This window comes from Pseudomonas sp. PDM17, assembly GCF_014851985.1.
GTDB lineage: Bacteria > Pseudomonadota > Gammaproteobacteria > Pseudomonadales > Pseudomonadaceae > Pseudomonas.
Map to the genome: position 1 here is coordinate 173,015 of NZ_JACVAT010000007.1, position 57,671 is coordinate 230,685.

The following is a 57,671-nucleotide window of genomic DNA, read 5'->3' on the forward strand; positions in this document are numbered from 1 at the left end:
GCCGACTTCGAGCGCGTGCTGCTGCCCTTCAAGCGCAACCTCGCGGAGCTGGGCATCGACATGCAGCTGCGCCGCGTCGACGTTTCGCAATACATCAACCGCCTGCGCTCGCGCGACTACGACATGATCGTCAGCAGCTGGCCGCAGTCCAGCTCGCCCGGTAACGAACAGCGCGAGTTCTGGCATTCCAGCAGCGCCGACAAGCCCGGCAGCCGCAACTTCATCGGCCTGCGCGATCCGGGCATCGATGCCCTGGTGGAAGGCCTGATCAACGCCGGCTCCCGCGAAAGCCTGGTGCGCCACGCCCGCGCCCTCGATCGCGCGCTGCTCTGGGGCCACTACGTGGTGCCCAACTGGTACCTGGGCAACTGGCGCATCGCCTACTGGAACCGCATCGCCCACCCGGAAAAACTGCCGCCCTACAGCTACGCGCTGCAGACCTGGTGGCAAGCCCGCGACAAGGCTGTACCGACCAAGACGGATACCAATGCCACGAGCGAAACGCCGGCCGACGGCGCCGTCGCCCAAGGGACCCATTGATGCTGGCCTACATCCTGCGGCGCCTGCTGCTGATCATCCCCACCCTGTTCGGCATCCTGCTGATCAACTTCATCATCATCCAGGCCGCCCCCGGCGGCCCGGTGGAGCAGATGATCGCCAAGCTGGAAGGCTTCGACGCCGCCAGCGGCGGCGCCACCGGGCGCATCTCCGGCGGCGGCGGTGAAGTCGCCTCCGCCGGCACGCACTACCGCGGCGCCCAGGGCCTGGACCCGGAACTGGTGAAGGAAATCGAGCGCATGTACGGCTTCGACAAACCGGCGCCCGAGCGCTTCTGGATCATGCTCAAGAACTACGTGCACCTGGACTTCGGCCAGAGCTTCTTCCGCGATGCCAAGGTCACCGACCTGATCGTCGAGAAGCTGCCCGTGTCCATCTCTCTCGGATTGTGGAGCACGCTGATCATGTACCTGGTGTCGATCCCGCTGGGCATCGCCAAGGCGGTGCGCCACGGCAGCCATTTCGACGTCTGGACCAGCTCGGCGATCATCGTCGGCTATGCCATCCCCGCCTTCCTCTTCGCCATCCTGCTGGTGGTGCTGTTCGCCGGCGGCAGCTACTGGGACTGGTTCCCCTTGCGCGGGCTGACCTCCAACAACTTCGACGAGCTGACCTGGGGCGGCAAGGTCCGCGACTACTTCTGGCACCTCGCGCTGCCCATCACCGCGCTGGTGATCGGTAACTTCGCCACCATCACCCTGCTGACCAAGAACAGCTTCCTCGACGAGATCGGCAAGCAGTACGTGGTCACCGCCCGCGCCAAGGGCCTGACCGAGCGCCGCGTACTCTACGGCCATGTGTTCCGCAACGCCATGCTGCTGATCATCGCCGGCCTACCCTCGGCCCTGCTGGGCATCTTCTTCACCGGCTCGCTGCTGATCGAGGTGATCTTCTCCCTCGACGGCCTGGGCCTGCTCAGCTTCGAGGCAGCGCTGAACCGCGATTACCCGGTGGTGTTCGGCACGCTGTTCATCTTCACCCTGTTCGGCCTGATCATGAAGCTGGTCAGCGACGTCCTCTACACGCTGGTCGATCCGCGCATCGACTTCGAGAACCGGGAGTAATCCGATGCGCCTATCTCCCATCAATCAGCGCCGCTGGACGCGCTTCAAGGCCAACAAGCGCGGCTGGTGGTCACTCTGGCTGTTCCTCACGCTGTTCGTTCTCAGCCTGGGCGCCGAGCTGATAGCCAACGACAAGCCACTGGCGATCCGCTACGACGGCGAATGGTATTTCCCGGTGGTCAAGCGCTACCCGGAAACCGCCTTCGGCGGTGAGTTCCCCATGGAGGCGAACTACAAGAGCCCGTACATGCGCGAGCAGATCGCGCAGAAGGACGGCTGGATTCTCTGGCCGCCGATCGCCTACAGCTACGACACCATCAACTACGACCTGCGGGTGCCGGCACCCTCGGCGCCCACCGCGGAGAACTGGCTGGGCACCGACGACCAGGCGCGCGATGTGATGGCGCGGGTGATCTACGGCTTCCGCGTGTCGGTGCTGTTCGCCCTCATCCTCACCGTGCTCAGCTCCATCCTCGGTGTCGCCGTGGGTGCATTGCAGGGTTTCTACGGTGGCTGGATCGACCTGCTCGGCCAGCGCTTCCTGGAAATCTGGTCGGGCCTGCCGGTGCTCTACCTGCTGATCATCCTCGCCAGCTTCGTGCAGCCAGGCTTCTGGTGGCTGCTGGGCATCATGCTGCTGTTCTCCTGGATGAGCCTGGTGGACGTGGTGCGCGCCGAATTCCTCCGCGGCCGCAACCTGGAGTATGTGCGCGCAGCGCGCGCCCTGGGCATGCGCAACGGAGCGATCATGTTCCGCCACATCCTGCCCAACGCGATGATCTCCACCCTGACCTTCATGCCCTTCATCCTCACCGGCGCGATCGGCACCCTGACCTCCCTGGACTTCCTGGGCTTCGGCCTGCCCGCCGGCGCACCGTCGCTGGGCGAGCTGGTCGCCCAGGGCAAGTCCAACCTGCAGGCACCCTGGCTGGGCATCACCGCCTTCGTGGTGCTGGCCGTGATGCTGAGCCTGCTGGTGTTCATCGGCGAAGCCGCCCGCGATGCCTTCGACCCGAGGAAGTGACATGAGCCAGAACGAGAACCTCATCGAAGTCCGCGACCTGTCCGTCGATTTCCTCTGCGGCGACGAACAGGTGCGCGCGGTCGAACACATCAACTTCGACATCCGCAAGGGGGAGACCCTGGCGCTGGTGGGCGAAAGCGGCTCGGGCAAGTCAGTCACCGCGCACTCCATCCTGCGCCTGCTGCCCTACCCCACCGCCAGCCATCCCTCCGGCAGCATCCAGTACGCCGGCAAGGACCTGCTCAAGCTGCCCGAGCGCAAGTTGCGCGGCATCCGCGGCAACCGCATCGCCATGGTGTTCCAGGAACCCATGACCTCGCTGAACCCGCTGCACACCATCGAGAAGCAGATCGGCGAAGTGCTCGCGCTGCACAAGGGCATGAACGGCAATCAGGCCCGCGCCCGTACGCTGGAGCTGCTCGATCTGGTCGGCATCCCCAACCCCGCCAGCCGCCTCAAGGCCTACCCGCACGAACTCTCCGGTGGCCAGCGGCAGCGGGTGATGATCGCCATGGCACTGGCCTGCGAGCCGGAGCTGCTGATCGCCGACGAACCGACCACCGCGCTCGACGTGACGGTGCAGCTGAAGATCCTCGACCTGCTGCGTGACCTGCAGCAGCGCCTGGGCATGGCGATGCTACTGATCACCCACGACCTCAACCTGGTCCGGCGTATCGCCCATCGCGTCTGCGTGATGAAAAGCGGCTGCATCGTCGAGCAGGCCGATTGCGACACCCTCTTCGCGGCCCCACAGCACCCCTACACGCGCGAATTGCTCGGAGCCGAGCCCAGTGGCACCCCCGCGCAGAACGAGCCTGGTGCGCCGCTGCTGGAGGTCGACAACCTGCGCGTGTGGTTCCCGATCAAGAAAGGCGTGTTCCGCAAGACCGTCGACCACGTCAAGGCGGTGGACGGCATTGACTTCAGCCTGCCGCGCGGCCAGACCCTGGGCATCGTCGGCGAGAGCGGCTCGGGCAAGTCGACCCTGGGCCTGGCCATCCTCCGGCTCATCAGCAGCCAGGGCGGCATCTGCTTCGAGGGTCAGGCCATCGAAGGCATGAACCAGGCGGAAGTCAGGCCCCTGCGTCGCGAGATGCAGGTAGTCTTCCAGGACCCGTTCGGCAGCCTCAGCCCGCGCATGTCGGTCGGCCAGATCGTTGGCGAAGGCCTGGAAATCCATGGAATGGGCACGCCCGAGGAGCGCGAGCAGGCGATCATCGAGGCGCTCAAGGAAGTCGGACTCGACCCGGATACCCGCCACCGCTACCCCCACGAGTTTTCCGGGGGCCAGCGGCAACGCATCGCCATCGCCCGCGCGCTGGTGCTCAAGCCGGCGCTGATCCTGCTGGACGAACCGACCTCGGCACTGGACCGCACCGTGCAACGCCAGGTCGTCGAACTGCTGCGCGGGCTGCAGGCCAAGTACAACCTGACCTACCTGTTCATCAGCCACGACCTGGCAGTGGTGAAAGCCCTCAGCCACCAGCTGATGGTGATCCGCCACGGCAAGGTCGTCGAACAGGGCATGGCCGAGGAAGTCTTCGCCGCACCGCAACATGCCTACACACAGCAACTGCTGGAAGCAGCCTTCATGGTACCGACGCAAGCCTGAGCCAGCAGCAGACAAGGAAGCAATGACATGGGGTTTCTCGCCGGTAAACGCGTACTGATCGTCGGTGTCGCCAGCAAGCTGTCCATCGCCTCCGGCATCGCCGCGGCGATGCATCGCGAAGGCGCCGAGCTCGCCTTCACCTACCAGAACGACAAGCTCAAGGGGCGCGTCGAGGAATTCGCCGCCGGCTGGGGCTCCAGCGCCGAGCTGTGCTTCCCCTGCGACGTGGCCAGCGATGCAGACATCGAAGCCGTGTTCGCCGCGCTGGCGAAGCAATGGGACGGCCTGGACTGCATCGTCCACTCGGTGGGGTTTGCGCCAGGCGACCAGCTCGACGGCGACTTCACCGAAGTCACCACCCGCGACGGCTTCCGCATCGCCCACGACATCAGCGCCTACAGCTTCGTCGCCCTGGCCAAGGCAGGCCGCGAGCTGATGCAGGGCCGAAACGGCAGCCTGCTCACCCTCTCCTACCTGGGCGCCGAACGCACGATGCCCAACTACAACGTGATGGGCATGGCCAAGGCCAGCCTGGAAGCCGGCGTGCGCTACCTGGCCGGCAGCCTCGGCCCGGAAGGCACCCGCGTCAACGCCATCTCCGCCGGCCCGATCCGCACCCTGGCAGCGTCAGGCATCAAGAGCTTCCGCAAGATGCTCGCCGCCAACGAGCGCCAGACCCCGCTGCGACGCAACGTGACCATCGAGGAAGTCGGCAACGCCGGCGCCTTCCTTTGCTCGGACCTTGCCAGCGGCATCAGCGGCGAGATTCTCTATGTCGACGGTGGCTTCAACACCACCGCCATGGGCCCGCTGGGCGACGACTGAGCCTTCCCCCAGGCAAAGAAAAAGGCCGCTGATGCGGCCTTTTTCTTGTCCCGGATAAAACGAGGGCCGCTTGCGCGGCCCCTGTCTATCACTTCTTGGCTTCGTCGAACTTCTCGATCTTCGCCTGATCCTGCAGGTAGCGACGGAACGCGGAGAAATCGTCCTGACCGCTGCGCGAGGCGAGGAAGCGCTGGTACATCGCTTTCTCCTGCTCGGTCGGCTTGGCATCCGGCTCGCTGACACCACTGAGCTTGACCAGCACGAAGTCACCGTTCTGCAGTGCGACACCACCCAGGCTGGGCTTATCGGCACCTTCCGGACGAGCCATGCGGAACACGCTCTGCAGCACCACCGGGTCGACACCTTCCTGACCACGGGCGGCCGCTTCCACGACTTTCCAGTCCTGGCCGTCCTGAGCCTGGGTCAGCGGGATCTTGCCGTCGCGCAGACCAGCCAGCAGCGATTCGCCGCGAGCCTTGGCATCACTGGCTGCGTGTTCGACCTGCAGACGCTTGAGGATATCGGCACTCACCTGTTCCAGGGTTTCCTGCTCAGGCTTGTGGTGCTCCTTCACGCGCAGCACGACCGCAGTGTCGGGGTCCAGCTCGATAGCGCCACTGTTGGCGCCCTCTTCCAGCACTTCCGGGCTGAAGGCGGTCTGGATGACCTGGCGGTTGGCGGTCACGCCCTCGCCACCTTCTTTGCCGAACGGCTTGCTGGTCTGCACCTTCAGGCCCAGGTCCTGAGCCGGCTGGCCCAGATCGGAGGCTTCGTAGGCGGAGCTTTCCAGCTGCTTGGTTGCATCGACGAAGCGCTGCTCGACCAGTTGGGTCTTGGCTTCGTGCTCCAGCTTGACCTTCAGGCTGTCGAAAGTCGGAACCTCCGGCGCTTCAACGCCCAGCAGCTTGATCAGGTGCCAGCCGTAGGAGGTCTTCACCGGGGCGGAGACTTCGCCCTTCTTCAGCGCATACAGCGACTCTTCGAAGGCCGGGTCATACACGCCACGACCGGCAAAGCCGAGATCACCACCGTTTGCGGCGGAGCCGGTGTCGTTGGACAGCTCCTTGGCCAGCTTGGCGAAGTCTTCACCCTTGTCCAGGCGCGCCTTGATCTCGTCGATCTTGGCCTTGGCCTGCTGGTCGTTCTGCTTGTCGTTCACCTCGATCAGGATGTGCGCGGCGTCGCGCTGCTCGGCCAGACCGGCGATTTCCTTCTGATAGAGGGCATCAAGGTCTTCCTTCTTCACCTCGACCTGGTCGAAGAAGGCAGACTTCTTCAGCTCGACGTAGTCGATAGTGACCTGTTCGGGCGTCATGAACTCGGTGCTGTGGGCGTCGTAGTACGCCTTGATCTCGCTGTCCTCGACCTTGCTCTTGGCCGGGTCGGCCTTGAGCGTCAGGGTGGCGAAATCGCGGGTCTGCTTCTCCAGGCGGGCGAAGGCATTCAGCTCGTCATCGGTAACGAAGCCGGTACCGGCGATGCCGGCGCGCAGCTGACCGATGAGCATCTCCTCGCCGAACATGCGGCGGAACTGCATGCGGTCATAGCCCATCTGGCGGATGACCTGGTCGAAGCGCTCGGCGCTGAACTTGCCGTCCACCTGGAATTCAGGGGTCGACAGGATCAGTTGATCCAGCGCCTGCTGGGAGAAGGCGAACTTGTCGTTCTGGGCCGCCTGCAGGATCAGCTTGCGCTCAATGAGCGACTTCAGCGCAGAGTCCTTGAGCAGCTTGTCGTCGAGCATGGACGAATCGAAGTCCTTGCCCAGACGCTGCATCAGCTGGCGACGCTGCATATCCGCGGCCTGCTGCAGTTCCGGCAGACCGATGTCTTCACCGTTGACCTGAGCAGCGACGTTCTCGTGGTGGGTTGCGCGAATGATCTGATCGAACCCGGTCAAAGCCATGAGGACAACGATCACGCCCAGGATGGTCTTGGTGATCCAGCCTTGGGAATTGTCCCTGATGTTTTGCAGCATGCGGCCCCCGACGCGGCCACGGCTCACCGTCAATGGCGGCGCGGCGTGGAAAAAAGGCGGATATAAGAAAGGCGCATCCGAGGATGCGCCTTCTCGTAACTGGTGGAGCTTGCGGGCATTGAGCCCGTGACCCCTGATGATTCCAACCGACCTACGCCAGCCGGGTCATCGCTCCGTGACCGGCCCAACCGAAGTTGAACCGGTCCAGGTCAAGTCCAAAAAGACGCTTAGTTGACAGCGTCCTTGAGGGCTTTACCGGCCTTGAAGCCCGGGATCTTAGCAGCAGCGATCTTGATCGGCTTGCCGGTTTGCGGGTTGCGACCGGTGCGAGCAGCGCGCTCTTTGACAGCGAAGGTGCCGAAGCCTACCAGTACGACGGAGTCACCAGCCTTCAGGGCGCCAGTTACGGACTCGATCACCGCGTCCAGAGCGCGACCGGCAACAGCTTTCGGGATATCAGCAGATGCGGCGATAGCATCGATCAGTTCCGACTTGTTCACTCTAAGTCCCCTTATTTCTGTTGAGTATGTTTCTATGTGTTAGGTGTAAGCAAAAGCAGGTGCTGGTTTGCCAACTGACAAAGCAAGTGCCGCTTTATAACAAGGGCTCAAAAACAGTGTCAAGAAAGCCCCCCAACTAATGCGTGCTGATTCGCTCCTTGGAATCAGACTCGCGCTTCTCATCCTTTGCAACCATCTCGGGAGCCGCATCGGGCAAGGGCTCCGGGGCGTATTGCAGCGCAATTTGCAGGACCTCGTCAATCCATTTAACCGGTTTAATAACGAGATCAGCCTTAATATTATCCGGAATTTCCCTAAGGTCCCGTACGTTTTCCTCGGGAATGATCACTGTCTTGATTCCACCCCGGTGCGCGGCCAGAAGTTTTTCCTTCAGCCCACCGATGGCCAGAACCTGACCGCGCAGGGTGATCTCGCCGGTCATGGCCACGTCAGCACGGACCGGAATCTGGGTGATCGCCGAGACCAGTGCGGTACACATGCCAATGCCCGCGCTAGGGCCGTCCTTGGGCGTCGCGCCTTCCGGCACATGGATGTGGATATCGTGCTTCTCGTGGAAGTCCGGAGCGATACCCAGGCTCTTCGAACGACTACGAACCACGGTCAGCGCGGCAGTGATGGACTCCGCCATGACGTCGCCCAGCGAGCCGGTCTTGGTTAGTGCGCCCTTGCCCGGAACCATGGCCGATTCGATGGTCAGCAATTCGCCGCCCACCTGGGTCCAGGCGAGGCCGGTCACCTGGCCGATCTGATCCTGCTGCTCGGCCAGGCCGTAGCGGAACTTGCGCACGCCCAGGTAATTCTCCAGTGAATCCGGAGTCACCACGGCTTCGATGCGCTTGGCCTTGCCACCGTCCTTGACCGCCTTGCGGCAGACCTTGGCGATCTGGCGCTCAAGGCTACGCACACCGGCTTCGCGGGTGTAATAGCGGATGATGTCACGGGTAGCCGCTTCTTCGAAGACCACCTCGCCCTTCTTCAGGCCATTAGCCGCAGTCTGTTTCGGTACAAGATATTTCGAGGCGATGTTGATCTTCTCGTCCTCGGTGTAACCCGGCAGGCGGATGACTTCCATTCGGTCCAGCAACGCTGCCGGAATGTTCATGGAGTTCGCCGTGCAGAGGAACATCACGTCGGAGAGGTCGTAGTCGACTTCGAGGTAGTGGTCGTTGAAGTTGTGGTTCTGCTCCGGATCGAGCACTTCCAGCAGCGCCGACGCGGGGTCGCCGCGCATGTCGCTGCCCATCTTGTCGATCTCGTCGAGCAGGAACAGCGGGTTGCGCACGCCCACCTTGGTCATTTTCTGAATCAGACGACCGGGCATGGAACCGATGTAGGTGCGACGGTGACCGCGAATCTCGGCCTCGTCACGCACGCCCCCCAGGGCCATGCGCACGAACTTGCGGTTGGTCGCGCGGGCGATGGACTCGGCCAGCGAGGTCTTGCCCACGCCGGGCGGGCCGACCAGGCAGAGCACCGGGCCCTTGAGCTTCTTCACGCGCTTCTGGACGGCGAGGTACTCGAGGATGCGCTCCTTGACCTCTTCCAGACCGTAGTGATCGGCGTCGAGGATGTCCTCGGCCTTGTCCAGGTCATGGCGCACCTTGCTCTCGGCCTTCCACGGCACATTCACCAGCCAGTCGATGTAGGAACGCACCACGGTCGCCTCGGCGGACATCGGCGACATCTGCTTGAGCTTGTTCAACTCGGCAGTGGCCTTGGCCATGGCTTCCTTGGTCAGGCCGGCGGCGTCAATGCGCTTCTTCAGTTCCTCGACTTCGTTGTGGCCTTCGTCGATGTCACCCAGTTCTTTCTGGATGGCCTTCATCTGTTCGTTGAGGTAGTACTCGCGCTGGCTGCGCTCCATCTGCTTCTTCACGCGGCCGCGAATGCGCTTCTCGACCTGCAGCAGGTCGATCTCGGCATCCAGCATGGCCAGCACGTGCTCGACGCGGGCGGACAGCTCGGTGATCTCGAGGATTTCCTGCTTCTGTTCGATCTTCAGCGCCATGTGGGCGGCCATGGTATCTACAAGACGGCCCGGTTCATCGATGCTGTTGAGCGAAGACAGGACTTCGGCCGGGACTTTCTTGCCCAGCTGCACATACTGCTCGAACTGGCTGAGCAGGCTACGGGTGAAGACTTCGGACTCGCGCTCGCCGACGGAGGCCTCGTCAATGATCGAAACTTCCGCGCGGCAGTAGGCTTCCTCGTCGATGAAGCGCTCTACCTGGCCGCGCTGCTCGCCCTCGACCAGCACCTTGACGGTGCCATCGGGCAGTTTCAGCAACTGCAGGACAGTGGCCACGGTGCCCATGCGGTACAGGCCGTCGGCGCCCGGATCGTCGTCGGCCGGATTCTTCTGCGCCAGCAACAGGATCTGCTTGTCGCTGGTCATGGCGGCCTCGAGGGCCTCGATGGATTTCTCTCGTCCCACGAAAAGCGGGATGACCATGTGCGGATACACCACTACGTCACGCAGGGGGAGCAGGGGCAACTCGACGAGTGTTTTCATGATATTCGGCTCTACAGCGGCACTTGGCCAAAACGATGGGATTGGACCCTTCGGCCTAAGATGGGGTTAGGACTGGGAAAAAACAAGCGCGGTAGATGGGAAGAAAAAAGGGGCCCTAGGGCCCCTTCTGGTTTCAGGCGTCAGGTGCAGCCTTGGCCGGCTGCTCGCTGTTCTCGTAGATCAGCAGCGGCTGGGAGGAGCCCTCGATGACGCTTTCGTCGATCACCACCTTGCTGACGTCGTTCTGCGAGGGGATCTCGTACATGGTATCGAGCAGGATGCCTTCGAGGATCGAACGCAGGCCACGGGCGCCGGTCTTGCGCTCCAGCGCGCGACGAGCGACGGCCTTGAGCGCGTCCGGACGGAACTCGAGGTCCACGCCTTCCATTTCGAAGAGCTTGGCGTACTGCTTGGTCAGCGCGTTCTTCGGCTCGGTCAGAATCTGCATCAGGGCAGCTTCGTCCAGCTCTTCGAGCGTCGCGATGATCGGCAAACGACCGACGAACTCGGGGATCAGGCCAAACTTCACCAGATCCTCCGGCTCGACCTCGCGCAGCGCGTCGCCCACCTTCTTACCCGCTTCCTGACTGCGAACCTCGGCGCTGAAGCCGATGCCGCCTTTGGTAGAACGGTTCTGGATGACCTTTTCCAGGCCAGCGAACGCGCCTCCGCAGATGAACAGGATGTTGCGGGTGTCGACCTGCAGGAATTCCTGCTGCGGGTGCTTGCGGCCGCCCTGGGGCGGTACGGAAGCCACGGTGCCTTCGATCAGCTTCAGCAGAGCCTGCTGGACGCCTTCGCCGGACACGTCGCGAGTGATCGACGGGTTGTCGGACTTGCGCGAGATCTTGTCGATTTCGTCGATGTAGACAATGCCCATCTGGGCCTTCTCGACATCGTAGTCGCACTTCTGCAGCAGCTTCTGGATGATGTTCTCGACATCCTCGCCCACATAACCAGCCTCGGTGAGGGTGGTGGCATCGGCGATGGTGAAGGGAACATTGAGCAGACGCGCCAGGGTCTCGGCGAGCAGGGTCTTGCCCGAGCCGGTCGGCCCGATCAGCAGGATGTTGCTCTTGCCCAGTTCGACGTCGTCCTTGCGCTCACGCTGGTTCAGGCGCTTGTAGTGGTTGTACACCGCTACCGCCAGGGTTTTCTTGGCACGTTCCTGGCCGATCACGTACTGATCGAGGATGGTGCGGATCTCTTTCGGCGCCGGAAGCTTATGCGCACTGCTCTCCGCCTGTGCTTCCTGCACCTCCTCACGGATGATGTCGTTGCACAGGTCGACGCACTCGTCGCAGATAAAGACCGAGGGGCCGGCAATCAACTTGCGCACTTCGTGCTGGCTCTTGCCGCAGAAGGAGCAATACAGCAGCTTGCCGTTGTCCTCGCCGTTGCGGGTGTCAGTCATTCGATCGTTCCAATCGGGGATATACGTGAAGGACAAGATGAAGGCATTCGCAGGCATTTTCAAGCCCGCGAGCGGCCGGATTACCGGCCGCGGTAGTGCGGAGAGACTCAGCTGGCAGCAGGACGCTGAGTGAAGAGCTGATCGATCAGACCGTACTTGACGGCTTCCTCGCCACTCATGAAGCGGTCACGGTCGGTATCGCGGGCAATGACGTCCAGCGGCTGACCGGTGTGGTGTGCCAGCACCTGGTTCAGGCGTTCCTTGATGAAAAGGATTTCCTTGGCGTGGATCTCGATGTCCGAGGCCTGGCCCTGGAAGCCGCCCAGCGGCTGGTGGATCATCATGCGCGAATGCGGCAGGCAGTAACGCTTGCCAGCGGCGCCGCCAGCCAGCAGCAGGGCACCCATGCTGCACGCCTGGCCCACGCAGATGGTGGACACGTCAGGCTTGATGAACTGCATGGTGTCGTAGATCGACATGCCAGCGGTGACGGAACCACCCGGGGAGTTGATGTAGAGGTGGATGTCCTTGTCCGGGTTCTCGGCTTCGAGGAACAGCAGCTGGGCAACCACGAGGTTGGCCATGTAGTCCTCGACCTGGCCGACCAGGAAGATGATCCGCTCCTTCAGCAGGCGCGAATAGATGTCGTAGGAACGCTCACCGCGGGCGGACTGCTCCACCACCATCGGCACCAGACCACCAGCGGCCTGAATGTTCGGAACTTGCGGCATATAAGGATTATGCATGTCCGACGATCACTCCCTAATAAAAAGTCATGTCTCTATAGACGCACAAGCCAGCCCGAAGGCTGGCTTGTGACGATCGAACGAAGAAGCGCTGGATCAGGCCGCTTGCGGAGCTTCTGCAGGCTTGACCGCGTCTTCGTAGGATACCTGCTTGTCGGTCACATTGGCCTTCTGCAGGACAGTATCTACAACTTGTTCTTCCAGTACAACCGAACGGACTTCGTTCAGTTGCTGGTCGTTCTTGTAGTACCAGGAAACAACCTGTTCCGGCTCCTGATAGGCGGAAGCCATCTCTTCGATCATTTCGCGAACGCGGGCTTCGTCAGCCTTCAGTTCGTGCTGCTTGACCAGCTCGGCAACGATCAGACCCAGTACGACGCGGCGCTTGGCCTGCTCTTCGAACAGCTCGGCCGGCAGTTGGTCGGGCTTGATGTTGCCACCGAACTGCTGGACAGCCTGGACGCGCAGACGATTGACTTCGTTGCCGATCAGGGCTTTCGGAACCTCGATCGGGTTGGTCTCGACCAGACCTTCCATCACCTGGTTCTTCACCTTGGACTTGATGGCCTGACGCAGTTCACGCTCCATGTTCTTGCGAACTTCGGTGCGGAAGCCTTCCAGAGTGCTTTCCTTCACGCCGAACAGAGCGAAGAACTCTTCGTTCAGTTCCGGCAGCTTCGGCTCGGCGACGCTGTTGACGGTAGCGGTGAACTCGGCAGCTTTGCCGGCCAGGTCCAGGTTCTGGTAGTCCTCGGGGAAGGTCACGTTCAGAACGCGCTCTTCACCGGCCTTGGCGCCAACCAGACCCTCTTCGAAGCCCGGGATCATGCGGCCGGAGCCCAGCACCAGCAGGGTGCCCTTGGCGGAACCGCCAGCGAAGGCTTCGCCGTCGATCTTGCCGACGAAATCGATGTTCACCTGATCGTCGTTCTGCGCGGCACGATCAACAGCTTCGAAACGGGTGTTCTGCTTGCGCAGGATTTCCAGCATGTTGTCGAGATCGGCGTCAGCCACGTCGGCCTGCAGGCGCTCGACCTTGATGCCGTCGAAACCGGCAACCTGGAACTCAGGGAAGACTTCGAAGGTAGCGATGTACTCGAGGCCCTTCTCTTTCTCGAACACTTTCGGTTCGACGGAAGGAGCACCGGCCGGGTTCAGCTTCTGCTCGACCACGGCTTCGTAGAAGGTTTCCTGGATCAGGTCACCGAGGGCTTCCTGACGAGCGGCGGCTTCGTAGCGCTGACGGATCACGCTCATCGGCACCTTGCCGGGACGGAAGCCAGGAACCTTGGCGCGACGAGCGGTCTGCTGCAGACGCTTGTTGACTTCGGTCTCGATACGCTCGGCCGGCACGCCAACGGTCATGCGGCGCTCAAGAGCGGAGGTGCTTTCAACGGAAACTTGCATGGATATTCCTCGTGGCACAGACGTAAGCCGGTCCTTCCGGCTCCCAGAATCAAGGGCAAGCATTCTAGTAGCTAGAAATGCAGAAGTCACCCCGAGTGGAAGCTGCGGAAATTCACGGATGCGAGAGCTTATGGAAAGAAGATGGTGCGGACGGAGAGACTCGAACTCTCACAGCTTGCGCCACCGGAACCTAAATCCGGCGTGTCTACCAATTTCACCACGTCCGCAGGGTACCGCAGAAACGAAAACGCCAGGCACTGGGCCTGGCGCTTCGGAATATGGGGTGGACGATGGGAATCGAACCCACGACACCAGGAGCCACAATCCTGTGCTCTACCAACTGAGCTACGCCCACCATATTACATTTGCTTGTACCGAACGCCACTTGGCGCACCCGGCAGGACTCGAACCTGCGACCATCCGCTTAGAAGGCGGATGCTCTATCCAGCTGAGCTACGGGCGCTTTAGTGGCGGCAACCCTTGCTAAGCAGACTCAGTGGAAACCACCGAATCGGTTGGCACCGCCTCTTTCGTGTTTCAGGCTGTGCTCGGCAAGCGGGGCGCATGTTATCGATGAGGCCATACCCCGTCAACAACTTTTTTAAAAAAAGTTCAAAGAGATAAAGGAGTTACGCCAAATCAGGGGCTCCCGCCTTTGCCTTATGGAGGCAGCATGCGAAAATGCGCGCCTTCTTTTCACCCGCCTTAATGGTTATCCCCCCGACATGACTGCAAAACTGATCGACGGCAAAGCGATCGCCGCCAGCCTCCGCCAGCAGATTGGCCAACGCGTCAATGAACGCCGCCAGCAAGGACTGCGCATCCCCGGCCTGGCTGTGATCCTGGTCGGCAGCGACCCCGCCTCTCAGGTCTATGTCGCGCACAAGCGCAAGGACTGTGAAGAGGTCGGCTTCCTCTCCCAGGCGTACGACCTCCCCGCCAGCACCACCCAGGAAGAGCTGCTGGCACTGATCGACCGTCTGAACGCCGACCCGGCCATCGACGGCATCCTCGTCCAGCTCCCCCTCCCCGCCCACCTCGACGCCTCCCAGCTGCTGGAACGCATCAGCCCGGACAAGGACGTGGACGGCTTCCACCCCTTCAACATCGGCCGCCTGGCCCAGCGCATCCCGCTGCTGCGCCCCTGCACCCCGAAAGGCATCATGACTCTGCTGCAAAGCACCGGCGTCGACCTGTACGGCATGGACGCGGTGGTAGTGGGCGCATCGAACATCGTCGGCCGCCCCATGGCGCTGGAACTGCTGCTGGGCGGCTGCACCGTCACCGTGACCCACCGCTTCACCCGCGACCTGGCCGACCACGTGCGCCGCGCCGACCTGGTGGTCGTTGCCGCCGGCAAGCCGGGTCTGGTCAAGGGCGAGTGGATCAAGGAAGGTGCCATCGTCATCGACGTGGGCATCAATCGCCAGGAAGATGGCAAGCTGGTGGGCGACGTGGAATACGACGTCGCCGCCGAGCGCGCCAGCTGGATCACCCCTGTTCCGGGCGGTGTCGGCCCGATGACCCGCGCCTGCCTGCTGGAAAACACCCTGTACGCCGCCGAACACCTGCACACCTGACAGGTTTTCGACGAGCAAGAAAAAGGCCGCTGATCAGCGGCCTTTTTCATTTCCAGGAGACAGTTACTCGGCGAGACGCCAGGTAGTGCCGCCCTTGCCGTCTTCCAGCACTACGCCTAGAGCGGTCAGCTCGTCGCGGATGCGGTCGGATTCGGCCCAGTTCTTCGCCGCACGGGCATCCAGACGAGCCTGGATCAGCGCCTCGACCTGCGCCGCGTCGACCTTGCCGGCTGCGCCGGCCTGGAGGAACTCGTCGGCATCCAGTTGCAGAACACCCAGCAGAGCCCCCAGCTCACGCACGCGTGCCGCCAGTGCAGCCGCAGCCGCCGGATCGCTCTCGCGCAGGCGGTTGACCTCCCGGACCATCTCGAACAGCACGGCAACCGCTTCCGGCGTACCGAAGTCGTCGTCCATCGCGGCGCCGAAGCGCTCGACGAACTCCTCGCCACCCGCCGCAGCCACCTGCGGCAGACCACGCAGCGCGGTGTAGAAACGCTCCAGCGCGCCCTTGGCTTCCTTCAGGTTGTCTTCGGAGTAGTTGATCGGGCTGCGGTAATGGCTGGAGACCAGCAGGAAGCGCACGACTTCCGGGTGGTATTTCTCCAGCACCTCGCGGATGGTGAAGAAGTTGCCCAGGGACTTGGACATCTTCTCGCCGTCCACGCGCACCGCTCCGGCGTGCATCCAGCTGGCCGCATAGAGTTTGCCGGTGGCCGCCTCGCTCTGGGCGATCTCGTTCTCGTGGTGCGGGAACACCAGGTCCGGACCGCCGCCATGGATGTCGAAGGTCTCGCCCAGGCAGCAGGTGGACATCACCGAGCACTCGATATGCCAACCCGGACGCCCGGCGCCCCAGGGCGACTCCCAGCTCGGCTCGCCCGGCTTGGCGCCCTTCCAGAGCACGAAGTCCAGCGGGTCTTCCTTGGATTCGTCGACCTCGATCCGCGCACCGATGCGCAGGTCCTCGATCTTCTTGCGCGACAGCTTGCCGTAGCCGGCGAACTTGCCGACCCGGTAATAGACGTCGCCATTGCCCGGCGCGTAGGCGTAACCCTTGTCGATCAGGGTCTGGATCATCTCGTGCATGCCGACGATGTGGCCGGTGGCGCGCGGCTCGATGTCCGGACGCAGGACCGACAGGCGCGCCTCGTCTTCATGCATCGCGGCGATCATGCGGGCGGTCAGGTCTTCGAACGACTCACCGTTCTCCTGGGCGCGACGGATGATCTTGTCGTCGATGTCGGTGATGTTGCGCACATAGGTCAGGTCATAGCCGCGATGGCGCAGCCAGCGGGCGATGACGTCGAACGCCACCATCACGCGGGCATGGCCGATGTGGCAGAAGTCGTACACGGTCATGCCGCACACGTACATGCGCACCTGGTTGCCCACCAGCGGCTTGAAGCTGTCCTTGGTCTTGGACAGCGTGCTGTAGATCTGCAAGTCAGCCATCCGTTACTGCCCCCAGGAGTCGCGCAGGGTCACGGTGCGGTTGAAGACCAGGGCGTCCGCCCTGGAGTCCCGGGCATCCGCGCAGAAGTAGCCCTCGCGCTCGAACTGGAAGCGATCCTCGGCCGTGGCGCTGGCCAGCGACGGCTCAGCGCGGCAGCCCTTGAGCACCACCAGGGAATCCGGGTTGATGTTGTCGAGGAAGCTGCCGCCCTCTTCCGACTTCTCCGGATTGGCGGAACGGAACAGGCGGTCGTACAGGCGCACTTCGCACTCGACGCTCTCGGCGGCCGGCACCCAGTGGATCACGCCCTTGACCTTGCGGCCCTCGGGGTTCTTGCCCAGGGTGTTCTCGTCGTAGCTGCAGCGCAGTTCGACGATGTTGCCAGCGGCATCCTTGATGGCTTCGTCGGCGCGGATCACGTAGCTGCCGCGCAGGCGCACTTCGCCACCGGGGATCAGGCGCTTGTAGCCGGCCGGCGGGACTTCCTCGAAGTCACTGGCGTCAATGTAGATCTCGCGGCTGAACGGCAGCACGCGCACGCCCATGTCCTGCTTCGGATGGCGCGGCAACTCGAGGTTCTCGACCTGGCCTTCCGGGTAGTTGGTGATGACTACCTTCAGCGGCTTGAGCACGCACATGGCGCGACCAGCGTTGGCATCGAGGTCGTCACGGATGGCGAATTCCAGCATGCCGATGTCCACCACACCACCGGCGCGATTCACGCCGATCATGTCGCAGAAGGTACGGATGGACGCCGGGGTGTAGCCGCGACGGCGATAGCCGGACAGGGTCGACATGCGCGGGTCGTCCCAGCCTTGAACGTGGTTTTCATCGACCAGTTGCTTGAGCTTGCGCTTGCTGGTGATGGTGTAGTTCAGGTTCAGGCGCGCGAATTCATACTGGCGCGGCTGGGCCGGGACCGGCAGGTTGGCCAGGAACCACTCGTACAGCGGGCGGTGATCCTCGAACTCCAGGGTGCAGATGGAGTGGGTGATACCCTCGATGGCGTCGGACTGGCCGTGGGTGAAGTCGTAGCTGGGGTAGATGCACCACTTGTCGCCGGTCTGGTGGTGATGAGCGTGACGGATGCGGTAGAGGATCGGGTCGCGCAGGTTGATGTTCGGCGAGGCCATGTCGATCTTCGCACGAAGCGAACGGGCGCCGTCCGGGAACTCGCCGGCTTTCATGCGGGCGAACAGGTCCAGGTTCTCTTCCACCGAACGCTCGCGGAACGGGCTGTTCTTGCCCGGTTCGGTCAGCGAACCACGGTAGGCGCGCATTTCCTCGGCGTTCAGGTCGCAGACGAAAGCCTTGCCGGCCTTGATCAGGTCCACCGCCCAGTCATGCAGTTGGTCGAAGTAGTTGGAGGCGTAGCGAACCTGCCCGGCCCAGTCGAAGCCCAGCCATTTCACATCGGCCTCGATGGCATCGATGTACTCCTGGTCTTCCTTCGCCGGGTTGGTGTCGTCGAAGCGCAGGTGGCAGTCCCCGTCGAACTCCTTGGCCAGGCCGAAGTTCAGACAGATGGACTTGGCGTGACCGATATGCAGGTAGCCGTTGGGCTCCGGCGGGAAGCGAGTGACGATTTTCTGGTGCTTGCCACTTTCCAGGTCGGCCGCAACGATCGGACGCAGGAAGTTGGCGGCAACAGTGGCTTCTTTCGTATCGGCGGTAGGCTTGCTCATGGTGTCCTTGATCATGCTGGTGTTCGGCCAGGGTAGGCCAGCCAAACCAAAGCGCTTATCATAGCCGAAGCTGTCAACCCCCTGACAGGCCTTCGATTTTTCCAAAGAGCGGAATTCCCTGATGACTACCACCGTCAAACTGCAGACCAACTTCGGCGATATCACCCTTGAACTCTTCGACGACAAGGCGCCGGAAACCGTGGCCAACTTCAAGGAGTACGTGAAGGCCGGCCATTACGACAACACCGTTTTCCACCGTGTGATCAACAACTTCATGATTCAGGGCGGCGGTTTCGAGCCGGGCATGAAGCAGAAGTCCACCCGCAAGTCGATCAAGAACGAAGCCAACAACGGCGTCGGCAACAAGGTTGGCACCGTCGCCATGGCCCGCACCATGGAGCCGCACTCGGCCAGCGCGCAGTTCTTCATCAACGTCGCCGACAACGATTTCCTCAACCACAGCGCGCCGACCGTGCAGGGCTGGGGCTACTGCGTGTTCGGTGAAGTGAAGGACGGCATGGACGTGGTCAACAAGATCAAGACCGTCGCCACCACCATGCGCTCCGGCCACCAGGACGTACCGGCCGACGACGTGATCATCGAGAAAGCAGAAGTCATCGGCGAGTGAGTCGATGAGCGTCCTGTTCATCTCGGACCTGCATCTCGAAGCAGAACGCCCGGACATTACCCGGGCGTTCTTGCATTTCCTCTCCACCCGCGCCCGTATGGCCGAGGCGCTGTACATCCTCGGCGACTTCTTCGAAGCCTGGATCGGCGACGATGGCATGGACGAGTTCCAGCACTCCATCGCCCGCGCCCTGCGCAAGTTATCTGACAGCGGCACGCGCATCTTCCTGATGCACGGCAACCGCGACTTCCTGATTGGCCAGGCCTTCTGCCGCGAAGCCGGCTGCACCCTGCTGCGCGACCCGAGTCTGATAGACCTTGATGGCGAGAAGATCCTGCTGATGCACGGCGACAGCCTTTGCACCCTCGACGTGGCCTATATGAAGCTGCGCCGCTGGCTGCGCAACCCGCTGACGCTGTTCATCCTGCGCAACCTGCCGCTGGCCACCCGCCACAAGCTGGCGCGCAAACTGCGCAAGGAAAGCCGCGCGCAGACCCGCATGAAAGCCAGCGAGATCGTCGACGTCACCCCGGCGGAAGTGGAGAAGATCATGCGCGACAAGGGCGTGCGAATCCTGATCCACGGGCACACCCACCGCCCCGCCATCCACGAACTGGAAATCGACGGCCGCCCCGCGCGACGCATTGTCCTCGGCGACTGGGACAGCCAGGGCTGGGCTCTGGAGGCCGACGAGCAGGGCCTGCGGCAGGCACCCTTCACCCTGTGAAGCTCCGGGCCACCGCAATGGTGGCCTTTTGGCGTTAACCCACCCGCACTGTCAGACATTTCTCCTTGACCGGCACCGACCGCCTTGCGCAGCATTCGCGGTTTGCTCAATCAAGGAAGAAACATGTTCAGCAAGGGAAATCTCATCAAGTTCGGCGCCCTGCCCCTGGCACTGGTCGCCGCCGCCTTCATCCTGTTCAACGGCGTCTTCTTCTATAACGAAGCCGGCTTCATGACCCACGTGCGGACCATCTTCGGCGACGAGAAGATCGTCGACGACGTCGGCTACGCCACCAAGTGGTTCGGCCGCGCCACCACCTGGAAGAAAGCCATCAGCGTGCAGTCCGTACTGATCATGGACGAGAACGACAACAACCCGGACAACGACGGACTGGGCGCGACCATCGAAGCCTTCCCCATCGTCTTCCTCGGCAACGTCGACGCCAAGGTCGAATCCTCGGCGCGCTTCCGCCTGCCCGGCGGCGACCAGTTCCTGAAGATGGCCCAGGAATACCGCAACCCGGACAACTTCATCCGCACCGCACTGATCCCGGCGATCAAGGAAACCCTGCAGGCCACCGCCTCGCTGATGACCGCCGACGATTACTACGCCGGCGCCCGCAGCGAATTCGCCGCGGAGTTCGAGAACCAGCTCAACGATGGCCTGTACCTGATCAAGCGCAAGGAAGTCCGCGGCCCACGCGGCGCCGTACCACACCAGACCGCCATCCTGCAGGCCGGCACCGAACAGGGCAGCTTCGGCGACAACAACGCCAGCCAGTTCGTCACCGAGAAGGTCACCGACGCCAAGGGCATCCCGGTGCGCAAACAGCAGCAGTTCCGCAAGTTCGGTGTGGAAGTGGTGGAGGCGCGTATCACCAACGTCGACCCGAACCCGCAGTACAAGCAGCGCATGGTCAAGGTGCAGCAGGCACTGGCCGAGCTGGCCGTGGCACGCCAGAACCGCCTGAAGGAAGAGGAAGAGAAGCTGCTGGTCACCGCCCGTGGCGAGAAGGAAGTGGAAGCCAAGCGCCAGGAAACCCTGCGCGACCAGATCGAGCGCACCACCCAGGCGGAAACCGAGAAGCAGCTGGCGGTGATCAACGCCGAACGCGAGAAGCAGCGCGCCGAGATCGAGAAGCAGACTGCTGAATTGCTGCGCGACAAGGCTGCCGTGACGGCGCAGGCCACCAAGATCACCGCCGACGCCGATGCCTACGCCCGCGAAGCAGTGATCAAGGCGGACGGCGCGCTGCAACCTAAACTGGACGCGCTGATCGCCATCAACAAGGTCTGGGCCGAAGCCGCCGCCCAGGCCCCGGTGCCCAGCGTGATGATGGCCGGCGGGCAGAACAGCGCCAGCAGTCGCCAGGACGAGATCGGCCAACTGATGGGCGTACTGGCGACCAAGGCCGCGCGCGACCTGGCGCTGGATCTGAAGGTGAAGGACTGAGTCCCACCAGAAGCAACAAAAGAAAAAGCGCCCATCAGGGCGCTTTTTTCATTCCAGCGGGTGGCTCAGGCCGCCTGCGCCACCGGCACACCACTGTGGAAACGGAACTCGCTGTCCGGCGACTGGATCAGGCCAGCCTCCACTTCGCGAATCTCCGCCACGCGGCGGTCGATGTCGGCGTCGTCGCCATAGCGGCGCGCCAGGCTCAGGTAACCCTGGAAGTGCCGCGCCTCGGATTTCAGCAGCGAGCCGTAGAACTTGGCCAGATCGGCGTCCAGGTGATCCACCAGAGCGGCGAAGCGCTCGCAGCTGCGGCACTCGATGAAGGCGCCGACGATCAGGGTATCCACCAGCTTCTGCGGCTCGTGATTGCGCACCACGGTACGCAGGCTGGAGGCGTAGCGGCCGGCGGAGATCGGCCGCAGGGGGATGCCGCGCTTCTTCAGGATCGCCAGCACCTGCTCGTGGTGGCGCAGCTCCTCGCGCGCCAGGCGCGACATGAAGTTCACCAGTTCCTCGTGGGCACTGTACTTGGCGATCAGGGCCAGGGCCGTGCTGGCGGCCTTGAACTCGTTGTTCTTGTGGTCGATCAGCATCACCGCCTGATCCCGCAGCGCGGCTTCCACCCACGCATCCGGCGTGGCACAACCGAGGAATTCCCTGATTTCAGACAGCATGTTCAAAACTCCGAGCTCGCGACCCACCGGCTGGCCGGTGTCATAAAGGCGGAGCATTATACGAATGCCACCGCGCGGAACCAGCTTCCGGCGTTGATATGCCTCAACGTCATGAACGAGATATCCCGACTACAGTTGTTCCACATAAACAACGCGCACGAAGGGAGACGATCATGCAAGCCATCCGTAGCATCCTCGTAGTCGTGGACCCGGACCAGCCGGAAGGTCTCGCGCTGAAACGGGCCCGCCTGATCGCCAGCGTGACCCAGTCACACCTGCACCTGCTGGCCTGCGAGCGGCGCGCCGACTACAGCACCAAGCTCGAGGAAGTCGCCGAGGTGCTGCGCCAGGAAGGCTTCAGCGCTTCCAGCCGCCAGGCCTGGAAGGACAACCTGCACCAGACCATCATCGCCGAGCAGCAGGCCGAAGGCTGCGGGCTGGTGATCAAGCAGCACAGCCCGGACAACCCGCTGAAAAAAGCACTGCTCACCCCGGACGACTGGAAGCTGCTGCGCTTCTGCCCTTCCCCGGTGCTGCTGGTGAAGACCAGCCTGCCCTGGGCCGGACGCAACATCCTCGCCGCCGTGGACGTGGGCAACAACGACGTCGAGCACCGCACCCTGCACGCCGGGATCGTCAGCCATGCCTACGACATCGCCGGCCTCGCCCACGGCCAGCTGCATGTCATCAGCGCGCATCCCTCGCCCATGCTCTCGGCGGCCGACCCGACCTTCCAGCTCAGCGAGACCATCGAGGCCAAGTACCGCGAGGCGTGCAAGGCGTTCCAGGCCGAATTCGGCGTCGACGACCAGCACCTGCACATAGAGGAAGGCCCGGCGGACGTACTGATCCCCCGAGCGGCGCACAACCTTGATGCTGCGGTGACGGTGATCGGCAGCGTGGCACGCACTGGGCTGTCCGGCGCACTGATCGGCAACACCGCCGAAGTGGTGCTGGATTCGCTGGAGAGCGACATCCTGGTCCTCAAGCCGGACGACATCATCGCCCACCTGGAAGAGATCGCCGCCAAGCCGTGATCCGACAGCCCTGACGAAAAAAGCCGCCCATCGGGCGGCTTTCTTATTGCGCGGCGGCGATCAGACCCGCGACTCCAGCGCCTCAGCCAGGAAGCTCGGGGCGATATAGCGCTCGTAATGCGCCTCGGAAAGGATGAAGAACTCCTTGTCGATGGCGTCGCGCAGGTCCGGCAGCGGCCATTCGCGGAACTCCGGCAGCAACGCCAGACCGTAGGCTTCAACCTGATTGATCATCCGCGAGCCGCGGGCGATCAGCTGGTAGGCCCAGCAATAGGGCGACTGCTCGGGCACGAAGCGGATCTGCCGCTGTTCCAGCTGACTGCGCAGCAGGGATGCATCGAAGACCTCCAGCTTGGCCATCATCACCTGCGTCAGCAGGATCTCCAGACGGCTCAGCACCGCCCGCTTCTCCTCGTCGCCGTAGCGGTTCCAGTTCACCACCTCGTGGTGGAAGCGCTTGCAGCCACGGCAGACCAGGTCGCCATAGACCGTCGAGCAGAGCCCGACACAGGGGGTTTTGATGCGTTGCGAAGACATGGCTGAACAGATAGCTGGCAAAGCGGGCATGTTAGCCCTTTGTCTAGGCAAGATCACCCTCGGGCGCCACGCAAATCGGCTTACCAAGGCCCATTAATTCCATTAGAATGGCTGCGCCTTTTTGGCGTCATTGTCCGAAAGAAGCTGTTTTCAAAGCGTCACGAAGCACAGATTCCGGCAGCCGCGCGGTCTGGGCGCCTCCCTCAAGCGCCCAGCCCCATCAGTCCCTGGCCCCCCGGCGTAAAACTTTGAAAACAGCTTCTGCCCGGAGATCGCCGGTGCCGTCGTAGGTCAGTGGATTACCGTCCACCATGCCTGACGAATGGATCGGAGGGGTCTCCTGGATACGCGTCCTCCGGGACCACTGATGAGGGAAATACTGTGCTTGAAGCCTATCGCAAACACGTAGAAGAGCGTGCCGCCCAGGGCGTCGTGCCCCAGCCGCTGAACGCCGAACAGACCGCTGGTCTGGTCGAACTCCTGAAGAACCCGCCGGCCGGCGAAGAAGAATTTCTCCTCGACCTGATCACCAACCGCGTACCGCCGGGCGTGGACGAAGCTGCCTACGTCAAGGCCGGTTTCCTGTCCGCCGTCGCCAAGGGTGAAGCCACTTCCCCGCTGCTCTCCAAGACCCGCGCCCTCGAGCTGCTGGGCACCATGCAGGGTGGCTACAACATCACCACCATGGTCGAGCTGCTGGACAGCGCCGAGCTGGCCGAAGTCGCCGCCGCGCAACTGAAGCACACCCTGCTGATGTTCGACGCCTTCCACGACGTCGCCGAGCGCGCCAAGAAAGGCAACGCCGCCGCCAAGTCCGTGCTGCAGTCCTGGGCCGAAGGCGAGTGGTTCAAGGCCCGTCCGGCCGTCGCCGAGAAGCTGACCCTGACCGTGTTCAAGGTCCCCGGCGAAACCAACACCGACGACCTGTCCCCCGCTCCGGACGCCTGGTCGCGCCCTGACATCCCGCTGCACGCCCTGGCCATGCTGAAAATGGCCCGCGACGGCATCGAGCCGATCCAGCCGGGCTCCGTCGGTCCGCTGAAGCAGATCGAAGCGGTCAAGGCCAAGGGCTTCCCGGTTGCCTACGTCGGTGACGTGGTCGGTACCGGTTCTTCCCGTAAGTCCGCCACCAACTCGGTGCTGTGGTTCTTCGGCGACGACATCCCCTACGTGCCGAACAAGCGCGGCGGCGGTTTCTGCTTCGGCACCAAGATCGCCCCGATCTTCTACAACACCATGGAAGACGCCGGCGCCCTGCCGATCGAATTCGACTGCACCAACCTGGCCATGGGCGACGTCATCGACGTGTACCCGTACGAAGGCAAGGTCACCCGTCATGACAGCGGCGAAGTGGTCACCACCTTCGAGCTGAAGACCCCGGTTCTGCTGGACGAAGTCCGCGCCGGCGGCCGTATCCCGCTGATCGTTGGCCGCGGCCTGACCGAGAAGGCCCGCGCCGAGCTGGGTCTGCCTGCCTCCGACCTGTTCAAGAAGCCGGAAGCGCCGGCCGACAGCGGCAAGGGCTTCACCCTCGCCCAGAAGATGGTTGGCCGCGCCTGCGGTCTGGCCGAAGGCCAGGGCGTACGTCCGGGCACCTACTGCGAACCGAAGATGACCACCGTCGGTTCCCAGGACACCACCGGCCCGATGACCCGCGACGAGCTGAAAGACCTGGCTTGCCTGGGCTTCTCCGCCGACCTGGTGATGCAGTCCTTCTGCCACACCGCTGCTTATCCGAAGCCGATCGACGTCAAGACCCACCACACCCTGCCGGACTTCATCATGACCCGCGGCGGTGTTTCCCTGCGTCCGGGCGACGGCATCATCCACAGCTGGCTGAACCGCATGCTGCTGCCTGACACCGTCGGCACCGGCGGCGACTCGCACACCCGCTTCCCGATCGGCATCAGCTTCCCGGCCGGCTCCGGCCTGGTAGCCTTCGCCGCTGCCACCGGCGTCATGCCGCTGGACATGCCGGAATCGGTTCTGGTGCGCTTCAAGGGCCAGTTGCAACCGGGCATCACCCTGCGTGACCTGGTCCATGCGATCCCCTACTACGCCATCCAGGCTGGCCTGCTGACCGTCGAGAAGAAGGGCAAGAAGAACATCTTCTCCGGCCGCATCCTCGAGATCGAAGGCCTGAACGACCTGACCGTCGAGCAAGCCTTCGAGCTGTCCGACGCCTCCGCCGAGCGTTCGGCTGCCGGTTGCACCATCAAGCTGCCGGAAGAGGCGATCGCCGAGTACCTGAAGTCCAACATCACCCTGCTGCGCTGGATGATCGGCGAAGGCTACGGCGACGCCCGCACCCTGGAGCGCCGCGCACAAGCGATGGAAGCCTGGCTGGCCAACCCGCAACTGCTGGAAGCCGACAAGGACGCCGAGTACGCCGCGGTCATCGAGATCGACCTGGCCGACGTCAAGGAGCCGGTACTCTGCGCTCCGAACGACCCGGACGACGCCCGTCTGCTGTCCAGCGTCGAAGGCCGCAAGATCGATGAAGTCTTCATCGGTTCCTGCATGACCAACATCGGTCACTTCCGCGCTGCCGGCAAACTGCTGGACAAGGTCAAGGGTGGCATTCCGACCCGTCTGTGGCTGGCTCCGCCGACCAAGATGGACGCCCACCAACTGACCGAAGAAGGCTACTACGGCATCTACGGCAAGGCTGGCGCGCGCATGGAAATGCCGGGCTGCTCGCTGTGCATGGGTAACCAGGCTCGCGTACAGACCGGTTCGACCGTGGTTTCCACCTCGACCCGTAACTTCCCGAACCGTCTGGGCGACGCCACCGACGTGTTCCTGGCATCTGCCGAGCTGGCCGCTGTCGCTTCGATCATCGGCAAGCTGCCGACCGTCGAGGAGTACATGGCCTACGCGAAGGATATCGACAGCATGTCTGCCGACATCTACCGCTACCTGAGCTTCGACCAGATCGCCGAGTTCCGCGAAGCTGCCGCCAACGCGAAGATCCCGGCCGTCCAGGTCTGAGTCTCCTAGCGTGATGAAAAGCCCCGCCTCGTGCGGGGCTTTTCTTTTCCAGGCCCCGAAACAGAGCGCTCCCGCCCGCCCCTAACGATGGGCCTAATACTTATTGACCGGTTGCGCCACGGGCTACCGGGTCTAAGGTGGACGACAGGCTCCTGCCGATATCCGTGCTCAGGTGCCCTTGTGGAACCCTCCAGAGGTGCGCTCCCTTCCTCTGCGCCCCGCCCTCCATGGCGGGGCTTCTTTTTTTCCGCACTGCGCTGGCACAGCCCTTGCTCCACTCCTCGTACCTGCGATCCAACGGCGGATCGCGCCCGACAATCAACAATCGACAATGGCGTCGCGGCTACCTCCCTTCGGGGCAGGCGGCACGGCGCCATTCTTTTGCGTTGAGCGTGCATTGAGAGTGAGTTCAGAGGTGGAGATGATCGACAGCACCAGCCCACTGCCGGACAGCCTGGCCTGGGTGGCCGGCTCCGATGCCCCGGAGAAGACAGCCCTTAACCTGGGCTTCATGGCCCTTACCGACTCCGCCTCGCTGGTGGTAGCCGCGACCCAGGGCTTCGGCCAGCCCTACGGCCTGACGCTCAACCTGCAGCGGCAGAACTCCTGGGCCGGCCTGCGCGACCGCCTGCTCAGCGGCGAACTGGACGCGGCGCAATGCCTCTACGGACTCGTCTATGACCTGCAACTGGGCCTGGGCGGCGCCCCGGCCACCGACATGGCCGTGCTCATGGGTCTGTGCCAGAACGGCCAGTCGATCAATCTTTCCGCCCCACTGATGCGCGACGGCGTGACCTCTGCCGGGGCACTGCAGAGCCACGTGCGCCAGAACGGTGCGCAACTGACCCTGGCCCACACATTCCCCACCGGCACCCATGCGATGTGGCTCTACTACTGGCTGGCCAGCCACGGCATCCACCCCCTGCAAGACGTCCGCAGCCTGGTGGTGCCGCCGGCACAGATGGTCGAGCACCTGAAGGCCGGGCGCATCGACGGCTTCTGCGCCGGCGGCCCCTGGGGCGCGCTGGCGGTGGACGAAGGCATGGGCTTCACCCTCGCCACCAGCCAGCAGATCTGGCCGGACCACCCGGAGAAGGTCCTGGGCACCACCCGCGCCTTCGTCGAGGAATATCCCAACACCGCGCGCGCACTGGTCATGAGCCTGCTGGACGCCAGCCGCTTCATCGAAGCCAGCGCAGACAACCTGCGCAGCGCCGCCCAGCTGATCAGCAGCGAAGACTACGTCGACGCCCCACTCGCCAGCGTCGAGCCGCGTCTGCTCGGCCGTTACCAGGACGGCCTCGGTCACGCCTGGCAGGACGCGCATCCACTGCGTTTCTTCAATGAAGGCCACGCCACCTATCCCTGGCTCTCCGACGGGCTGTGGTTCATGACCCAGTTCCGCCGCTGGGGCCTGCTGCGCGAAGACGTCGACTACCTTGGCATCGCCCGCCAGGTCCAGCAGCTCGACCTCTACCGCGAAGCGGCCAGCGCCGTGGGCGCAAGCGTTCCGGACACCGAGATGCGCACCTCGACCCTGATCGACGGCCGCCTCTGGGACGGCAGCGACCCGGCCGGCTATGCCCGCAGCTTCGAGCTGAATGCCCTGGCGGAGCGAGGTTGAGCATGCTGCGCGTCCTGCTGATCAACGACACCCCGAAGAAGGTTGGGCGCCTCAAGGCTGCGCTGGTGGAAAGCGGCTTCGAGGTCATCGACGAATCCGGCCTGACGGTCGACCTGGCGCAACGGGTGGAGGCCCTGCATCCGGATGTGATCCTCATCGACACCGAGTCCCCTGGCCGCGACGTGATGGAGCAGGTAGTGCTGGTCAGCCGCGACCAGCCGCGCCCCATCGTCATGTTCACCGACGAGCACGACCCGCAGGTGATGCGCCAGGCGATCCGCTCTGGGGTCAGCGCCTACATTGTCGAGGGCATCCAGGCCGAGCGGCTGCAGCCGATCCTCGATGTCGCCATGGCCCGCTTCGAGAGCGACCAGGCCCTGCGTGCCCAATTGCAGGCCCGCGAGATGCAGCTGGCCGAGCGCAAGCGCATCGAGCTGGCCAAGGGGCTGCTGATGAAAATGAAAGGCTGCGCCGAGGAAGAGGCCTACACCCTGATGCGCCGCCAAGCCATGGGCCGCCAGCAGAAGCTGGCGCAGGTGGCCGAGCAGATCATCGCCATGCACGAGATGCTCGGGCACTGAGGCTGCAAGTGCGAATCGGCTGAAAGTGCGAGGCGGCCAACGGCCAGCGGCGGCAAGGCGCGATCATTTCGCCAGCCGCCGAGCTGGCCCCCACCTCGCCCGCAACGCCCTATGCTGCGGCCGCCCGGTCTTCTGGCCGGGCCCCAGGAGCGTCATCGGCAGGGTTCGATGGCGCATCGCAGTGGCCGCCGCCGGCTAGGCACCTCGGCGCCCACCCGACCTCGCCGCCTACGCGGCTCAGCAAGGGCAAGCCCATGATCGACCTCACCACCTGGAACCTCAGCGTTCCCACCGACCCGCGCCCCACCGAAGTCACCACCGAACAGATCGCCCGGGGCTACCAGAGCCGCTACTTCCAGCGCGGCGGCAGCCAGGTGGTGTTCTGGGTGCCCGTCACCGGCTCGCACACCTCCGACAGCGTCTACCCGCGCAGCGAGCTGCGCGAGACTCTGTCCAACGGCGAGGTTTCCAACTGGTACTACACCCAGGGCGACAACGAGCTGCGCGTGACCATGAGCGTCCAGCAGGTGCCCTCGAAGAACAAGATCATTATCGGCCAGATCCACAGCCGCTCGCCCTACACCGGCAACGGCGAGCCGCTGGTCAAGCTGCAGTACCACTACCTGCCCACCCTGGAGAGCGGACGCCTGGAAGCCCTGGTGCGCAACCACCCCGACGACAGCGCCAGCATCAACGTCCCGCTGATCGACAACATCGCCCTGGACCAGACCTTCAACTACAGCCTGCGCGTCACCTCGGTGGGCAACCTGGCGATCCGCGTGGAGACCTCCGACGGCCGGGCCAACTACTACCGCAAGATCCTCAGCACCACCTGGTCCAAGCAACTGCTCTACTTCAAGGCCGGCGCCTACATCAACGACAACTACGGCGACAGCAGCGAGGGCGCGCGGGTGACCGTCTTCCACCTGAACTCGGCGCACCGCTGATTCGCCATTCACTGGCCTGATGAGGCGCGGGGCGCGCCGACTGCGCGTAGAATGCGCGGCACATCCGCACTACCCGTTGCCTTGTCACCGAGACCGCCATGGCCCGCCTGAAACTGGAATTCCCCGAAGAACTCTTCATCTACGAAACCAAGCTCACCGTCCGCGTCACCGACATCAACGGCGCCAACCATCTGGGCAACGATTCGATGATCTCGATGATCTCCGAAGCTCGCGCGCGCTTCCTGTTCGACTACGGCATCCGCGAGACCGGCATCATCGTCACCGACCTCGCCACCACCTATCGCGCCGAGGCCCACGCGCGCGACCAGCTGCTCTTCGAGGTCGGCGTGATGGACTTCAACAAGTACGGCGGCGACATCATCTTCCGCATCACCCGCCCGGCCGACGACACCCTGGTAGCCATGGCCAAGTCGGGCTTCGTGTTCTTCGACTACAAGGCCGGCAAGGTCGTGCCGATCCCCGAGGCCTTCCGCGACACCTTCCCCAACGTCAACTGGATCGCCTGACGCTCCAGTACAGGGCACGCCGCAGCACGGCGCGCCCTTTGATGGATCAGCATCGGTCCTGACCCTCATCTCATCTCTTTGATCTGACTGGGATTTCTCATCCTGGCCCGCGCCTTGCTCTGCACAGGGCGATGGTAATCAACGGCGATTACCCGACTTCGACAAAGGCGTCGCATCCACACCCGCGCAGTGCGGTGGGTGGAGCGACGCCTTTTTCGTTTGCCCCGGCGCAGGGGCACTGGGGTCTGATGACGTTTTGCCGCGACCGCGACGGCGCCGCATTTTGCGCAGTGTTAGGCGCGAGGAGTGTGGTTTGGTCATTCCAAATGAACGACGAGTAACGCAGCACTGCGCAAAATGCGGCCCGTCCCTTCGGGTTGCGCGGCAAATCACGCCATGCGTCGTTGCGGGACTTGAAAAGGGAATGACCATTTCCTGCATCCCGCGCCTAGCCTGGCGTGATTTGTCGCAGCAACGCGGCTTGCGTCAAAACGTCATCAGACCCCACGACCTTCTCGAACCCGGCGGCTGCCAAGTGGCGCATGACCGGGCTCCTCTACCGTTGCTGATGAGGTGTTCGATGAACACGAGTTTCTGGAAAGCCGGCCACGCGCCGACCCTGTTTGCCGCCTTCCTGTATTTCGACCTGAGCTTCATGGTCTGGTACGTCCTCGGCCCGCTGGCGGTGCAGATCGCGACCGACCTGCAACTGACCACCCAGCAGCGCGCGCTGATGGTCGCCACGCCGATCCTCTCCGGCGCCATCCTGCGCTTCCTCATGGGCCTGCTGGCCGATCGCTGGTCGCCCAAGGCCGCCGGCATCCTCGGCCAGGTGATCGTCATCTGCGCGCTGTTCGGAGCCTGGCGGCTGGGCATCCACAGCCTGGAGCAGGCGATGATCCTCGGCGTGCTGCTGGGCATGGCCGGCGCCTCCTTCGCCGTGGCGCTGCCACTGGCCTCGCAGTGGTACCCGCCGCAGCACCAGGGCAAGGCCATGGGTATCGCCGGGGCCGGCAACTCCGGCACCGTGCTCACCGCGCTGTTCGCCCCGGCCATCGCCGCCGCCTTCGGCTGGCAGAACGTCTTCGGCTTCGCGCTGATCCCGCTGCTGGCCACCCTGGTAGTGTTCGCCCTGCTCGCCCGCAACGCCCCGGAGCGCCCGCCGGCGAAGTCCCTGGCGGATTACCTGAAGGCTCTGGGCGACCGCGACAGCTGGTGGTTCATGTTCTTCTACAGCGTGACCTTCGGCGGCTTCCTCGGCCTCGCCAGCACCCTGCCCGGCTACTTCCACGACCAGTACGGCCTCGACCCGGTGAAAGCCGGCTACTACACCGCCGCCTGCGTCTTTGCCGGCAGCCTGATGCGCCCCCTGGGCGGCGCCCTGGCCGATCGCATCGGCGGTATCCGCAGCCTGCTGGTGATGTACACCGTCGCTTCGATCTGCATCGCCGCCGTGGGCTTCCACCTGCCCAGCGCGGTGGCGGCGCTGAGCCTCTTCGTGGTCGCCATGCTCAGCCTCGGCGCGGGCAACGGTGCGGTGTTCCAGCTGGTGCCGCAGCGCTTCCGCCAGACCATCGGCGTGATGACCGGCCTGATCGGCATGGCCGGCGGCATCGGCGGCTTCTGCCTGACGGCGGGCCTGGGCGCGATCAAGCAGGCCACCGGCGACTACCAGATCGGCCTCTGGCTGTTCGCCAGCCTCGGCGTACTGGCCTGGTTCGGCCTGCACGCGGTGAAAGCCCGCTGGCGCACCACCTGGGGCAGCGCAGCCGTCACAGCGGCGCGGGTGTAGCCATGACCAGCAGGAGCGAGCTTGCTCGCGAACCTTCCACTGCGATTCGCGAGGCCGATTTTGTTCCCGACAAAATTCGGCATTCCCCACATCCCTGTGGGTCACAAGCTCGCTCCTACCAGGAGCTGCGCCTGAGCTTCGCCCAGGCCAGCGCCACCGGCCCGCGCGACGAGAACCAGGATGCCCTGCGGGTGGTCACCCCGCCCGCCGGGCTGGCCGCCAGCAAGGGGCACCTGTTCGCCATCGCCGACGGCGTCAGCCACTGCGCCGACGGCGGCCTGGCCGCGCGCCTGAGCCTGCAGGCGCTGGCCGCCGACTACTACGCCACCCCCGAGACCTGGGCCGTCGCCCAGGCCCTCGACCGCCTGCTGATCTCGCAGAACCGCTGGCTGCAAGCCAACGGCGGCGGCCAGCCGCTGCTCACCACCCTCACCGCGCTGGTCCTGCGGGGCCGGCGCTTCACCCTCGCCCATGTCGGCGACTGCCGCCTGTACCGCTGGCACGCCGGCATTCTGGATTGCCTGACCCAGGATCACGTCTGGGAACAACCCGGCATGCAACACGTCCTCAAGCGCGCACTGGGCCTCGACCAGCATCTGGTAGTGGACTACTGCGACGGCGAACTGGAAGCCGGACAGAGCTTCCTGCTGGTCAGCGACGGCATCTGGGCTGCTCTTGGCGACAGCGCCATCCAGCGCCTGCTGGAGGACGCACAGAGCTTGCAGGCCTGCGCCGACGCACTGGTCAGCGCCGCCCACCTGGCCGGCAGCCAGGACAACGCCAGCGCCCTACTCCTGCAGGTGGACGAACTGCCGCCTGCGAGCCTCGGCGACGCCCTCGCCCAGCTCGACCACTGGCCCGCGCCGCCCGCCCTGCGGGACGACCAGGAGTTCGAAGGCTGGCAGGTGGAAGGCCGACTGGCGCAATCGCGCCAATCGCTGATCTACCGCGTGCGCGACCGGCAGAACCGCCCCTGGCTGCTCAAGACCCTGCCGCCGGCACTGCGCGACTCCGCGGAAGCCGCCCAGGCGCTGCTGCTGGAGGAGTGGTTCCTGCGCCGCGTGCAGGGCCGCTACTTCCCCGAACTGCACAGCCTGCCGCAACGCCAGCACCTGTATTACGTGATGCGCGAGTACCCGGGGCAGACCCTGGAGGAGCACCTGAAACTCAACGGCCCGTTGAACCTGCCCGACTGGCTGGACCTCGCCCAGCGCTTGCTGCGCGGCCTGGGCCAGCTGCACCGGCGCAACATCCTGCACCGCGACATCAAGCCAGAAAACCTGCACTGGGCCGATGATGGCGAGCTGCGCCTGCTGGACTTCGGCCTGGCCTACTGCCCGGGATTGTCGCAGGAAGACCCGCACGCGCTGCCCGGCACCCCCAGCTACCTCGCACCGGAATCCTTCCAGGGTGCCGCGCCGGAAGCCCGCCAGGACCTCTATGCGGCCGGCGTCACGCTCTACCGCCTGCTCTGTGGGCACTACCCCTATGGCGAGATCGAAGCCTTCCAGCATCCGCGCTTCGGCACGCCCGCACCGGCCAGCCGCTATCGCCCGGATGTGCCAACCTGGCTGGACGACTGGCTGGCAAAGCTGATCGCCGCCCAACCGCAACAGCGCTTCGAAACCGCCGAAGAATGCCTGCTCGCCCTGGAACAAGGTGAACGCCAGGCACCGCCGCGCCCACGCCCGCTGCTGGAACGCGAACCGCTGCGGGTCTGGCGCGGCGTCGCCCTGGCCTCGCTGGCGATCAACCTGGGGCTGCTGCTCTGGCTGCTGCACGGGGGCTGAAGGCGCACCAGATCGGTTCAGAACGCATCACCACAGTGCAGCAAAAAGGCCAACCGGCAGAACAGGCCAGCCGAAAGCCCCGAAAACCGCGGGCCGAGAAAGTTGGCACAGCCCCTGCAATAACCGTTTCAACAATCTACAAAAGCGCGTCCCTCAACGAAGAGGCTCGCACTTCCCGATCGATCGGGACTTGGACAAAGGCGTCCTCGCTGGGTAACCGGCGGGACGCCTTTTTTGTTTTCCGTGTTTCAGCTTTGCGTGACGGAGCCCTGACATGAAAAAGCTCAAGCTCGTACTGATCGGCAACGGCATGGCCGGTGTGCGGACCCTGGAAGAACTGCTGAAGATCGCACCGGACCTCTACGACATCACCGTGTTCGGCGCCGAGCCCCACCCCAACTACAACCGCATCCTGCTCTCCCCCGTACTGGCCGGCGAGCAGGCCTTCGAGGACATCGTCCTCAACGACCTCAACTGGTACAGCGAGAACGGCATCCGCCTGCTGCTCAACCGCAAGGTCACCCGCATCGACCGCCATCGCCGCAAGGTCTATGCCGAAGACGGCACCGAGGCCGAGTACGATCGACTGCTGATTGCCACCGGCTCCAATCCCTTCATCCTGCCGGTGCCGGGCAGCCGCCTGCAGGGCGTGATCGGCTACCGCGACATCGCCGACACCCAGACCATGATCGACACCGCCGGCACCCACAGCCACGCGGTGGTCATCGGCGGCGGCCTGCTCGGCCTGGAAGCGGCCAACGGCCTCAAGCAGCGCGGCATGGACGTCACCGTAGTACACCTCTCCGACTGGTTGCTGGAGCGCCAACTGGACCGCACCGCCGGCAAGCTGCTGCAGGAAGCGCTGGAATCACGCGGCATCAACTTCCGCCTGAACACCCACACCGAAGAACTGATCGACGACGGCAGCGGCCGCGTCTGCGCCATCCGCTTCAAGGACGGCGAAGTGATCGCCGCCGACCTGGTGGTGATGGCCGCCGGCATCCGCCCCAACACCGAACTGGCGGAGAAGACCGGCCTGCCCTGCAACCGCGGCATCCTGGTCAACGACACCCTGCAGACCTATGACCCGCGCATCTACGCCCTGGGCGAATGCGCCAGCCACCGCGGCATCGCCTATGGCCTGGTAGCACCGCTGTTCGAGCAGGCCAAGGTCTGCGCCAACCACCTGGCCATGCTCGGCTTCGCCCGCTACCAGGGCTCGGTGACCTCCACCAAGCTCAAGGTCACCGGCATCGACCTGTTCTCCGCCGGCCAGTTCATGGGTGGCGAAGGCACCGAGACCATCACCCTCTCCGATCCCATCGGCGGCGTGTACAAGAAGCTGGTGATCAAGGACGACGTGCTGGTCGGTGCCTGCCTCTACGGCGATACCGCCGACGGCGGCTGGTACTTCCGGCAGATCCGCGAGAACCACAACGTCGGCGAAATCCGCGACCACCTGATGTTCGGCGAGAGCAGCATCGGCGACGTCGGCCACCAGGGCCAGAACAGCGCAGCGAACATGCCCGACACCGCCGAAGTCTGCGGCTGCAACGGCGTGTGCAAGGGCACCATCGTCAAGGCGATCCAGGAGAATGGCCTGTTCAGCGTCGACGAGGTGAAGAAGCACACCAAGGCCGCCAGCTCCTGCGGCTCCTGCGCCGGGCTTGTCGAGCAGATCCTGATCAGCACCGTGGGCGGCGCGGCGGACGTGAAGCCCAAGAGCGAAAAGGCCATCTGCGGCTGCAGCGACCTCAACCACGGCCAGGTACGCCAGGCGATCCGCGACCATCACCTGATCACCCTGAGCAGCGCCATGCGCTTCATGGACTGGCGCACCCCGGACGGCTGCGCCACCTGCCGGCCGGCGCTGAACTACTACCTGATCTCCACCTGGCCGGGCGAGGCCAAGGATGACCCGCAGTCGCGCCTGATCAACGAACGCGCCCACGCCAACATCCAGAAGGACGGCACCTACTCGGTAGTCCCGCGCATGTGGGGTGGCGTCACCAACGCCGCCGAACTGCGGCGCATCGCCGACGTCGCCGACAAGTACCAGGTGCCCATGGTGAAGGTCACCGGGGGCCAGCGCATCGACCTGCTGGGGATCAAAAAGGACGACCTGCCGGAGATCTGGAAGGAGCTGGACATGCCCTCGGGCCACGCCTACGGCAAGTCCATCCGCACCGTGAAGACCTGCGTCGGCAGCGAGTTCTGCCGTTTCGGCACGCAGAACTCGACCCAGCTGGGTATCGACCTCGAGCACGACCTGTTCAACATGTGGTCGCCGCACAAGGTCAAGCTGGCGGTCTCCGGCTGCCCGCGCAACTGCGCCGAGGCCGGCATCAAGGACATCGGCATCATCGGTGTGGATTCGGGCTGGGAGCTGTACATCGGCGGCAACGGCGGGATCAAGACCGAGGTGGCGGAATTCTTCGTCAAGCTCAAGACCTCCGACGAAGTCCGCGAATACAGCGGCGCCTTCCTCCAGCTCTACCGCGAGGAAGCCTTCTACCTCGAACGCACCGTGCACTACCTGCAGCGCGTCGGCATGGAGCGCATCAAGAAGGCCGTGCTGGAAGACGCGGACAACCGCAAGGCGCTCAACGCCCGCCTGCAGTTCTCCCTGTCGCTGGAGCAGGACCCGTGGCAGGAGCGCATCGCCCAGCAGCCGCTGAAGAAGGAATTCGAACGGATTCCCCTCAAGCAGCTGGAACCCGCCTGAGTGCCCGCCGGGCCCCGCCACCGGGGCCCCTACTACCCGATTGCCGGAGACACCCCATGAACTGGTTAGACATCTGCGCCCTGGACGACATCAACCCGCTGGGCTCGCGCGTCATCGCCGGCCCCAAGGGCGACATCGCGATCTTCCGCACCTCCGATGACGAGGTCTTCGCCCTCGACGACCGCTGCCCGCACAAGGGCGGCCCGCTGTCCCAGGGCCTGATCTACGGCAAGCGCGTGGCCTGCCCGCTGCACAACTGGCAGATCGAACTGGCCAGCGGCGAGGCCGTGGCCCCCGACCAGGGCTGCGCCCATCGCCACGAGGTGAAGATCGTAGATGGCCGTGTGCTGCTGGCCCTGCGCGACAACCTCGCCCACTGCGCCTGATCCCCCTGCGATTGATTTCCCTGCTTCCGATTCAGAGCGAGGCTGCGCCATGACCCACAACCGTCGCACTACCGCATCCACCTGCTGCTACTGCGGCGTGGGTTGCGGTGTACTGATCGAGCACGACGACGAGCGCATCCTCGGCGTGCAGGGCGACCCGCAGCATCCGGCCAACTTCGGCCGCCTGTGCAGCAAGGGCTCGACCCTGCACCTCACCGGCGACGCAGACGCCCGTGCGCAATTCCCGGAGCTGCGCCTGGGCAAGGGACTGTCACGCGCCCGCACCGACTGGGACACCGCACTGGAGCATGCCGCCGGCGTCTTCGCCGAAACCCTCCGCGAGCACGGGCCGGACAGCGTGGCCTTCTACGTCTCCGGCCAACTGCTGACCGAGGACTACTACGCCTTCAACAAGCTCGCCCGCGCCCTGGTCGGCACCAACAACATCGACAGCAACTCCCGCCTGTGCATGTCCTCGGCAGTGGTCGGCTACAAGCGCAGCCTGGGCGCCGACGCCCCGCCCTGCAGCTACGAGGACATCGAGCTGGCCGACTGCGTGATGATCGCCGGCAGCAATATGGCCTATGCCCACCCAGTGCTGTTCCGCCGCCTGGAAGAGGCCCGCGCACGTCGCCCGGAGATGAAGCTGATCGTCATCGACCCGCGCGTCACCGACACCGCCGAGGCGGGCGATTTGCACCTGGCGATCCTGCCCGGCACCGACGTCGCGCTGTTCCACGGCATCCTGCACATCCTGCTCTGGGAAGGCTGGACCGACCGCGCCTTCATCGACGCCCACACCGACGGCCTGGATGAACTCAAGGCCCTGGTGCGGGACTACGGTCCGCTGGCCGTGGCGGAAATCTGCGGCATCGCCGTCGATGACCTGCAGCGCGCGGCCCAGTGGATCGGCCAGTCGCCCTCCTTCCTCTCGCTCTGGTGCATGGGGCTGAACCAGTCCACCGCCGGCAGCGCGAAGAACAGTGCGCTGATCAACCTGCACCTGGCCACCGGGCAGATCGGCCGACCCGGTGCCGGCCCCTTCTCCCTCACCGGCCAACCCAATGCCATGGGCGGCCGCGAGACTGGCAGCCTGTCCAACCTGCTGCCCGGCCACCGCGAGGCGGCCAACGCCGAACACCGTGCCGAAGTGGCTGATTACTGGGGTGTCGAACAACTGCCGGAGAACCCCGGCCTGAGCGCCATCGAACTCTTCGACGCAGTACGCGACGGGCGCATCAAGGCCCTGTGGATCGCCTGCACCAACCCGGCCCAATCACTGCCGGACCAGACCCGCGTGCGCGAAGCCCTGGCCGCCTGCCCCTTCGTCATCGTCCAGGAAGCCTTCACCACCAGCGAGACCTGCCAGTACGCCGACCTGCTGCTGCCGGCCGCCAGTTGGGGCGAGAAGGAAGGCACGGTGACCAACTCCGAACGCCGCATCAGCCACGTGCGCCCGGCCATCCCGGCCATCGGCGAAGCACGGGCGGACTGGAACATCGTCTGCGACTTCGCCCGCCGCCTGGAGCAGCGCCTGCGCCCCGACGAAAACAGCCTGTTCGACTTCGATTCGCCGTCCGCGCTGTTCGACGAATACAAGCTGCTGACCCGTGATCGTGATCTCGACCTGTCCGGCGTCGACTACGCCCTGCTGGACACACGTGGACCGCAGCAGTGGCCCTTCCGCACCGGCGCTACCCGAGGCACCGAACGCCTGTATGGCGACGGACAGTTCGCCACCATCAATGGCCGCGCGCGGCTGATCGCCGAGCCCTACCGAGCACCGAAGGAAAAGCGCGATGCACGTTACCCGCTGATCCTCAACACCGGCCGCCTGCGCGATCAGTGGCACGGCATGACCCGCACCGGCACCGCGCCGCAACTGTTCGGCCATGTGGAAGAAGCCGTACTCGGCCTGCACCCGGACGAGTTGCGCCGCCGGCGCATCAGCGACGGCCAACTGGTTCGCCTGCACAGCCGCCGTGGCGAACTGGTGCTGCCGGTACAAGCCGACGACCGCCTGCGTCCCGGCCAGGCCTTCCTGCCGATGCACTGGGGCGACCGCTTCCTCAAGGGCCTGGGCATCAACGTGCTGACCCTGCCGGCGGTGGATCCTCTGTCGCGTCAGCCCGAACTGAAACACGCCACGGTGGAAGTCAGCCGCATCGAGCTGCCCTGGCAGTTCTTCGCGCTGGTAGAAGGTGAGGTGCAGAAGCGCTTCGACGCCCTGCGCCCGCTGTTCGAAGACCTGCGCTACGCCAGCTTCAGCCCCACCGGCCGTGAACGCCCGGCACTGGTGATCCGTGCCGCACACCACGAAGCGCCCAGCGCGGACTGGCTGGCCCGCATCGACGCCCTGCTCGACCTCGGCGACGGTCCGGTCATGGCCTATGACGACCCGCGCCGCACCGTCGGCAAACGCGTGCGTATCGAACAATCGCGAATCGTCTCGCTGCGCCTGGCTGGCGAAACCGCCGCCCGCGCGTGGCTGCGCGAATTGTGGAAGGAAGGCCGCGCCGATCAGGAGCTGCGCCGCTGGCTGCTTGCCCCGCTGAGCGCCGCCCCGGGTAAAGCCGGCGCGGCAGCGGACAAGACGCTGTGCAACTGCCTGAACGTCAGCCAGAGCCGCATCCAGACCGGGATCGACAAGGGCCTGGACCTGGAAGGCCTCAAATGCGAACTCAAGTGCGGGACCGCCTGCGGCTCCTGCGTACCGGAAATCAAGCGCCTGCTGGCTCAGAAGCCACTGGCCGCTACCGCCTGAATCAAGCCGCGAAGACGGCAGCCTGAGGAGAACGACATGAGTGGAAAAGTCTGGCTGATCGGCGCCGGCCCCGGCGACCCGGAACTGCTGACCCTGAAGGCCGTCCGGGCCATGGCTCAGGCCGACGTGGTGCTCATCGACGACCTGGTGAACCCGGCGGTGCTGGAGCACTGCCCTTCGGCGCGAGTGATTGGGGTCGGGAAACGCGGCGGCTGCCGCTCCACCCCGCAGGACTTTATCCACCGCCTGATGCTGCGCTACGCCCGCCAGGGGCGCCGCGTCGCACGCCTGAAAGGCGGCGACCCATGCATCTTCGGCCGTGGCGGCGAAGAAGCTGACTGGCTGATTGCGCGGGGTATCGATTGCGAGTTGGTCAACGGCATCACTGCCGGGCTGGCCGCAGCGACTCAGTGCGGCATCTCCGTAACCTTGCGCGGCATCAGCCGAGGCGTGACTCTGGTGACCGCGCACACCCAGGACGACAGCCCGCTGAACTGGCGCGGCCTGGCCGAAGGCGGAACAACGCTGGTGGTGTACATGGGCGTGGCGAAACTGGCGGAAATCCGCGACGGACTGCTCGAAGGCGGCATGGCGGCCGGCACGCCGGTGGCGATGATCGAGAACGCATCCCTGCCCGCCCAACGCGAATACCGCAGCCAGTTGGGCGACCTGCTGGAAGACGCCCAGAGTTTTGCCCTGAAGAGCCCGGCAATCCTGGTGATCGGCGAAGTCGCCGCCGCTGCGCAGCAGGCAATTCTGGCCCGCACCGCCTGAGATTCACTTTCCTGCAGGCAAAGAAAAACCCGGCCTAGGCCGGGTTTTTCTCGTCAGCTCAGACCAATTACTTGGCTTGGGCTTCCACTTCGGCTTCTACGCGGCGGTTAACAGCGCGGCCTTCGGCGGTTGCGTTGTCAGCAACCGGACGGGACTCACCGTAACCAACAGCGTTTACGCGGCCGCCTTCAACACCGTACTCGTTGACCAGTACGTCACGAACGGCGTTGGCACGACGCTCGGACAGCTTCTGGTTGTAGGCGTCGGTGCCGACGGAGTCGGTGTGGCCTTCAACGGTGGTGGAGGTGGACGGGTACTGCTTCATGAAGTCAGCCAGGTTTTTGATGTCAGCGTAGCTGTTCTCTTTAACCTTGGACTTGTCGAAGTCGAACTTCACGTCCAGCTGAACGCGAACGACTTCAGCAACAGCCGGGCAGCCGTTGGCGTCAACGGTGACGTTGGCCGGGGTGTTCGGGCACTTGTCGACGTTGTCGCAGACGCCGTCGTTGTCGGAGTCGGAGCAGACTTCAGCAACCGGCTCGGGAGCCGGGGCCGGCTTGGCGCCGCCGCCGAAGTTCATGCCGACGCCCAGGCCAGCCATCCACTCGCCCTGGTGACCGTTGTCACGCTTCTCCAGGCCGTACTGGCCGTCGAGGCTGGCTTTGGCGTAGAAGTTTTCGGTGAAGTAGTACTTCAGACCGGTACCGACCATGGCCATGGTCAGGTTCTGACGACCACCGTTGTCGGAGTTGATGTTGGTCAGGCTCTGGTGACCAACGCCGGCGGAAACGTACGGACGCAGGTTGCCAGCACCCGGGGTGCCGAAGTGGTAGATGGCGTCCAGAGTGCTCAGGTTGCCATGGACCTTCTTGTTGCCGGTCTCGTAGGTGCCACGTACGTCGTGGTACTCACCGTAGGACAGAGCCAGCTCGACGTCGTCGGTCAGGAAGTAACCAACGGAGCCGCCGTACAGGTCCGCGTTCTTCATGTTGCGGGTGCTGTCGGTGAAGTAGCGCTTGCCGAATGCTTCGACTTCGACGGCGCCCTGGCCTTGAGCGAAGGCATTGACAGCGGCGGTGGCGATCAGCGAGCCAACTACGACGCCTAAGGTGTTCTTCAGTTTCATCCGTTAAATCCCCATCTTGGTGGTCAATAAGTTGTCCTAACCATAGGCCGTACAACTTGGGTGGCAAGTTTATCAGAACTTGCCAAACAGAGAGACAATATTTCCCGGACTAAGATTCCGTCACATTCGAAAACTTTTCTCTCATTCGATCGAGTGCACGTTTGTAGCGCATCTTTGTGGCGCTAAGCCCCATGTGCATGATGTCGGCGATCTCCTGGAACTCCAGTTCCGCAACAAATCGAAGCACGAGGATTTCCCGATCAATGGGATTGACATGAACTAGCCAGCGGTCTAGCCCACCCCGTTCTTCGACTTTCGGAGCCTTCTCTTCAGAGGCTTCCTCGACTGGATCCAGACTCAGCGCATCAAGCAATCTGCGTTTGCGCCGTTCCTTCCGATACTGGGTAATGCACTCGTTGTAAGTGATGCTGTACAGCCAGGTCTTGAACTTCGACTTTCCCTCGAAGTTCTTCAGACCATACAGCACCTTGAGCATGACCTCTTGACACACATCATCGGCGTCCCGGTCGTTGCCCAGATAGCGCGCGCAGACGTTGAAGAGCGTGCGCTGGTAGCGGCGCATCAGCTCTTCATAAGCCCGCGTCACGTGGTAGAGCTCCTCGTGGGAACGCTCCACCAGCTCCTCGTCGGTGAGCTGGCGCGGGTCATAGCGCAAGGACAGTGATTGCGGCTTGTTCAAGTCGGGTCGGGCCAGGTCAAGTCAGCGTCCGGCGCGGCTTTACAGAAGCCGTACCGGTAATCGGTCATCATCTTCAGCGACTGGTTACACGCTGATCGAGCAGGATGCGGTTGGCGATCGACACCAGCTCACCCTCGTCTGTCAGCAGGATAGTCTTGATGGTACCAATTTCCTCGATGATGCCTTCGACATCAGCCACTTTCACCTGTTGTCCGACCTGATACAGCTCCCGCACGTAAATGCCCGCGATGATCTGCCCTGCCACCTCACGGCTGCCCAGGCCCAGGGCAAGTGCGGCAGCTAGGCCGATGGTGATCAGCACGATGGCGATGATGTAGTTCAGCAGGTCGGTCTTGACCTCGAGCTGGCCGATGGCCACCGAGATACTGATGATGATGACCAGCCACTGGGCCACGCGGCCCAGGCCGTTGGCGTACTCCAGCCCGACGCCGTCGGCAGCGCCGCGCACCAGGCTGTTGGCCAGTTGGGCGAGCAGGATGCCGACGATCAGCACCAGCGCCGCGCCGAACACCTTGGGCAGGTACAGCGCGAGCATGTCCAGGGTGGCCGAGACGCGCTGCAGACCGAGGGACTCCGCCGCGGAGACGAGGAATACCAGCAGCACGAACCAGTAGATGATCTTGCCGATCAGGGTCGAGACCGGCACCTGGATGCCGGCGCGGGCCAGCAGCTTGGTCAGGCCGGTACCCGCCATCAGGCGGTCCAGGCCGAGCTTGGCCAGCAGCTTGGAGAGCAGCGCATCGAGCAGTTTGGCGACGACGAAGCCGAGCAGCACGATCACCAGCGCGGCGAGCAGGTTCGGGATGAACCCGGCCAGCTTGCCCCACAGGGTGTTCATGGCGGTGAGCAGGCTTTGCGTCCAGATGTCGAATTGCATGTTCAGTCGGCCTTGTCAGCGGAAGGGGCGGAATTCTGCGCGTGGCGCGAGACGGGTGCAAGGTGCGCGGCGCCACGGCTCACGCCAATGGACAGGGCCTGGAACCAGTGCCCCATCAGGCTGAACAGATCGCCCGCGCCAACCTGGCGGTTGGCGGTCTTCAGGACGCGATCCAGGCGCGAATCGTCTCCCGGCTGTTCCGGGGGCATTCGCAGCAGATCGCGCAAGGATTCTTCAAATGGGTCGTGCATACGCACCTCGCCTGTGTGAGGTGCTTGACGCCCCCACCACCTCAAAAGTCACACCTAGAGCCAACGCATGCGGCGGAATATCCACCATTGGAAAGCCACTATCCCGAGGATCACCAGGCAGGCCACGGCGAAGCCGTAGGGCGCGCTGGAGCCGGGAATGCCGCCGACGTTGATGCCCAGGAGACCGGTCACGAAGCTCATGGGCAGGAAAAAGCCGGTAATGATACCAAGCAGGTACATGGTGCGGTTCATCCGCTCGGTAATTCGACGATGTTCGGCTTCCTGGATCAGGCTGATGCGCTCGCGCACCAGCTCCAGTTCTTCCAGGTTGCGGGTCAGGCGGTTGTAGAGCTCGTTCCAGTAGTCGGCGTCGTCGGCCACCGTCCAGGACGCCTTGAACCGGACCATCTGCGAGTAGATTTCCCGCTGCGGCGCCAGGTAACGGCGCAACCCCGCGGCACGTCGCCGCAGGGTGCGCAGTTGGTGCTGGTCGGGAATGCTGCGCTCGTCTTCCTCGATGGCCTCCTCCATCGCATCGAGCTGATCGGCGAGGCCGCCGATCAGGGTATCGACGCGGTCGGTGAGGTAGTGGGCGAGGTACAGCACCACTTCCGAGGCCGTCTTCGGGCCGGTACCGGCATCCAGGTCGGCGCGCAGGTCGGCGACCGCCTTGAGCGGACGCAGACGCAGGGAAATCACCCGCTGCGACTCGGCATAGACCCGCAGTGAGACCATGTCCTCAGGCACCGCACCGGGGTTCAGGTTGACCCCGCGCAGAAACAGCAGCAGGCGTTCGCCCCCCAGGTCGACCAGGCGCGGGCGGGTGGCCTCTTCCAGCAGCAGGTCGCAGGCGAACTCGTTCAGACCGCTGGATTCGCGCAGCCAGGACTGGGCTTCGGGCACACCTCGGTCCCAGTGCACCCAGAGGCTCTCCTCGGGCTTGAGATCCAGCAGCGGCAACTCGCTGCGGGTGATCCGCCGACCACCACCGTGGCCATCCAGCACGAAGCCGTCGATCAGTCCGCGTTCCGTGCCGCTCTCGTACTGCTGCATGCCCTTTTCCTTCGCTCAAGGTCGCTTGCGCGAGGCCCCATGAAAAATGCCGGAAGCTTTCGCTCCCGGCATTGACCCGAACTTCAGCTGGAAGGTTCGAATTATTCCGGCATTTTCAACGCTTTAGGCGAGACGATGATGCCGTTGTTGTCGGCATAGACGAACTCGCCCGGGCGGAAGGTGATGCCGCCGAAGGTCACGACCACGTTGAGGTCGCCGATACCGCGCTTGTCGGTCTTCATCGGGTGGCTGGCCAGCGCCTGCACGCCCAGATCGGTCTGCGCGATCACGTCGACGTCACGGATGCAGCCGTACACCACGATGCCTTCCCAGCCGCTCTTGGCGGCCTTCTCGGCCAGCATGTCACCCAGCAGTGCACGGCGCAGCGAGCCGCCGCCGTCGACCACAAGCACCTTGCCCTTGCCATCCTTCTCGACCTGCTCCTTGACCAGCGAGTTGTCCTCGAAGCACTTGATGGTGACGATCTCGCCACCGAAGGAGTCCCGTCCGCCGAAGTTGCTGAACATCGGCTCGACGACCTGGACCAGCTCCGGGTAGGCATCGCACAGATCGGGGGTGACGTAATGCATGGAGAAGCTCCTCTTGATGAAATCCGGCAGGGTTTCAGGCCTGGATGTGACCGAAAGCCGCAATGGCGTCACAGTCTACTCCCTGCCACGCCAAGCTCAAGCCTGCGCCAGAGCGCCCTGCCCTTCCGGCAAGCCGCTGTGCTCCAGCCAGTATTGCAGCAGTGGCCAGACCTCACGCTGGGCGCACTTGCTGATCAGCATCTCGACGTGGCCGTAATCTTCCGAGAAGCCCTGACGGCGCCCCAGGTGCAAGAACTGCCGAATCTCGGAGCCGAACTGCTCCAGCAACTTGCGACAGGCCCAGGCCGGGTCCTGGATATCGCCATCGGAGCCGATGGCCAGCACCGGCAGGGAAACCTTCTGTAAACCGCCCCACCAGTCGTTGTCCTTCTCGCCGAAGCGGCCGAACAGGCCGTACCAGTGCAGGGCCTCGAGGGCGAGCCCCAGCGGCTCGTCCTCCGGCCCGCGTTTCAGGCGCGAACCGGACAGCCCGCCCATGCGTTTGAGCAGCAAGCGCCCGCCCCAGGCCACGGGCGGTAGCTTCAGCGGCCAGTAGGTACGGCTGATCTGGCTACCGCACAGCGCCGCGCTGGCGGCCTGCTGCTCATTCAGGTAGCCGCCGCCCAGCGCGGCAGCCAGGGTGACGCCGCCCAGAGAGTGCCCGACCCAATGCGGCGCCTGGCCGCTCTGCTCGACCACGAAATTGGCAATGGCCGGCAGGTCGAAACGTGCGTAGTCGGCGACACGATTGCGATCGTAGTCAGCGTTACGGGGCGACAGGCCATGCCCGCGCATCTCGGCGATCCAGACATCGAAGCCGGCACGCGCCAGATACGCACCCAGGCCAATACCCTTGGGCGAGAACCAGAAGCGGCGGTTGGAGAAGCTGCCGTGCAACAGGATCACCGGCACGCCACGCCGCCCTTCGGGGCGACCGAGACGGGTGACCGCCAGCTCGACGCTGGAGTCCGGGCTGTTGTTCGGCTTGAGGCGGTAGACGTCCTCGGTGAGGTCGCCGCGCAATTCCGCGCTGACTAGCGCGACGGGGAAGAGTTGACTGCTGCTTTGCATGGAATCGCTTGCATAAAAAAGGGCGGGTGAAATCACCCGCCCTTCTCAGGATGGAGAAGGAACCGTCAGGACTGGCCTTCGGCGAGGAAGAACCAGGTGTCGAGGACCGAGTCGGGGTTCAGCGACACGCTCTCGATGCCCTGCTCCATCAGCCACTTGGCGAGATCCGGGTGGTCCGACGGGCCCTGGCCGCAGATGCCGATGTACTTGCCGGCGCGGTTGCACGCCTGGATGGCATTGGACAGCAGCTTCTTCACCGCCGGATTACGCTCGTCGAACAGGTGCGCGACGATGCCCGAGTCACGGTCCAGGCCCAGGGTCAGCTGGGTCAGGTCGTTGGAGCCGATGGAGAAGCCGTCGAAGAACTCGAGGAACTCGTCGGCCAGCAGGGCGTTGGACGGCAGCTCGCACATCATGATGACGCGCAGGCCGTTCTCGCCACGCTTGAGGCCATTGGTGGCCAGCAGGTCGACGACCTGGGAGGCTTCGCCGAGGGTACGGACGAACGGCACCATCAGCTCGACGTTGGTCAGGCCCATCTCGTTGCGGACCTTCTTCATCGCGCGGCATTCGAGTTCGAAGCAGTCACGGAAGGATTCGCTGATGTAGCGCGAGGCGCCACGGAAGCCGAGCATCGGGTTCTCTTCTTCCGGCTCGTAGAGCTTGCCGCCGATCAGGTTGGCGTATTCGTTGGACTTGAAGTCCGACAGACGCACGATGACTTTCTTCGGCCAGAAAGCGGCGGCCAGGGTGCTGACACCCTCGACCAGTTTCTCGACGTAGAAGCCGACCGGATCGTCGTAACCGGCGATGCGCTTCTCGACGCTTTCCTTGATGTCCGCCGGCAGGCTGGCGAAGTTCAGCAGCGCCTTGGGGTGCACGCCGATCATACGGTTGATGATGAATTCCAGGCGGGCAAGGCCCACACCTTCGTTCGGCAGCTGGGCGAAATCGAAAGCGCGATCCGGATTGCCGACGTTCATCATGATCTTGAACGGCAGGTCGGGCATGGCGTCGACCGAGTTCTGGCGGACGTCGAAGCCCAGCTCGCCTTCGTAGATCAGGCCGGTATCGCCTTCGGCACAGGATACGGTCACGCGTTGGCCATCCTTCAGCGCCGCGGTGGCGTTGCCACAGCCGACAACTGCCGGGATGCCCAGTTCACGGGCGATGATCGCGGCGTGGCAGGTGCGGCCGCCACGGTTGGTGACGATGGCGCTGGCGCGCTTCATCACGGGTTCCCAGTCCGGGTCGGTCATGTCGGAGACCAGCACGTCGCCCGGCTGGACCTTGTCCATCTCGGAAACGTCGTGGATCACCTTCACCGGGCCGGCGCCGATGCGCTGGCCGATGGCGCGGCCTTCGACCAGGACCTTGCCTTTTTCCTTGAGCAGGTAGCGTTCCATCACGTTGGCGCTGGAACGGCTCTTAACGGTTTCCGGACGGGCCTGCACGATGTACAGCTTGCCGTCGTCACCGTCCTTGGCCCACTCGATGTCCATCGGACGCTCGTAGTGCTTCTCGATGATCAGGGCCTGCTTGGCCAGTTCGGTCACTTCGGCGTCGGACAGCGCGAAGCGGGCGCGGTCGGCCTTCTCCACGTCGACCACCTTGACCGATTTTCCGGCCTTGGCTTCGTCGCCGTAGATCATCTTGATTGCCTTGCTGCCCAGGTTGCGACGCAGAATGGCCGGGCGGCCAGCTTCCAGGGTCGGCTTGTGGACGTAGAACTCATCGGGGTTCACCGCGCCCTGCACCACGGTCTCGCCGAGGCCGTAGGCGCCGGTGATGAACACCACGTCACGGAAACCGGATTCGGTGTCCAGGGTGAACATCACGCCGGCGGTGCCGGTTTCCGAGCGGACCATGCGCTGCACGCCGGCGGACAGGGCGACCAGTTTGTGGTCGAAGCCCTGGTGGACGCGGTAGGCAATGGCACGGTCGTTGAAGAGGGAGGCGAAGACTTCCTTGGCCGCGCGGATCACGTTGTCCACGCCGCGGATGTTCAGGAAGGTCTCCTGCTGGCCGGCGAAGGAAGCGTCCGGCAGGTCTTCGGCAGTGGCGGAGGAACGCACGGCCACGGCCATGTTGTCGTTGCTGCCGGCCATCTCGGCGAAGGCCTTGCGAATCTCGGCATCCAGACGCTCGGGGAACTCGGCGTCCATCACCCACTGGCGGATCTGCGCGCCGGTCTTGGCCAGGGCGTTGACGTCGTCCACGTCCAGGGCGTCGAGGGCCGCGTGGATGCGATCGTTCAGGCCGCTCTGGTCGAGGAAGTCACGGTAGGCCTGGGCGGTAGTGGCGAAGCCACCCGGTACGGAAACGCCGGCACCGGCGAGGTTGCTGATCATTTCGCCCAGGGATGCGTTCTTGCCCCCCACATGTTCGACATCGTGGACGCCGAGCTTATCGAGGGAAACTACGTACTCTACCAAGGTGATCTCTCCACTAAGTGTTGGAAAAGGTCATACAAGTCGGTGCGGCCCCACCCTGTCTGGCCGGAGCCGGAAAAATGGGTGAGAATGCCCCGGCAAAGGGCCTTGCAAACGCGGGGCCTATCATAACCAGGATTCGATCCTACCTATAAGGCCCGCAGCGCACATGAAACGAACTGCATTCTTCATCTCCGACGGCACCGGCATCACTGCCGAAACCCTCGGCCAGAGCCTTCTGGCGCAGTTCGAGAACATCAACTTCACCAAACTGACACGACCTTACATCGATACCGAAGAAAAGGCGCGCGTCATGGTACAGCAAATCAACCGGGCTGCGGAGGCGGACGGGGCAAGACCGATCATCTTCGATACCATCGTCAATCGTGAGATCCGCTCGGTCCTGGCGCAATCCAACGGTTTCATGATTGACATCTTCTCGACCTTTTTGTCCCCGCTCGAGCAAGAATTATCCTCAGACTCGTCGTATTCCGTCGGAAAATCCCACAGCATCGGCCATAACCCGCACTACATGGAGCGGATCGATGCGGTGAACTTCGCCCTCGACAACGACGACGGCGCCCGCACCCACTACTACGACAAGGCCGACCTGATCCTGGTCGGCGTCTCGCGCTGCGGCAAGACGCCCACCTGCCTCTATATGGCCCTGCAATACGGCATCCGCGCGGCGAACTACCCGCTGACCGAAGAAGACATGGAGCGCCTGCAACTGCCCAACGCGCTCAAGCCCTACAAGCACAAGCTGTTCGGCCTGACCATCGATCCGGACCGGCTCACCGCCATCCGCCACGAGCGCAAGCCCAACAGCCGCTACGCCAGCTTCGCCCAGTGCGAGTTCGAGGTTCGCGAGGTGGAGAACCTGTTCCGCCGCGAGAACATCGCCTACATCAACTCGACGCATTTCTCGGTGGAGGAGATCTCCGCCAAGATCCTCGTCGAGAAAGGCGTCGAGCGCCGGCTAAAGTAACCGGCCACCACGTAAAAATCCCCCAACCGACGGCCGGCATCACCGGCCGTTCGACTTTCTGCAGCCTTTCATTCGGGCGCCTATCATTCTCTGAACCCGCGTTTTACCCGTGGCAGTTTTCACGGATCGGGCATTCCCGGCACAGGAGAGCGCCATGCGAGAATGTCAGTACCTGATTCTGGTCGCCTTGTTGGCATTGACGGGTTGCGATTCGGGCGACAAGCCCGTCGCCAAGACCGCCACGGCCGCCACGCCACCCGCCAGCCCGCCCGCCGCGACAGCGCCTCCCCCGCCAGCGCCTCCTGCCCCGCCTCCAGCCGCCGCCCCGGCCGCGCCCGCTGCCGCGCCCTCGCAGGCGGTGTTCAGCGTCGAGGAACTGGACCAGATGCTCGCGCCGCTGGCGCTGTATCCCGACTCGCTGCTGGCCCAGGTGCTGATGGCCACCACCTACCCCGGCAACGTTGCCGACGCCGCAGCCTGGTCGAAGGCCAACCCCAAGGCGGCAGGCGATGACGCCGTGAAACAGGTCGCCAACCAACCCTGGGACCCCAGCGTCCAGTCGCTGGTCGCCTTCCCCCTGGTGCTCGCCACGCTGGGGCAGGACCCGGCCTGGGTGCAACGCGTCGGCGATGCCTTCCTTGCCCAGCCCGATGCGGTGATGGATTCCATCCAGCGCTTGCGTCGCCAGGCCCAGGCCGCCGGCAACCTGCAGTCGAACGAGCAGCAGACCGTAACCATCAAGCCGGCCGCCCAGCCGGCACCGACGCAGCCCGCTTCCGGTGGAGACACCGTAGTAGTGCAGCAACCGGCAGCGGCGCAGACGATCATCATCGAGCCCACCGATCCGCAGGTGGTCTACGTGCCCAGCTACAACCCCACGCAGGTCTACGGCTCCTGGCCCTATCCCGCCAGCCCGCCGGTGTATTACCCGCCACCGCCCGAATACCCCGTCGCCACGGCGCTGGCCACCGGTCTGGCGTTCGGCGCGGGCGTTGCCATCGTCGGATCTCTCTGGGGCGACTGTGACTGGGACGACCATGACATCGACGTCGACGTGGAGCATTACAACAACTTCAACAGCAACCGGAACGTGAATCGCAATGTGAATCGAGACTTCACCGGCAACGTCAACGGCAACCGGGCGAAGTGGCAGCACAATCCGACTTATCGCAATGGCGTGCCTTATCGCGATTCTGCCAGCCGCGAGCAGTACAACCGCCGACTGGCCGGGGGCGAGCAGCGTGATGCGCTGCGCGGCTTCGACTCGGCCCGCACCCAGGAGCGCGCGAAAGCCAGGGAGAGCCTGACCCAACGCGGCATCGCCCCACCGGCGGCGAACAATGCCCAGGCCCGCGAGCGTGCCCAGGCGGCGACCCGCGACCTGCGGGACAACCCGCAAGCCCAGCAGCGTCTGCAGCAAGGCAACCGCGACAACGCCCAGGCCCGTGAGCGGGCGCAAGCTGCCACCCGCGAGTTGAACCGTACCCCGGACAACCGCCAGCGCACGCAGAACCAGGTACAGAACCGCAGCAACCAGGCGCAGCAACGGCCACGGACGCAGAACAACCAGCAGATCCGCGAACAGGCGCGCCAGCAGCACGCCCGCACCCAGGCCCCGCGCAACAATGCCTTTGCCGGCGCCAACAACCCCAGGCAATCCCGCGAAGTTGCCAACCGCGGCCAAGTCAGCCGCGCCGCCGCCAGCCGCCCGCAGGCCGCCCGCGCCGGTCACACCGTCCAACGTCCTGCCCGCGCGCCCTCCGGCGGCGGCCGGCGCCGCTAGGAGACGAGCCATGCCCATCGCATCGCGCCTGCTGGCGCTCGCCCTCCTCGCCGCCCTGCCCGCCAGCCTGCTGGCCCAGGACAGCTTCCCCACCCCCGACGCGGCCGCCGACGCCTTCATCGCCGCGCTCGGCACCGAAAAGGCCGACCCCGAACGCCTGGCCGCTCTGCTGGGCAAGGACTGGCAGAGCTACATACCGACCGCCGGCATCGACCGGGATGAAGTGGACGCCTTCCTCGCCCACTACAAGGACAAGCACCGGATCGAGAAAGACAACCCGCGACTCGCCCATCTGGTCGTCGGCAACGATCCCTGGACCCTGCCCCTGCCGATCGTCCACGACAAGAACGGCTGGGCCTTCAACGCCAAGGCCGGCGGCGAGGAAATACGCATTCGCCGCATCGGCCGCAACGAGGAGTCGACCCTGGAGGCCGTGCAGGCCTACCACGACGCGCAGATGGACTACGCCGAGGTTGACCGCAACGGCGACGGCGTCCTGGAGTACGCGCAGCAGTTCGTCAGCAGCGACGGGCACCATGACGGTCTGTACTGGCCGGAGGAAGACGGCGGCGAGGAAAGCCCGCTCGGCCCATTGTTCGGCGACGACCTGCCGGGCGACGGCTGGCATGGCTACCACTACCGCATCCTCACCGCCCAGGGCCCCTCGGCCCCCGGTGGCGCCTACGACTACAAGATCGGCGGCAGGATGACCCGCGGCTTTGCCCTGATCGCCTGGCCGGTGAAGTACGGCGACAGCGGCGTGATGAGTTTCATGATCAGCCACGATGGCGAGATCTTCTCCAAGAACCTCGGCCCGGAGAGCGACAAAATCGCCAAGAAGATGAGCCGCTTCGACCCGGACAGTAGCTGGACCGAGGTCACCGCCGAGGAGGAAAAGCCCTGAGTGACTGAACCCGCCCGGCCGCCTGGCGGTCGGACGGGTTCTGGCAGAGCCCGCCGCTCGCCCGGCATTCGGCGGGCCCGCAAGGCCCTGTCATATGCCTGAAACAAATACCCTGCCAACACGCCAACCGACTGTCGCCAGCGAAAAACCACATGATAGAATTCGGCGCGCTATTGCCTGGCGTCACCAGGCCACGCCGGCCGGCATGCCGGCCACAGCCATTTGGGGTGACGACCGGGGCGTTTCTTTTCAAGGCTTTGCGGCCACTCACTCATCAAGGCCCATGAGACTCAAGCCCACTGCCCTGCTCCTCTTCCTGAGCATCTTCCTGCTTCCCGGCATCAGCGCAGCTGCCGGCAAGACCGTCTATGGCCTGAACGAATACGCCCGGATCAACGACCTGGACATCGAACTGGCCGCCAAGCTCGACACCGGCGCCAAGACCGCTTCCCTCAGCGCCCGCGACATCAAGCGCTTCAAGCGCGATGGCGAGACCTGGGTGCGGTTCTACCTGGCCACCGACACCGCCGACAGCCAGCCGATCGAGAAACCCCTGGCGCGCATCAGCAAGATCAAGCGCCGCCACGGCGACTACGACCCCGACGAAGGCAAGGCCTATACCGCGCGTCCGGTCATCGAGCTTCAGCTGTGCATGGGCAAGGCCCTGCGCACCATCGAAGTGAACCTTACCGACCGCAGCGCCTTCCAATACCCGCTTCTGATCGGCTCGGACGCGCTCAAGCGCTTCGGCGCCCTGGTCGACCCGAGCCTGAAATACGCTGCCGGCAAGCCCGGCTGCCAACCCGTAGCGAAACCTGCCGAGTAATCCCATGCGCTCTCTTACCCTGCATCTGAAGGTCCTGATCGCCATCCTGCTGACGCTGGGCGTCGCGATCACCGCCTACCAGATCTTCGTCCTCGGCATCCCCATGACCGAGGCCGAGACCGACGACCTGTGGAACATCGACGCCAAGGTCGAGTTCATCGCCACGCCGAAGACTCCGGTGAAGGTGCAGATGTTCGTGCCGCCATTGGCCCAGGATTACGTCAGCCTCAACGAGAGCTTCGTCTCCAACAACTACGGCGTGGGCATCAACCGCTCCGACGGCAACCGCAAGGTGACCTGGTCCTCGCGCCGCGCCAGCGGCCAGCAGACCCTCTACTACCGCCTGGTGCTGACCAAGCGCTATGCCGGCGCTACCGAGAAGGCCAAGGAAAAGGGCCCGATCTTCCGCGACAGCCTGCCCCTGGAAGGCCCGGACAAGATCGCCGCCGAAGCCCTGATCGCGCCCATCCGCCAGCACTCGGCGGACGTCGAGACCTTCGTCAGCGAAGCCATCAAGCGCGCCAACAACCTCAATGACGACAACGTGAAACTGCTGCTGGCCGGCGACACCAGCCTGGACAAGCGCTCCCACGTGGTCGAAACCCTGCTCGCGGTGGCCCACGTGCCGCTGGAGCGCGTGCATACCATCCGCCTGGTCGCCAACCAGCCGCAGCAGCCCGAACTCTGGCTGCGCAGCTACAACGGCAAGGAATGGCTGTACTTCAACCCGGAAACCGGCGAGCGCGGCCTGCCCAACGATCGCCTGATCTGGTGGCTGGGTGACGAGAGCCTGCTGTCCATCGAAGGTGGCAAGAAGGCCCAGGTCAGCTTCAGCCTCAACAGCAGCGAGATGAACGCCATCCGCCTGGCCAAGCTGTCGGACGAGAACACCGACGCGGCCTTCCTCGAGTACTCGCTGTACGGCCTGCCGCTGTCCACTCAGCAGACCTTCCAGATCATGATCATGATCCCGTTCGGCGTGCTGGTGATCCTGATCCTGCGCAACCTGATCGGCCTGCAGACCCTGGGCACCTTCACCCCGGTGCTGATCGCCCTGGCCTTCCGCGAGACCGGCCTGCAGTGGGGCATCGGCCTGTTCACCGTTATCACCGCGCTGGGCCTGTCGCTACGCTCGTACCTGGAACACCTGAAGTTGCAGATGCTGCCACGCCTGTCGGTGGTGCTGACCTTCGTGGTGGTGATGATCGCCGCCATCAGCCTGCTCAGCCACAAGCTCGGCTTCGAGAGCGGCCTGTCGGTCGCCCTGTTCCCGATGGTGATCCTGACCATGAGCATCGAACGCCTGTCGATCACCTGGGAAGAGCGCGGCGCCGCCCACGCCATGAAGGCTGCCATCGGCACCCTGTTCGCCGCTGCCCTGGCGCACATCCTGATGCGCGTACCGGAGCTGGTGTACTTCGTGTTCACCTTCCCGGCCGTGCTGCTGATTCTGGTGTCGTTCATGCTGGCGATGGGTCGCTACCGCGGTTACCGCCTGACCGAACTGTTCCGCTTCAAAGCCTTCCTCAAGGACTAAGCCATGTTCGGCCTGATCAAGCGATGGAAAGCCCTGGAAGCCAAAGGCATCATGGGCATCAACCGACGCAACGCGGACTACGTGCTCAAGTACAACCAGCGGCACCTGTACCCGATCGTCGACGACAAGATCATCACCAAGCAGCGCGCCATCGAGGCGGGCATCCACGTACCGGAAATGTACGGGATCATTTCCACCGAGAAGGAGATCGAACGCCTGCCGGAGATCATCGGCGAGCGCAGCGACTTCGTGATCAAGCCGGCGCAGGGCGCCGGTGGCGACGGTATCCTGGTGATCGCCGATCGCTTCGAGGAGCGCTACAAGACGGTCTCCGGGCGGATCATCAGTCATGAGGAAATCGAGCACCAGCTGTCGAGCATCCTCACTGGCCTGTACTCCCTGGGCGGCCACCGCGACCGCGCGCTGATCGAGTACCGGGTGACCCCGGACCAGATCTTCAAGAGCATCAGCTACGAAGGCGTACCGGACATCCGCATCATCGTGCTGATGGGCTACCCGGTGATGGCGATGCTGCGTCTGCCGACCCGCCAGTCCAACGGCAAGGCCAACCTGCACCAGGGCGCCATCGGCGTGGGCGTGGACCTTGCCACCGGCCTGACCCTGCGTGGCACCTGGCTGAACAACAAGATCAGCAAGCACCCGGACACCACCAACGCGGTGGACGGCGTACAACTGCCCAACTGGGACGGCTTCATGAAGCTCGCCGCCGGCTGCTACGAATTGTGCGGCCTGGGCTACATCGGCGTGGACATGGTGCTGGACCAGGACAAGGGCCCGCTGATCCTTGAGCTCAACGCCCGCCCCGGCCTGAACATCCAGATCGCCAACGACTGCGGCCTGACCCTGCGCACCCATGCCGTCGAGGCGCACCTGGCCGAGCTGGAAGCCAAGGGTGTGAAGGAAACCGTGGAAGAGCGCGTGCGCTTCTCCCAGCAGCTCTTCGGCCACGTGCATCCGAAGGAAGTCTGAAGCGCCCTGCCCCACAAAAAAGCCCGGCATTCGCCGGGCTTTTTCATGGTCATCTGATTTCGCGGACAGCGCGTAGGGCGCATAACGCCAACGGCGTTATGCGCCGTGGAGGCTGGCGGATAACCCGCTTCGGGTTATTCGCCCTACGAAACTACTTCAGCGCACTACGGCCAGCTCGAACCCACCCTGGTCACCGTGCTCGCGCACCTTCATCCCGGCCTCGTTCACCGCCAGGTCTTCCAGCGGTCGCTTGTAGGGCTTGTTGTCGAGGGTCTGCAGGCTGCGGTCCTCGTCGGTAGTGAGCAGCAGGACGTAACGCTCACCCTGGTTGGCGCGCACCGGGATTGTCCCTTCGATGAATGCATAGCGGTACCAGGTCTCCGGATTGAGCTTGTACACCGCGTCACTCACCAGGCGCGTCGGGCGCTTCTGCTCGTCGAGGAACAGCAGCGACGGGTAGACCACCTGGTGGTTGGCGAAGCTGCGCACGCGCAAGCCGTAGACGTGTTGTGAGCTGGGCAGCTTCATTGCCACGAAGTAGCTCTTGCCCATGGGGAAATCGAAGCTCGGCGAGAACTTGTTCAGCTCCTCGTAGCGCGGTTCTTCCACCGACAGCTCGGTGAAGTCACCGTCGCCCATCTGATCGCAGCAACGCCGCTGCAGGTCGACATAGAGGTCGTCCAGGGTCTTTCCACTGCCCTTGAGCAGCGCCTTCATGGCGTCAGTCTGCTCGCCCATGCCGTCGAGCCCCGGCAGGTTGTTCGGGCGCCCCTTCAGGTCGATCTGCCGGCCTTCGGTAAAGGCGATAGTGCTGCCGCCCTGCTCGCCCCGACGAAACATTGCCCCGCGCTGCTCCGCTGTGATCGGTGAGTTGCGCACCTGCCCCTTGTCGTCGACCCAGGTGAAGTACGGGTTGCCGTTCTCACTGCGGACAAAGCCGCGATCCTCGTAGGACTCGGCGTCGATGTACTCGGAAGAATGGTCCCCGTTGGGCAGCACGTAATCCGCGCGGCCGGGTGCTACCTGGCCGGCGGCGTAGAAGCTGTTCTGCAGGTTGCCCTGGGCGTCCACCCAGGTGAAGTAGCGGCGCTTGCTCTCCCCCGCCGGCCGGGCGCCCGGCCACTGGGTGGCACTGAGGTCGATCAGGCGTGCGCGGTCGCTCTGGTCGATGCGCTTGTCCGCCTGGCGCTGCTGCTGGGCGTAGTTGGCGTCGACGAAGGTGTTGTGCACCTGGCCGCTGTCGTCGATCCACGACAGGTAGCGGCCGCTGGCAGCCTGCGCCGATGCGCTCACCACGCCGACGGCGGCGACGCAGGAAATCAGGAGGGTCAGCCCGTTCATGTTGTTGCCCTCAGAAGGTGGTGCGGTAAGTCATGGCGAACACATAGGCCTTTACCGTGGTGCTGACGTCGAGGCCGGCATAGGGGTTGTACACCAGGTTGTCGATGCCGGTGCAGTTCAGATTGCAACTGGTGCCCGCCTTGATGCTCTGCTTGGAGACGAAGTAGTTGAAGCCCAGGTCGATCACCGTGTCCTTGTCCCACTGATAGCCCAGGCCCAGGCCGTAAAGATCGGCGTCGCCGATAGGCACCAGGGCGTCCGCCTTGTCCTTGGGGATCGCCGAGGGACGGTACTCGTATCCGGCGCGCAGTTGCAGGCGGTCGTTGACGTCGTACTGCACGCCCATGGCATAACTCCAGGTGTCCTGGTAGCCACGGTCGAGGATGATGCTGTGGTCGGTGGCGCCGTTGGGCGCGAAGTTCTTGGCGATGCGCAGCAGGTCGAGCTCTTTGTCGAACTCGATTTCCAGCTTGTTCCAGTCGCTGTAGTCGGTCCACTTCAGGTCGAAGTTGAACTGCCACCTGTCGAACGGCCGCACCTTGATCCCGGTGGAGAAGCTGTCCGGGTTGACCATGTTCAGTGTCGCCACACCGTGCTCTTCCTCGGCGTTGCCGTAGGGGAACAGCGGGCTGAGGAAGGCGCCGAATACCGAGTTCTGCATGCCGGACCAGAAGCCCTGCCAGTCCTTGGTGTAGTCGACACGGTACTTGCCCTTGAGGTGCATGCGCGACTCGCTCTGGTAGGTCGCGCCCCAAGCCAGCCAGTCGTAGGGTTCCCACAGCACGCCCAGGTTGAAGCTCGGCGACAGGGTCTGCTGCATGTCCAGCTTGAGGTTGGCCAGCG

General features: G+C 64.2%; 47 protein-coding genes and 3 tRNA genes (2 of these 50 running past the window's edge). 27 read left to right on the plus strand and 23 right to left on the minus strand.

What is annotated here, in order from left to right; genetic code table 11:
* The 5 genes in view from IB256_RS24315 to fabI are tightly spaced (at most 27 nt apart) and all read left to right on the plus strand, a layout consistent with a single transcriptional unit that may run on beyond the window.
* On the plus strand, positions 1-540 hold the 3' portion of the coding sequence (locus IB256_RS24315) for an extracellular solute-binding protein (RefSeq protein WP_192404430.1). 1,326 nt of this gene lie to the left of the window's left edge; the window shows 540 of its 1,866 coding nt (coding positions 1,327-1,866); the start codon falls outside the window, past its left edge; its stop codon occupies positions 538-540.
* On the plus strand, positions 540-1,622 hold the full coding sequence (locus IB256_RS24320) for a microcin C ABC transporter permease YejB (RefSeq protein WP_081516482.1): 1,083 nt from the start codon (positions 540-542) through the stop codon (positions 1,620-1,622). Before IB256_RS24315 ends, IB256_RS24320 begins: the two co-directional genes overlap by 1 nt.
* A 4-nt stretch (positions 1,623-1,626) precedes the next feature.
* A complete protein-coding gene (locus tag IB256_RS24325) occupies positions 1,627-2,646 on the plus strand; it encodes an ABC transporter permease (RefSeq protein ID WP_192295432.1) in 1,020 nt (339 codons plus the stop codon).
* A 1-nt stretch (position 2,647) separates the two neighbouring features.
* On the plus strand, positions 2,648-4,258 hold the full coding sequence (locus tag IB256_RS24330; protein WP_192404433.1) for an ABC transporter ATP-binding protein: 1,611 nt from the start codon (positions 2,648-2,650) through the stop codon (positions 4,256-4,258).
* Between the two features lie 27 nt (positions 4,259-4,285).
* Positions 4,286-5,083 carry an enoyl-ACP reductase FabI gene (gene fabI / locus IB256_RS24335; RefSeq protein ID WP_192295430.1) on the plus strand — a complete coding sequence of 266 codons (798 nt, stop codon included), beginning with the start codon at positions 4,286-4,288 and terminating at the stop codon, positions 5,081-5,083.
* 88 nt (positions 5,084-5,171) lie between these two features.
* On the opposite strand, the gene IB256_RS24340 is transcribed toward fabI, so the two are convergent.
* From IB256_RS24340 to IB256_RS24380, 9 genes are all read right to left on the minus strand, one after another.
* Positions 5,172-7,061: a SurA N-terminal domain-containing protein gene (locus IB256_RS24340; protein ID WP_192295429.1), complete on the minus strand. Its 1,890-nt coding sequence runs from the start codon at positions 7,059-7,061 to the stop codon at positions 5,172-5,174.
* A gap of 227 nt (positions 7,062-7,288) precedes the next feature.
* Complete coding sequence (gene hupB, locus IB256_RS24345) at positions 7,289-7,561, minus strand: nucleoid-associated protein HU-beta (protein ID WP_003087931.1); 273 nt, start codon at positions 7,559-7,561, stop codon at positions 7,289-7,291.
* A 136-nt stretch (positions 7,562-7,697) separates the two neighbouring features.
* The gene (gene lon, locus IB256_RS24350) at positions 7,698-10,094 is read right to left on the minus strand and encodes an endopeptidase La (RefSeq protein WP_192295428.1); all 2,397 of its coding nucleotides are present in this window, start codon (positions 10,092-10,094) and stop codon (positions 7,698-7,700) included.
* A 133-nt stretch (positions 10,095-10,227) separates the two neighbouring features.
* A complete protein-coding gene (gene clpX / locus IB256_RS24355) occupies positions 10,228-11,508 on the minus strand; it encodes an ATP-dependent Clp protease ATP-binding subunit ClpX (protein WP_138216335.1) in 1,281 nt (426 codons plus the stop codon).
* A 107-nt stretch (positions 11,509-11,615) separates the two neighbouring features.
* Positions 11,616-12,254 (minus strand): ATP-dependent Clp endopeptidase proteolytic subunit ClpP, encoded by a 639-nt coding sequence (clpP, locus tag IB256_RS24360; protein WP_138216336.1) that lies wholly within the window; start codon positions 12,252-12,254, stop codon positions 11,616-11,618.
* 96 nt (positions 12,255-12,350) lie between these two features.
* Positions 12,351-13,661, minus strand: a complete 1,311-nt coding sequence (tig, locus tag IB256_RS24365) for a trigger factor (RefSeq protein WP_054907730.1) — start codon at positions 13,659-13,661, stop codon at positions 12,351-12,353.
* A 142-nt stretch (positions 13,662-13,803) separates the two neighbouring features.
* Positions 13,804-13,888, minus strand: a tRNA-Leu gene (locus tag IB256_RS24370).
* A 52-nt stretch (positions 13,889-13,940) separates the two neighbouring features.
* Positions 13,941-14,016, minus strand: a tRNA-His gene (locus IB256_RS24375).
* Between the two features lie 31 nt (positions 14,017-14,047).
* Positions 14,048-14,124: transfer RNA gene (locus IB256_RS24380), tRNA-Arg, on the minus strand.
* A gap of 262 nt (positions 14,125-14,386) precedes the next feature.
* On the opposite strand from IB256_RS24380, the gene folD reads away from it, so the two are divergent.
* Positions 14,387-15,241 (plus strand): bifunctional methylenetetrahydrofolate dehydrogenase/methenyltetrahydrofolate cyclohydrolase FolD, encoded by an 855-nt coding sequence (gene folD / locus IB256_RS24385; RefSeq protein ID WP_045208481.1) that lies wholly within the window; start codon positions 14,387-14,389, stop codon positions 15,239-15,241.
* A 63-nt stretch (positions 15,242-15,304) separates the two neighbouring features.
* Here folD and cysS read toward each other — a convergent pair whose 3' ends face one another.
* Positions 15,305-16,693, minus strand: a complete 1,389-nt coding sequence (cysS, locus tag IB256_RS24390; protein ID WP_192404435.1) for a cysteine--tRNA ligase — start codon at positions 16,691-16,693, stop codon at positions 15,305-15,307.
* A gap of 3 nt (positions 16,694-16,696) precedes the next feature.
* Entirely contained in the window at positions 16,697-18,379 is a 1,683-nt protein-coding gene (locus IB256_RS24395; protein WP_192404522.1) for a glutamine--tRNA ligase/YqeY domain fusion protein, read from the minus strand.
* A 121-nt stretch (positions 18,380-18,500) separates the two neighbouring features.
* Between IB256_RS24395 and IB256_RS24400 the strand changes: the two genes are divergently transcribed.
* The 3 genes from IB256_RS24400 (at position 18,501) to IB256_RS24410 (ending at position 21,186) form a co-directional block, all read left to right on the plus strand.
* Positions 18,501-19,007 carry a peptidylprolyl isomerase gene (locus tag IB256_RS24400; protein WP_192295425.1) on the plus strand — a complete coding sequence of 169 codons (507 nt, stop codon included), beginning with the start codon at positions 18,501-18,503 and terminating at the stop codon, positions 19,005-19,007.
* Positions 19,008-19,011: 4 nt separating this feature from the next.
* A complete protein-coding gene (lpxH, locus tag IB256_RS24405) occupies positions 19,012-19,734 on the plus strand; it encodes a UDP-2,3-diacylglucosamine diphosphatase (protein WP_192295424.1) in 723 nt (240 codons plus the stop codon).
* Positions 19,735-19,857: 123 nt separating this feature from the next.
* Entirely contained in the window at positions 19,858-21,186 is a 1,329-nt protein-coding gene (locus IB256_RS24410) for an SPFH domain-containing protein (RefSeq protein ID WP_192404436.1), read from the plus strand.
* A gap of 65 nt (positions 21,187-21,251) precedes the next feature.
* Here the strand turns inward: IB256_RS24410 and IB256_RS24415 are convergent, their stop codons facing one another.
* Positions 21,252-21,863, minus strand: coding sequence for a tRNA-(ms[2]io[6]A)-hydroxylase (locus IB256_RS24415; protein WP_405307771.1), 612 nt, complete (start codon positions 21,861-21,863; stop codon positions 21,252-21,254).
* A 173-nt stretch (positions 21,864-22,036) separates the two neighbouring features.
* Here IB256_RS24415 and IB256_RS24420 point away from each other — a divergent pair, with 173 nt between their 5' ends.
* Entirely contained in the window at positions 22,037-22,900 is an 864-nt protein-coding gene (locus IB256_RS24420; RefSeq protein ID WP_192404438.1) for a universal stress protein, read from the plus strand.
* 60 nt (positions 22,901-22,960) lie between these two features.
* On the opposite strand, the gene IB256_RS24425 is transcribed toward IB256_RS24420, so the two are convergent.
* Positions 22,961-23,437 (minus strand): DUF1289 domain-containing protein, encoded by a 477-nt coding sequence (locus IB256_RS24425; protein ID WP_138216343.1) that lies wholly within the window; start codon positions 23,435-23,437, stop codon positions 22,961-22,963.
* Positions 23,438-23,818: 381 nt separating this feature from the next.
* Between IB256_RS24425 and acnB the strand changes: the two genes are divergently transcribed.
* The 11 genes from acnB (at position 23,819) to cobA (ending at position 40,338) form a co-directional block, all read left to right on the plus strand.
* Positions 23,819-26,428, plus strand: coding sequence for a bifunctional aconitate hydratase 2/2-methylisocitrate dehydratase (acnB, locus tag IB256_RS24430; protein WP_151186560.1), 2,610 nt, complete (start codon positions 23,819-23,821; stop codon positions 26,426-26,428).
* A 421-nt stretch (positions 26,429-26,849) separates the two neighbouring features.
* On the plus strand, positions 26,850-28,052 hold the full coding sequence (locus tag IB256_RS24435; RefSeq protein WP_192404440.1) for a CmpA/NrtA family ABC transporter substrate-binding protein: 1,203 nt from the start codon (positions 26,850-26,852) through the stop codon (positions 28,050-28,052).
* Between the two features lie 2 nt (positions 28,053-28,054).
* Positions 28,055-28,633 carry an ANTAR domain-containing response regulator gene (locus tag IB256_RS24440; protein WP_192295421.1) on the plus strand — a complete coding sequence of 193 codons (579 nt, stop codon included), beginning with the start codon at positions 28,055-28,057 and terminating at the stop codon, positions 28,631-28,633.
* Between the two features lie 254 nt (positions 28,634-28,887).
* Positions 28,888-29,580 (plus strand): polysaccharide lyase family 7 protein, encoded by a 693-nt coding sequence (locus IB256_RS24445; RefSeq protein ID WP_192295420.1) that lies wholly within the window; start codon positions 28,888-28,890, stop codon positions 29,578-29,580.
* Positions 29,581-29,678: 98 nt separating this feature from the next.
* Positions 29,679-30,107 carry a thioesterase family protein gene (locus tag IB256_RS24450; protein WP_138216348.1) on the plus strand — a complete coding sequence of 143 codons (429 nt, stop codon included), beginning with the start codon at positions 29,679-29,681 and terminating at the stop codon, positions 30,105-30,107.
* Positions 30,108-30,687: 580 nt separating this feature from the next.
* The gene (locus tag IB256_RS24455) at positions 30,688-31,899 is read left to right on the plus strand and encodes a nitrate/nitrite transporter (RefSeq protein ID WP_192295419.1); all 1,212 of its coding nucleotides are present in this window, start codon (positions 30,688-30,690) and stop codon (positions 31,897-31,899) included.
* Positions 31,900-31,901: 2 nt separating this feature from the next.
* Entirely contained in the window at positions 31,902-33,689 is a 1,788-nt protein-coding gene (locus IB256_RS24460) for a bifunctional protein-serine/threonine kinase/phosphatase (RefSeq protein WP_225601937.1), read from the plus strand.
* A 274-nt stretch (positions 33,690-33,963) separates the two neighbouring features.
* Positions 33,964-36,414, plus strand: a complete 2,451-nt coding sequence (gene nirB, locus IB256_RS24465; protein ID WP_192404442.1) for a nitrite reductase large subunit NirB — start codon at positions 33,964-33,966, stop codon at positions 36,412-36,414.
* Positions 36,415-36,470: 56 nt separating this feature from the next.
* Positions 36,471-36,800, plus strand: coding sequence for a nitrite reductase small subunit NirD (nirD, locus tag IB256_RS24470; RefSeq protein WP_192295418.1), 330 nt, complete (start codon positions 36,471-36,473; stop codon positions 36,798-36,800).
* Positions 36,801-36,849: 49 nt separating this feature from the next.
* Positions 36,850-39,564, plus strand: coding sequence for a nitrate reductase (locus tag IB256_RS24475; protein WP_192404444.1), 2,715 nt, complete (start codon positions 36,850-36,852; stop codon positions 39,562-39,564).
* 36 nt (positions 39,565-39,600) lie between these two features.
* Complete coding sequence (gene cobA / locus IB256_RS24480; RefSeq protein ID WP_192404446.1) at positions 39,601-40,338, plus strand: uroporphyrinogen-III C-methyltransferase; 738 nt, start codon at positions 39,601-39,603, stop codon at positions 40,336-40,338.
* Between the two features lie 67 nt (positions 40,339-40,405).
* Here the strand turns inward: cobA and IB256_RS24485 are convergent, their stop codons facing one another.
* The 8 genes from IB256_RS24485 to ppsA form a co-directional block, all read right to left on the minus strand.
* Positions 40,406-41,464 (minus strand): OmpA family protein, encoded by a 1,059-nt coding sequence (locus IB256_RS24485; RefSeq protein WP_045208524.1) that lies wholly within the window; start codon positions 41,462-41,464, stop codon positions 40,406-40,408.
* Between the two features lie 109 nt (positions 41,465-41,573).
* On the minus strand, positions 41,574-42,164 hold the full coding sequence (gene sigX, locus IB256_RS24490; RefSeq protein ID WP_045208526.1) for an RNA polymerase sigma factor SigX: 591 nt from the start codon (positions 42,162-42,164) through the stop codon (positions 41,574-41,576).
* Between the two features lie 73 nt (positions 42,165-42,237).
* Positions 42,238-43,062 carry a mechanosensitive ion channel family protein gene (locus tag IB256_RS24495; RefSeq protein WP_045208529.1) on the minus strand — a complete coding sequence of 275 codons (825 nt, stop codon included), beginning with the start codon at positions 43,060-43,062 and terminating at the stop codon, positions 42,238-42,240.
* A gap of 2 nt (positions 43,063-43,064) precedes the next feature.
* A complete protein-coding gene (locus IB256_RS24500; RefSeq protein ID WP_017516812.1) occupies positions 43,065-43,313 on the minus strand; it encodes a hypothetical protein in 249 nt (82 codons plus the stop codon).
* 54 nt (positions 43,314-43,367) lie between these two features.
* On the minus strand, positions 43,368-44,366 hold the full coding sequence (locus IB256_RS24505; protein WP_081516451.1) for a zinc transporter ZntB: 999 nt from the start codon (positions 44,364-44,366) through the stop codon (positions 43,368-43,370).
* Between the two features lie 101 nt (positions 44,367-44,467).
* Positions 44,468-44,956 carry a ribonuclease E activity regulator RraA gene (gene rraA, locus IB256_RS24510; RefSeq protein ID WP_192295415.1) on the minus strand — a complete coding sequence of 163 codons (489 nt, stop codon included), beginning with the start codon at positions 44,954-44,956 and terminating at the stop codon, positions 44,468-44,470.
* Positions 44,957-45,052: 96 nt separating this feature from the next.
* The gene (locus IB256_RS24515) at positions 45,053-46,027 is read right to left on the minus strand and encodes an alpha/beta fold hydrolase (RefSeq protein WP_192404448.1); all 975 of its coding nucleotides are present in this window, start codon (positions 46,025-46,027) and stop codon (positions 45,053-45,055) included.
* A gap of 65 nt (positions 46,028-46,092) precedes the next feature.
* Positions 46,093-48,462 carry a phosphoenolpyruvate synthase gene (gene ppsA / locus IB256_RS24520; RefSeq protein WP_081516449.1) on the minus strand — a complete coding sequence of 790 codons (2,370 nt, stop codon included), beginning with the start codon at positions 48,460-48,462 and terminating at the stop codon, positions 46,093-46,095.
* 166 nt (positions 48,463-48,628) lie between these two features.
* Between ppsA and IB256_RS24525 the strand changes: the two genes are divergently transcribed.
* The 6 genes from IB256_RS24525 (at position 48,629) to IB256_RS24550 (ending at position 55,487) form a co-directional block, all read left to right on the plus strand.
* A complete protein-coding gene (locus IB256_RS24525) occupies positions 48,629-49,447 on the plus strand; it encodes a pyruvate, water dikinase regulatory protein (protein WP_017516884.1) in 819 nt (272 codons plus the stop codon).
* Positions 49,448-49,601: 154 nt separating this feature from the next.
* Positions 49,602-51,230 (plus strand): DUF3300 domain-containing protein, encoded by a 1,629-nt coding sequence (locus IB256_RS24530; RefSeq protein ID WP_192404449.1) that lies wholly within the window; start codon positions 49,602-49,604, stop codon positions 51,228-51,230.
* 10 nt (positions 51,231-51,240) lie between these two features.
* Positions 51,241-52,134, plus strand: a complete 894-nt coding sequence (locus IB256_RS24535; RefSeq protein ID WP_192295412.1) for a DUF2950 domain-containing protein — start codon at positions 51,241-51,243, stop codon at positions 52,132-52,134.
* Positions 52,135-52,417: 283 nt separating this feature from the next.
* Positions 52,418-52,960, plus strand: coding sequence for an ATP-dependent zinc protease (locus IB256_RS24540; RefSeq protein ID WP_081520578.1), 543 nt, complete (start codon positions 52,418-52,420; stop codon positions 52,958-52,960).
* A 4-nt stretch (positions 52,961-52,964) separates the two neighbouring features.
* Positions 52,965-54,497: an inactive transglutaminase family protein gene (locus IB256_RS24545; RefSeq protein ID WP_192295411.1), complete on the plus strand. Its 1,533-nt coding sequence runs from the start codon at positions 52,965-52,967 to the stop codon at positions 54,495-54,497.
* Between the two features lie 3 nt (positions 54,498-54,500).
* Positions 54,501-55,487 carry an alpha-L-glutamate ligase-like protein gene (locus tag IB256_RS24550; RefSeq protein WP_081520580.1) on the plus strand — a complete coding sequence of 329 codons (987 nt, stop codon included), beginning with the start codon at positions 54,501-54,503 and terminating at the stop codon, positions 55,485-55,487.
* 156 nt (positions 55,488-55,643) lie between these two features.
* Here the strand turns inward: IB256_RS24550 and IB256_RS24555 are convergent, their stop codons facing one another.
* Together IB256_RS24555 and IB256_RS24560 are read right to left on the minus strand one after the other, a co-directional pair.
* Positions 55,644-56,828: a MalM family protein gene (locus IB256_RS24555; RefSeq protein WP_192295410.1), complete on the minus strand. Its 1,185-nt coding sequence runs from the start codon at positions 56,826-56,828 to the stop codon at positions 55,644-55,646.
* 10 nt (positions 56,829-56,838) lie between these two features.
* On the minus strand, positions 56,839-57,671 hold the 3' portion of the coding sequence (locus tag IB256_RS24560; RefSeq protein WP_139791695.1) for an outer membrane protein transport protein. It continues 766 nt past the right edge of the window; the window shows 833 of its 1,599 coding nt (coding positions 767-1,599); its start codon lies off the right edge, out of view; it ends in the stop codon at positions 56,839-56,841.

Bases quoted from the DNA above. Each gene is read 5' to 3' on its own strand.
- IB256_RS24320 (WP_081516482.1), top strand. From the start codon at position 540: ATGCTGGCCTACATCCTGCGGCGCCTGCTGCTGATCATCCCCACCCTG.
- IB256_RS24325 (WP_192295432.1), top strand. From the start codon at position 1,627: ATGCGCCTATCTCCCATCAATCAGCGCCGCTGGACGCGCTTCAAGGCC.
- IB256_RS24330 (WP_192404433.1), top strand. From the start codon at position 2,648: ATGAGCCAGAACGAGAACCTCATCGAAGTCCGCGACCTGTCCGTCGAT.
- fabI (WP_192295430.1), top strand. From the start codon at position 4,286: ATGGGGTTTCTCGCCGGTAAACGCGTACTGATCGTCGGTGTCGCCAGC.
- IB256_RS24340 (WP_192295429.1), bottom strand. From the start codon at position 7,061: ATGCTGCAAAACATCAGGGACAATTCCCAAGGCTGGATCACCAAGACC.
- lon (WP_192295428.1), bottom strand. From the start codon at position 10,094: ATGAAAACACTCGTCGAGTTGCCCCTGCTCCCCCTGCGTGACGTAGTG.
- clpX (WP_138216335.1), bottom strand. From the start codon at position 11,508: ATGACTGACACCCGCAACGGCGAGGACAACGGCAAGCTGCTGTATTGC.
- clpP (WP_138216336.1), bottom strand. From the start codon at position 12,254: ATGCATAATCCTTATATGCCGCAAGTTCCGAACATTCAGGCCGCTGGT.
- tig (WP_054907730.1), bottom strand. From the start codon at position 13,661: ATGCAAGTTTCCGTTGAAAGCACCTCCGCTCTTGAGCGCCGCATGACC.
- folD (WP_045208481.1), top strand. From the start codon at position 14,387: ATGACTGCAAAACTGATCGACGGCAAAGCGATCGCCGCCAGCCTCCGC.
- cysS (WP_192404435.1), bottom strand. From the start codon at position 16,693: ATGGCTGACTTGCAGATCTACAGCACGCTGTCCAAGACCAAGGACAGC.
- IB256_RS24395 (WP_192404522.1), bottom strand. From the start codon at position 18,379: ATGAGCAAGCCTACCGCCGATACGAAAGAAGCCACTGTTGCCGCCAAC.
- IB256_RS24400 (WP_192295425.1), top strand. From the start codon at position 18,501: ATGACTACCACCGTCAAACTGCAGACCAACTTCGGCGATATCACCCTT.
- lpxH (WP_192295424.1), top strand. From the start codon at position 19,012: ATGAGCGTCCTGTTCATCTCGGACCTGCATCTCGAAGCAGAACGCCCG.
- IB256_RS24410 (WP_192404436.1), top strand. From the start codon at position 19,858: ATGTTCAGCAAGGGAAATCTCATCAAGTTCGGCGCCCTGCCCCTGGCA.
- IB256_RS24415 (WP_405307771.1), bottom strand. From the start codon at position 21,863: ATGCTGTCTGAAATCAGGGAATTCCTCGGTTGTGCCACGCCGGATGCG.
- IB256_RS24420 (WP_192404438.1), top strand. From the start codon at position 22,037: ATGCAAGCCATCCGTAGCATCCTCGTAGTCGTGGACCCGGACCAGCCG.
- IB256_RS24425 (WP_138216343.1), bottom strand. From the start codon at position 23,437: ATGTCTTCGCAACGCATCAAAACCCCCTGTGTCGGGCTCTGCTCGACG.
- IB256_RS24435 (WP_192404440.1), top strand. From the start codon at position 26,850: ATGATCGACAGCACCAGCCCACTGCCGGACAGCCTGGCCTGGGTGGCC.
- IB256_RS24440 (WP_192295421.1), top strand. From the start codon at position 28,055: ATGCTGCGCGTCCTGCTGATCAACGACACCCCGAAGAAGGTTGGGCGC.
- IB256_RS24445 (WP_192295420.1), top strand. From the start codon at position 28,888: ATGATCGACCTCACCACCTGGAACCTCAGCGTTCCCACCGACCCGCGC.
- IB256_RS24450 (WP_138216348.1), top strand. From the start codon at position 29,679: ATGGCCCGCCTGAAACTGGAATTCCCCGAAGAACTCTTCATCTACGAA.
- IB256_RS24455 (WP_192295419.1), top strand. From the start codon at position 30,688: ATGAACACGAGTTTCTGGAAAGCCGGCCACGCGCCGACCCTGTTTGCC.
- IB256_RS24460 (WP_225601937.1), top strand. From the start codon at position 31,902: ATGACCAGCAGGAGCGAGCTTGCTCGCGAACCTTCCACTGCGATTCGC.
- nirB (WP_192404442.1), top strand. From the start codon at position 33,964: ATGAAAAAGCTCAAGCTCGTACTGATCGGCAACGGCATGGCCGGTGTG.
- nirD (WP_192295418.1), top strand. From the start codon at position 36,471: ATGAACTGGTTAGACATCTGCGCCCTGGACGACATCAACCCGCTGGGC.
- IB256_RS24475 (WP_192404444.1), top strand. From the start codon at position 36,850: ATGACCCACAACCGTCGCACTACCGCATCCACCTGCTGCTACTGCGGC.
- cobA (WP_192404446.1), top strand. From the start codon at position 39,601: ATGAGTGGAAAAGTCTGGCTGATCGGCGCCGGCCCCGGCGACCCGGAA.
- IB256_RS24485 (WP_045208524.1), bottom strand. From the start codon at position 41,464: ATGAAACTGAAGAACACCTTAGGCGTCGTAGTTGGCTCGCTGATCGCC.
- IB256_RS24495 (WP_045208529.1), bottom strand. From the start codon at position 43,062: ATGCAATTCGACATCTGGACGCAAAGCCTGCTCACCGCCATGAACACC.
- IB256_RS24500 (WP_017516812.1), bottom strand. From the start codon at position 43,313: ATGCACGACCCATTTGAAGAATCCTTGCGCGATCTGCTGCGAATGCCC.
- IB256_RS24505 (WP_081516451.1), bottom strand. From the start codon at position 44,366: ATGCAGCAGTACGAGAGCGGCACGGAACGCGGACTGATCGACGGCTTC.
- rraA (WP_192295415.1), bottom strand. From the start codon at position 44,956: ATGCATTACGTCACCCCCGATCTGTGCGATGCCTACCCGGAGCTGGTC.
- IB256_RS24515 (WP_192404448.1), bottom strand. From the start codon at position 46,027: ATGCAAAGCAGCAGTCAACTCTTCCCCGTCGCGCTAGTCAGCGCGGAA.
- IB256_RS24525 (WP_017516884.1), top strand. From the start codon at position 48,629: ATGAAACGAACTGCATTCTTCATCTCCGACGGCACCGGCATCACTGCC.
- IB256_RS24530 (WP_192404449.1), top strand. From the start codon at position 49,602: ATGCGAGAATGTCAGTACCTGATTCTGGTCGCCTTGTTGGCATTGACG.
- IB256_RS24535 (WP_192295412.1), top strand. From the start codon at position 51,241: ATGCCCATCGCATCGCGCCTGCTGGCGCTCGCCCTCCTCGCCGCCCTG.
- IB256_RS24540 (WP_081520578.1), top strand. From the start codon at position 52,418: ATGAGACTCAAGCCCACTGCCCTGCTCCTCTTCCTGAGCATCTTCCTG.
- IB256_RS24545 (WP_192295411.1), top strand. From the start codon at position 52,965: ATGCGCTCTCTTACCCTGCATCTGAAGGTCCTGATCGCCATCCTGCTG.
- IB256_RS24550 (WP_081520580.1), top strand. From the start codon at position 54,501: ATGTTCGGCCTGATCAAGCGATGGAAAGCCCTGGAAGCCAAAGGCATC.
- IB256_RS24555 (WP_192295410.1), bottom strand. From the start codon at position 56,828: ATGAACGGGCTGACCCTCCTGATTTCCTGCGTCGCCGCCGTCGGCGTG.